Below are 41,323 nucleotides of genomic sequence, written 5' to 3' on the forward strand. Positions count from 1 at the left end.
CGTGCTCAGGGCACTGATGTCGGATGTCTGGATCGCGGCAGCCTGGGCCGTGTTCAGGGCGGCGGACTGAGCCGTGGTCAGGGCGCCGATCTGAGCCGAGGTCAGAGCGACAACCTGATCGGTGGTCAGGCCAGCCAGGGCGTCGGTAGTCAGGGCGCGAACGGCGTTGGTGCTCAGTGCACTGATGTCACCGGTTTCGATGGCACCCAACTGGGCGCTGTTGAAGACCGCCACTTGTGCCGAGCTGAAGGCGGCCAGGTCGGTGCTCTCCAGCGCGGCGATCTGAGCGGTATTCAGCGCGTCCGTCTGAGCGGTGGTCAGCACGCTGGTCTGAGCAGTGGTCAGGGCAGCGGTCTGGTCCGTCGTCAGGGCATTGACGGCGGCCGTGGTCAGGGCGCGGACGTTGGTCGAGTTCAGGGCGCTGATGTCGGTGGTCTCGATCGCGGCAGCCTGTGAGGTGTTGAACGCGGCGATCTGGGCCGAGTTCATCGCAGCCAGGTCGGTGCTTTCCAGGGCGGCCACCTGGGCCGAGGTCAGGGCTTGCGCCTGGTTGCTGCTCAGCGCAGCGACCTGGGCGGTGTTCATCGCGTTGATCTGATCGGTACCCAGGGCGGCCACCGCGGCCGTCGTCAGGGCGCGCACGGCCGTGGTGCTCATGGCACTGATGTCCGTGGTCTGGATGGCGCCAGGCTGGGCTGTGTTCAGCACGGCCGTCTGGGCGCTGGTGAGTGCGCCAATCTGGTTGGACGTCAGCGCGACCACCTGATCGGTGGTCAGGCCGGCCAGCGAGTTGGTCACGATGGCGCGCACGGCATTCGTGCTCAGCGCGCTGATGTCACCCGTTTCGATGGCGCCAATCTGGGCGCTGTTGAACACGGCGACCTGTGCGGAACTGAAGGCAGCCAGGTCGGTGCTTTCCAGCGCGGCGATCTGGGCCGTGTTGAGTGCACCTGTCTGGGCGGTGGTCAGGACGGAAGTCTGCGCTGTGGTCAGGGCGGCGATCTGGTCGGTCGTCAGCGCGTTGACAGCAGCGGTGCTCAGGGCGCGCACATTGGTCGAGTTCAGGGCGCTGATGTCCGTGGTCTCGATCGCAGCGGCTTGTGAGGTGTTGAAGGCAGCGATCTGGGCCGAGTTCATGGCAGCCAGGTCGGTGCTTTGCAGTGCGGCCACCTGTGCCGAGGTCAGGGCCTGAGCCTGGTTGCTGCTCAGGGCGGCCACTTGGGCTGTCGACATGGCCTCGATCTGATCCGTACCCAGGGCGGCCACCGCAGCGGTCGTCAGGGTGCGCACCGCAGCCGTGCTGATGGCGCTGATGTCCGTGGTTTGAATCGCAGCGGCCTGAGCCGTGTTGAGCGCGGCGGATTGGGCCGTGGTCAGGGCGCCCAGCTGGTTGGAGTTCAGGTTGACAACCTGGTCGGTGGTCAGGCCGGCCAGCGAACTGGTCATGATGGCGCGGACGGCATTGGTGCTCAGTGCGCCAATGTCAGAGGTCTCGATGGCGCCAACCTGGGCACTGTTGAAGACAGCGACCTGAGCCGAGCTGAAGGCAGCCAGGTCGGTGCTTTCCAGCGCGGCGATCTGGGCCGTGTTGAGGGCACCCGTCTGGGCAGTGGTCAGAACGGAAGTCTGTGCCGTGGTCAGGGCAGCGATCTGATCGGTACCCAGGGCGTTGACCGCAGCGGTGCTCAGAGCGCGCACATTGGTCGTGTTCAGGGCGCTGATGTCGGTGGTCTCGATCGCGGCAGCCTGAGACGTGTTCAGCGCGGCGATCTGGGCCGAGTTCATCGCAGCCAGGTCGGTGCTTTCCAGCGCAGCAATTTGCGCGGACGTCATCGCCTGAACCTGCGAGCTGGTCAGCGCCGAGGTCTGAGCCGTGGTCATGGCTGCGACCTGATCCGTGCCGAGCGCGGCGACAGCGGCCGTACTCAGGCCGCGGACGGCGGTGGTGCTCATGGCACTGATATCGGTGGTCTCGATCGCGGCAGCCTGTGCCGTGTTCAGGGCAGCAGTCTGCGAGCTGCTCAGCGCGCCAACCTGGTTGGAGGTCAGGTGGGCGATCTGGTCGCTGGTCAGGGCGGCAGTGGCCGCGGTGGTCAGCGAGCGCACGTCCAGCGTGGTCAGTGCGCCGATGTCACCCGTCTCGATGGCGGAGGCTTGCGAGGTGTTGAGCACGGCGACCTGGGCCGAGGTCAACACGGCCATGTCGGTGCTTTCCAGTGCGGCGACCTGGGCCGATGTCAGCGCAGCGGCCTGGCTGGTGGTCAGCACGGATGTCTGTGCGGTGGTCAGCGCGACGATCTGGTCGGTGGTCAGTGCGGCGACGGCAGCGGTGCTCAGGGCACGCACATTGGTCGAGTTCAGGGCGCTGATGTCGGTGGTTTCAATCGCGGCGGCCTGAGCCGTGTTCAGTGCGCCAACCTGGGCCGAGTTCATGGCGGCCAGATCGGTGCTTTGCAGCGCGGCGACCTGGGCGGTGGTCAGCGACTGAACCTGGCTGGAGGTCAGGGCGCTGGTCTGCGCGGTGTTCAGCGCCGAGACCTGGTCGGTGTCCAGGGCCGCCACAGCGGCGGTGGTCAGGGCACGCACGGCAGCGGTGCTCATGGCATCGATGTCGCTGGTCTGGATGGCGGCGGCCTGGCTGGTGTTCAAGGCGCCAGTCTGCGAGCTGGTGAGGGCACCCACCTGGGCAGAGGTCAGGGCCACAACCTGGTCACTGGTCAGGCCCTGGATGCCGGCGGTGCTCAGCGCACGGACGGCATTGGTGTTCAAGGCGCCGATGTCGGTGGTCTCGATGGCGCCAACCTGGGCGCTGTTGAAGACCGCCACCTGGGCGGAATTGAAGGCGGCCAGATCGGTGCTTTCCAGCGCGGCGATCTGGGCCGTGGTCAGTGCGGCAGTTTGCGCAGTGGTCAGTGCCGACGTCTGCGCAGTGTTCAGTGCAGCGATCTGGTCGGTGCCCAGGGCGGCGATGGCGGCCGTGTTCAGCGCACGGATGTTCGTGGTGTTGAGCGCACTGATGTCCGTGGTCTCGATCGCAGCAGCCTGCGAGGTGTTCAAGGCGGCGATCTGGGCCGAGTTCATGGCGGCCAGGTCGGTGCTTTCCAGCGCGGCGACCTGGGCAGATGTGAGGGCCTGAACTTGCGAGCTGCTCAGCGCAGACGTCTGCGCGGTGCTCATGGCGTTGACCTGGTCGGTACCCAGGGCGGCCACAGCGGCCGTCGTGAGGGTGCGGACAGCCGCTGTGCTCATCGCACTGATGTCGGATGTCTGGATCGCTGCGGCCTGGGCGGTGTTGAGCGCGGCCGATTGAGCCGTGGTCAGCGCGCCGATCTGGTTGGAGTTCAGGGCCACGACCTGATCGGTGGTCAGGCCAGCCAGGGCGTCGGTGGCCAGGGCACGAACGGCATTGGTGCTCAGGGCACTGATGTCGCTGGTCTCGATGGCACCCACCTGGGCGCTGTTGAACACGGCGACCTGGGCGGAGCTGAAGGCCGCCAGATCGGTGCTTTCCAGCGCGGCGATCTGAGCGGTGTTCAGGGCGTCCGTCTGGGCGGTCGTCATCACGCTGGTCTGAGCCGAGGTCAATGCGGCCACCTGGTCGGTGGTCAGGGCATTGACGGCAGCGGTGGTGAGCGCACGGACGTTGGTCGTGTTGAGTGCGCTGATGTCGGTGGTTTCAATCGCAGCGGCTTGCGAGGTATTCAGTGCAGCGATCTGGGCCGAGTTCATGGCAGCCAGATCGGTGCTTTCCAGCGCGCCAACCTGAGCGGAGGTCAGGGCCTGAACCTGCGAGCTGCTCAGCGCCGCGGTCTGTGCCGTGGTCATGGCATTGACCTGATCGGTGCCCAGGGCGGCCACGGCAGCGGTCGTCAGGGCGCGCACGGCAGCCGTGCTCATGGCGCTGATGTCCGAGGTCTGGATGGCCGCAGCCTGTGCCGTGTTCAGTGCGGCAGTCTGGGCGGTGGTCAAGGCGCCAACCTGGTTGGAGTTCAGGTTGAGGATCTGGTCGGTGCTCAGGGCGCCAATGGCAGCCGAGCTGAGTGCGCGGATGTTGGTGGTGTTCAGCGCGCTGATGTCACCGGTTTCGATGGCGGCAGCCTGGGCGGTGTTGAACGCGGCCACCTGAGCCGAGTTCAGGTTGGCCAGGTCGGTGCTTTCCAGCGCCGCCACCTGGGCGGTGTTGAGGGCGGCAGCCTGGGCAGTGGTCAGCACGCTGGTCTGCGCCGTGGTCAGCGCGGCGATCTGATCGGTCGTCAGGGCGTTGACGGCAGCGGTGCTCAGCGCGCGCACGTTCGTGGAGTTCAGCGCGCTGATGTCGGTGGTTTCAATCGCGGCGGCTTGCGAGGTGTTCAGGGCGCCGATCTGGGCCGAGTTCATGGCGGCCAGATCGGTGCTTTCCAGCGCGGCAACCTGGGACGAGGTCAGCGCCTGGGCTTGCGAGCTGCTGAGTGCCGAGGTCTGCGCCGTGTTCATGGCGGCGATCTGGTCGGTGCCCAGTGCGGCGATGGCCGCGGTGGTCAGGGCGCGAACAGCTGCGGTGCTCATCGCGCCGATGTCGCTGGTCTGGATGGCGGCGGCTTGCGCGGTGTTCAGGGCAGCCGTCTGGGCCGAGGTGAGGGCGCCAATCTGGTTGGAGCTCAGGTTCTCGATCTGATCGGTGCTCAGGGCGCCGATGGCAGCCGAGCTCAGGGCGCGGACAGCGTTGGTGCTCAGCGCGCCAATGTCACCGGTCTCGATGGCAGCGGCTTGCGAGGTGTTGAACACGGCCACCTGGGCCGAGCTCAGGTTGGCCAGATCGGTGCTTTCCAGCGCGGCGACCTGGGCCGAGTTCAAGGCAGCCGTCTGCGCGGTCGTGAGCACGGATGTCTGTGCCGTGGTCAGGGCGGCGATCTGATCGGTGCCCAGGGCATTGATGGCAGCCGTCGTCAGTGCGCGCACGTTGGCGGTGCTCAGGGCGCTGATGTCGGTGGTTTCGATGGCGGCGGCTTGCGAGGTGTTGAAGCCGGCCACCTGGGCCGAGTTCAGCGCAGCCAGGTCGGTGCTTTCCAGCGCGGCGACCTGTGCCGAAGTCATGGCCGATGTCTGCGAAGAGCTCAGGGAGGCCACTTGTGTGGACGTCAGGGCGTTCACCTGTGCGGTGTCCATCGCGTTGATGGCCGCGGTGGTGAAGGCACGCAGTGCCGTCGTCGAGATCTGGCTGATGTCCGTGGTCTCGATGGCGGCGGCCTGCGAGGTGTTCAGTGCGCCAATCTGGGCCGAGTTCACGGCGGCCAGATCCACGCTTTGCAGCGCGGCTACCTGGGCACTGGTGAGCGCGCCGAACTGCGAGGAGCCCAGCGCCGCGATCTGGCTCGAGTTCATCGCCTGAACCTGATCGGTGGTCAGGGCGCCAATGCCGGCAGTCGACATCGCACGGACGTTGACCGTGTTGATGGCGGCAACGTCATTGGTCTCGATGGCGGCAACCTGCGCGGTATTGAGCGCACCGAACTGGCTCGAGGTCATCGCGGCCAGCTGGTTGGAGTTCAGGTTGGCGATCTGGTCGGTTGTCAGCGCGGCCGCGGCATTGGAGCTCAAGGCACGGATGGCCGTCGTACTGACGGCTGCCAGGTCGCCGGTTTCCATGGCGCTGGCCTGGGCCGTGTTCAGTGCACCCACCTGGGCAGAACTCAGCACGGCAGTCTGGGCGCTGTTGAGGGCCACCACTTGCGCGGTGGTCAGTGCGGCCACTTGATCGGTGCCCAGCACCAATGCGTGGTTGGACGACAGCGAGGCGATCTGGTCCGTGCCCAGCGCGGCCACATTGGCTGTGTTGAGCGCCTTGATTTCGGCGGTGGTCAGCGCGGCAGTCTGGTTGGAGGTCAGCGCCGCGGCATGGGCGGTGTTGAACGCAGCGATCTGCGCCGTGGACATCGCGCGGATGTCATTGGTTTCCAGCGCGGCAACCTGGTTGGTACCCAGTGCCGCAACCTGCACGGTGGACAGCGACGAGACCTGGGTGGAGGTCAGCGCCTGGATCTGGTCGCTCGTCAGGGCGGCCGCAGCAGCGGTCGTCAAAATGCGAACAGCAGCCGTCGAGAGGCTGCTGATGTCTGTGGTCTCCAGGGCCGCCGCTTGCGCCGTGGTCATCACGGCCGCCTGCGTGGTGCTCAGTACGCTGACCTGGGTGGAGGTCAGCGCCCCGATCTGATTGGTGTCCAGCGCGGCGAACGCTGCCGTGGTGAGCGAGCGGAAGTCCGCGGTCTGGATGGCTGGGATCTGGACGGTCGTCAAGGCGGCAATCTGTGCCGTGTTGAATGACGCCCAGTCGTCCGTGGACAAGGTCGCAATGGATTGAGTGGACAGCCCAGCAATCTGGGTGGTCGTGAACTTAGGAATGAGTGAAGACATGTTCAATCCCTCTGAATCCAATGCGCTCTGGCATGTAATGACTGAAAAGTTGATGGCCTGACGAGCCCTGCAGTAGCAAATGGGCGTGCGAGAGGCGCATCAACTTCATCCTGTTGTGGCACTTATCGGCTACGCACGATCGTTACTGAAGTCGTGCGTAGCCAAACCTCAGATAAGAGGGTTGTTTTGCTTGTCATCTACCAGCTGAGTGGGGTCCAGCTTGACGAGGTGCACGTCAAGGTTCTCCACGGCCGGGCTTGCCTGTACTTCCGGTTTGGTCGTGACGGACGGCTGACCGGCAAGCAGGTCGTGTCCGCGATCAGCCAGCAGATCGCTCGCGCTGACAGAAAGATGTTTGCTGTCGTCACCGGTGACGACAGCCGTCGTGGCCGTCGCCGCGTTCGTCGCACTGCCGCTGTCCGAATGTCCGGATGTGGTGGTGTTGGCGTCCGTGGTCGTGTGCTCGGTGGACGTCGTCGACTTGGTGAACCAGACGTCGGCCATGGCGTGGGTGGCGCCGTCGCTCGTCTTGTAGTTGGACACCAGGCCCACCACGTTACCGTGGTTGACTTCCGTGCCGGTCTGAGACGTCAGGTTGATCTCGATGATGCCCAGGCTCTGCAGATCGACCATCTCGCCGGCTTCGCTGACGCCGTCGCTGTTGGCATCCACCCAGACCTTGAGGTCCTTGAAGTGGGTGTCGGCGATCGTCAGCTTGCCGTCGTGGTTGGAGTCTTCTGCCCTCATCGCCGTGAAGCCATCGCCGGCACGTTGGCCGTTCTCCAGCTTCGTGGCGGTACCGAACAGTTCTGTGCCGTCATTGATGCGACCGTCGTGGTTGCGGTCCATGACCAGCAAGCCGTCGGTGGCCGACACCCAGCCGTGGGTGTTGTGGCTGCCGGTGGCGTTCAGGTCAAAGCTGTTGCCATGAGCGGCCGAAACGGTTTGCACGCCATCGCCATTGAGGTCCAGCACGATCGGGGTCGAGCTGATCAGGGTGTCAAGCTGCGAGGCGCTCATGGCACCAACTTGTGTCGATGTCAGTGCGACCGCTTGCGTGACGCTCCAGGCTGCGATGTCCGTGGTCTCCATGATGGCGATCTGATCCGTGGTCATGGCCTGGATCTGTGCCGTGGAGAACTCGTGGAACTGCGCCGTTGTCATCGCCACGATGCTGTCGGTGGTGATGGCCGCGAACTGGGCCGTGTTCAAGGCTCGGATATCGGCGGTGGTCAGCGCCTGGATGTGCGAGGTGTCCAGTGCCGCGATCACATCCGTGTGCAGGGCCGCGATTTGCGCCGTGGTGAAGGCACGCAGGTCGGCGGTCTCGATTGCCACGATGTGCGCCGTGTTCAGCGCGGCGATATCGGCGGTGTTCATGGCCACGAACTGGGCGCTGCTCAGAGCCACGATGTGTTCCGTGCTCAACGCGGCGATATGGGCCGTGTTGAAGGTCTGGATTTCAGCCGTGGTCATGGCACGCAGGTCGGTGGTTTCGAACGCGGCGATCTGGTTGGTGTTCAGCGCTGCAATCTGCGTGGTGGTGAAGGCCGCGGCCTGGCTGGTGTTGAGCGCGACGATCTCTTCGGTCGTCAGCGCGGCCACACCGGCGGTGGTCAAGGCGCGGATCGCCGCCGTGTTGAAGCCGGCCAGATCGCTGGTCTCGATGGCCGCAACCTGGTTGGTTGTCAGCACGCCGATCTGCGTGGTGGTCAGCGCCGCGATCTGGGCGGAGTTCAGGGCCACGATCTGGTCGGTGGTCAAGGCCGCCGTGTCAGCCGTGTTGAATGCCCTGACAGCCGAGGTGCCCAGTGCACCCAGTTGGGCGGTGCTGATGGCCACGGTCTGTGCCGTCGTGAAGACGCTGAACTGAGCCGTGTTCATGGCGGCGATGTCGGTCGTCTCCATGGCGTTGATCTGGGCAGTGGTCAGCACGCTCACCTGGCTGGTGCCGAAGGCGTTGACCTGGGCGGTGTTCAGGTTGACGACCTGATCCGTGGTCAGCGCTGCGGCAGCGGCTGTGGTGAAGGCGCGGATCGATGCGGTGCTCAGGCCGACCAGGTCACTGGTTTCGATCGCGGCGGCCTGGGCCGTGTTGAGCACACCGATCTGAACCGTGCTGAGGGCGCTGATGTGCGCGGAGTTCAGCGCGGCAATCTGATCGGTGGTCAGCGCGGCGGTGTCGGCCGTGTTCAGTGCGCGGACATGGGCGGTGGTCAGCACGGCGACCTGGTTGGTGCTCAGTGCGACAGTCTGTGCCGTGTTGAACGTGGCGATCTGTGCCGTGTTCATGGCAGCCAGATCGGTGGTCTCGATGGCGCCGATCTGGTTGGTGTTGAGCGCCGCCACCTGGGTGGTGCCCAGGGCGTTTGCCTGGGCCGTGTTCAGGGCGGTGATCTGGTCGGTGGTCAGCGCATTGACGGCGGCCGTGGTGAAGGCGCGGATCGAGGCGGTGTTCAGTCCGACCAGATCGCTGGTTTCAATCGCAGCAGTCTGCGCCGTGTTGAGCACGCCGATCTGGGCAGTGCTCAGTGCGCCGATCTGGGCGGAGTTCAGGGCCACGACCTGATCGGTGGTCAAGGCGGCCGTGTCGGTCGTGCTGAGCGCCCGGATGGCGGCGGTGGTGAGTGCGCCGATCTGGTTGGTATTCAAGGCGACCGTCTGTGCCGTATTGAAGACGGCCACTTGTGCCGTGCTCAGTGCGGCCACGTCCGTCGTTTCGATGGCGCCGATCTGGTTGGTGTTGAGCGCGGCAACCTGCGTGGTGCTCAGGGCATTGACCTGGGCGGTGTTCAGGTTGGCGATCTGATCGGTGGTCAGTGCGTTGATGGCGGCGGTGGTGAAGGCACGCACCGCAGCGGTGTTCAGGCCAGCCAGGTCGGTGGTTTCAATCGCGGCGGCCTGGTTGGTGTTGAGCACGCCGATCTGGGCGGTGCTCAGGGCACCGATCTGGGCCGAGCTCATGTTGGCGATCTGGTCGCTGGTCAGCGCGGCGGTATCGGCCGTGTTGAGGGCGCGCACATGGGCGGTGCTGAGTACCGCCACCTGCGCGGTAGACAGTGCCTGAGTGGAGGCCGTGTTGAGCACAGCAACCTGGGCGGTGGTCAAACCAGCCAGATCGGAGGTCTCGATGGCATTGACCTGCGCCGTGTTGAAGGCGGAGAACTGAGCGGTGCTCAGCGCGCCGATCTGGGCGGAGTTCAGGGCCACGACCTGGTCGGTGGTCAGGGCAGCGACGGCGGCGGTGGTCAGTGCACGCACCGCTGCGGTGTTGAGCGCAGCCAGGTCACCCGTTTCGATCACGGCAACTTGCTTCGTGCTCAGTGCGCCGATCTGGGCGGTGGTCAGCACGCCAACCTGGTTGGAGTTCAGCGCGACCATCTGATCGGTGGTCAGCGCGGCCGTGTCGTTCGTGTTGAGCGCACGCAGGGCAGTCGTGGTGATGACACCGATCTGGTCGGTGGTCAGCGCGGCGGTCTGGGCGGTGTTGAATGCCGCCAGTTGGGTCGAACTGATGACGGCCGTATCGGTCGTCTCCATCGCGTTGATCTGGGCGGTAGTGAAGGCGGCGAACTGGGTGCTGCTCAGTGCGGCGACCTGGTTGGAGTTCAGGGCCACGACCTGATCGGTGGTCAACGCGGCGGTGTCAGCCGTGTTGAGCACGCGGACGTGAGCTGTGCTGAGCGCGCCGATCTGGGCAGTGCTCAAGGCCACAGTCTGAGCTGTGTTGAACGTTGTGACCTGAGCTGTGCTCATCGCCGCTACATCAGAGGTTTCGATGGCGCCGATCTGGTTGGTGTTGAGCGCGGCAACCTGCGTGGTGCTCAGGGCATTGACCTGGGCGGTGTTCAGGTTGGCGATCTGATCGGTGGTCAGGGCGTTGATGGCGGCGGTGGTGAAGGCACGCACCGCAGCGGTGTTCAGGCCAGCCAGGTCGGTGGTTTCGATGGCCGATGCCTGGTTGGTGTTGAGCACGCCGATCTGGACGGTGCTCAGGGCACCGATCTGGGCCGAGCTCATGTTGGCGATCTGGTCGCTGGTCAGCGCGGCGGTATCGGCCGTGTTGAGCGCGCGGACTTCTGCCGTGGTCAGGGCACCAATCTGGGCAGTGGTGATGGCCACAGTCTGGGCCGTGTTCAGCGCCGCGATCTGGGCGGTGTTCATCGCAGCCAGGTCGCTGGTCTCGATGGCGCCGATCTGGTTGGTGTTCAGCGCGGCGATCTGCGAGGTACCCAATGCGTTGACCTGGGCGGTGTTCAGCGCAGCAATCTGGTCGGTTGTCAGTGCATTGATCGCTGCTGTGGTGAAGGCGCGGATGGCGGCGCTGTTCAGACCAGCCAGATCACCCGTTTCGATGGAAGCAGCCTGACTGGTGTTCAGGACGGCCACTTGCGTGGAGCTCAGGGCTGCGACCTGTGCCGAGCTGAGCGAGGCAATCTGATCGCTGGTCAACACGGCGACATCGGCTGTGGTGAGGGCGCGCATGTCGGCGGTCGTCAGGGAGCCGACTTGCAGGGTGTTCAGCACGACGGCGTGGGCCGTGTTCAGCACGGCGACCTGGGCGGTCGTCATGGCGGCGATGTCCGTGGTCTCGATGGCAGCGACCTGGTTGGTCGTCATCGCGGCGATCTGCGTTGTGCTCAAGGCCGCGATCTGCGTGGAGGTCATTGCCACGATCTGATCGGTGGTCAGGGCGGCCACTGAAGCGGTGTTCAGCGCGCGGATGGCAGCCGTGTTCAGCGCAACGATATCCGTCGTCTCGATTGCCTCAACCTGTTTGGTATTGAGCGCGCCAATCTGTCCTGTGGTCAGCGACCCAATCTGGCTGGAGCTCAGTGCCACGATCTGGTCGGTGGTCAACGCGGCGGTGTCGTTCGTGTTGAGCGAACGCAGGGCAGTCGTGGTGATGACACCGATCTGGTCGGTGGTCAGCGCCGCGGCCTGCGCGGTGTTGAAGGCTGCCAGCTGAGTCGAGCTGATGACGGCCGTATCGGTCGTCTCCATCGCGTTGATCTGGGCGGTGGTAAAGGCGGCGAACTGGGTGCTGCTCAGGACCGAAACCTGGTTCGAGTTCAGGGCCACGACCTGATCGGTGGTCAACGCTGCCGTATTGGCCGTGTTGAGCGCACGCATGTCGGCGGTGTTGAGCGCACCGATCTGTGCGGTGCTCAGTGCAACGGTTTGAGCCGTGTTGAATGCCGCTACCTGAGCCGTGCTCATGGCCGCCAGATCAGACGTCTCGATGGCGCCGATCTGGTTGGTGTTGAGTGCGGCGACCTGTGTGGTGCTCAGCGAATTAACCTGGGCGGTGTTCAGGTTGGCGATCTGATCGGTGGTCAGCGCGTTGATGGCAGCCGTGGTGAAGGCGCGCACGGCCGAGGTGTTCAGGCCGGCCAGGTCGGTGGTTTCAATGGCCGATGCCTGGTTGGTGTTGAGTACGCCGATCTGGGCAGTGCTCAAGACGCCGATCTGGGCCGATGTCATGGCCGCGACCTGGTCGCTGGTCAATGCAGCGGTATCGCTTGTGTTGATGGCGCGCACATCGGCGGTGTTGAGTGCGCCGATCTGTGCAGTGGTCAGTGCAGCAGCCTGGGCCGTGTTGAGAACGGCCACCTGAGCCGTGGTCAGGACCGCCAGATCCGACGTCTCGATGGCGCCAATCTGGTTGGTGTTGAGGCCGGCAATCTGGCTGGTGGTCAGCGCGATCACTTGCGCGGAGGTCATGGCGGCGATCTGGTCCGTGCTCATGGCTGCGACCGCAGCCGTGGTCATGGCGCGGATCGCTGCCGTGCTCATCACCAGCAGGTCGGATGTCTCCAATGCGGCGACCTGCGCCGTGTTGAGGGCCGCAACCTGGGTGCTGTTGAGCGCAGCGGCATGCGCCGTGTTCAGTGCGACAACCTGGTCAGTGGTCAGCACGGCAGACTGTGTGCTGGTGAGCGCTCCCACTTGCGAGGAGTTCAGGGCTGCGATCTGGTCGGTTGTCAGATTGGCGACGCCAGCGGTGGTCAGGGCGCGCACCGAGGCGGTGTTCAGGCCAGCCAGGTCGCCGGTCTCAATGGCGGCAACCTGGGCCGTGTTCAGCGCTCCTACTTGCGTGGTGGCCAGAGCGGCGATCTGGCTGGAATCCAGCGCAGCGATCTGGTCTGTCGTCAGCGCGGAAATCGATGTGCTGGCGATGGCGCGGATCTCGGCGCTGTTGAAAGCGCCGATCTGGGCGGTCGTCAGGCTGGCCAGCTGGGCCGTATTGAGGGTGCCAATCTGCGCGGTGTTGAGTGCTCGGATGTCAGTTGTTTCCAGCGCCTGAACCTGGTTGGTGTTCAGTGCCTGGACCTGGTTGGTGCTGAGTGCGGTGACCTGGGCGGTGCTCATGGCCGCAATCTGGTCGGTGGTCAGGGCTGCAACGGCAGCGGTGCTCAGTGCGCGTACACCGGCTGTGTTGATGGCCGAGATGTCCGTGGTTTCGATGGCCGCGACCTGCGCCGTGTTCAGCGTGGCGATGCTGGCCGTGTTGAGCATGCCCAGTTGGGTCGACGTGAGTGCCACGACCTGATCGGTGGTCATGGCCGCGATCTGCGAGGTACCCAGCGCAGCGATCTGTGTGGTGCTCAGCGTGGCAATCTGCAGGGTGTTCATGGCACCCACTGCAGAGGATGTCAGCGCACGGATGTCTGCCGTGTTGATGGCGCTGATGTCGTTCGTTTCGATCGCGCCAATCTGCGTGGTGGTGAGCGCGCCAAACTGCGTGGTGCCCAGCGAGGCGATCTGGGCCGAGGTCAGGGCAACGATCTGGTCGGTGGTCAGCGCTGCGATGGCGGCGGTGCTCAGAGCACGGGTGCTGGCGGTGGAAAGGCCGGCCAGGTCAGTGGTTTCGATGGCGGCAACTTGCGCCGTGTTCAGGGCGGCGGCCTGGGCAGACCCCAGAGCGGCGACTTGAGCCGAGCTCAGGGCCACGATCTGGTTGGTGTCCAGCACGGCAACCTGGTTGGTGCCCAGCGCGCCAACTTGAACGGTGGTCAGCGCAGCGGCCTGATCGGTGGTCAGTGCGGCGATAGCGGCCGTGCTCAGCGACTTGATGTTGGCCGTGTTGAAGGCGATCAGGTCGCTGGTTTCGACAGAGGCGATCTGCGCGGTGTTGAGCGCGCCAACCTGTGTGGTGGACAGTGCGCCGAACTGCGCGGAGTTCAGCGCCACGATCTGGTCGGTCGTCAGTGCGGCAATGGCAGCGGTGGACAGCGACTTGATGGCGGTGGTGTTGAAGCCGGCCAGATCACTTGTCTCGATGGCCACAACCTGGCTGGTGTTGAACGAGCCAATCTGGGCCGTATTGAGCGCACCAATCTGGGCCGAGCTCAGCGCGACGATGTCGTTCGTGTTCAGCACGGACGACTGGTTGGTGCCCAGCGCGGCGATTTGCGTGGTGGTGAGGGTCGACACCTGGTCGGTGGTCATGGCAGCGATCGCGGCGGTGCTCATGGCGCGGATGTCCGCGGTGTTCAGTCCGGCGAGGTCGCTGGTCTCGATGGCGGCAACCTGAGCCGTGTTGAGCCCGCCGACCTGGCTGGTGCTCATGGCGCCGATCTGTGCCGAGTTCAATGCGACGACCTGGTCGGTCGTCAGGGCTGCGACAGAAGCGGTGTTCAGTGCACGCGCCTGTGAGGTGGTCAGCGCTTGAACATCGTCGGTGCCCAGCGCCGCAACTTGTGCTGTGTTGAAGGCGCCAATCTGCACGGTGGTCATGGCGCGCAGGTCAGCCGTTTCAATGGCATTGGCCTGGTCGGTGGTCAGGGCGCCTATCTGGTTGGTATTGAGCGCGGCCAGTTGGGCCGAGGTCATGGCGACGATCTGATCTGTGGTCAACGCACGCACAGCCGCGGTGTTGAACGCGGCGACAGCGGCGGTGCTCAGCGCAGCCAGATCGCCCGTTTCCATGTTGGCGAGCTGGTTGGTGTTGAGCGCACCGATCTGCGTGGTGCTCATGGCCACCAGTTGCGCACTGGTCAGTGCCACGATTTGATCGGTGGTCAGGCCGGCTACCGTGGTGCTGGTCAGCGCACGCACGTCAGCCGTGTTCATGGCTGCGATCTGGCTCGTGTTGAGTGCGGCAATCTGGTTGGTGTTGAGCGTGGCCACCTGGGCGGTGTTCATCACGGCCAGGTCGGCGGTCTCGATGGCGCCGATCTGATTGGTGTTGAGCGCGCCCACCTGCGTGGTGCTCAGGGCCACCACCTGGGCGCTGCTCAGCCCGGCGATCTGCTCGGTGGTCAGGGCGGCGACGGCGGCCGTGTTGAGCGCACGAACACTGGTCGTGCTCATGGCGCTGATGGCGCTGGTGTCGATGGCGGCAACCTGGGCCGTGTTCAGGGTGCTGACCTGGTTGGTGTCAAGCGCAGAGATCTGCAGCGTGCTCATCGCCACCACTTGATCGGTGGTCAGGGCGGCCACGTCGGCGGTGTTGAAGGCGCGGATGGATGTCGAGCTCAGCGCCGACATCTGTTGCGTGGTCAGGGCGCGGATCTGGTTGGTGTTGAACGCTGCGATCTGGGTGGACAACATGGCCGCCAGATCCGAGGTTTCAATGGCGCCAATCTGATTGGTGTTCAGTGCCGCAACCTGCGTGGTGGCCAGGGTGGACAGCTGGCTGGAGGTGAGGGCGGCGATCTGCTGGGTGTCCAGTGCCGCGACGGCCGCGGTGCTGAGCGCACGCATCTGAGCGCTGGTAAAGATCTGAAGATCGGTCGTCTCCAGGGCGGCCGTTTGCGCCGTGTTCATCACGCCAATCTGCGTGGTCGACAGCGCGCCGAATTGCGTCGAGGTGAAGGCCGCGATCTGGTCGGTCGTGAACACCGCCATGGATGCGGTGGACACGCCTTTGAGGTCGGCGGTTTCAATGGCCTGGATCTGAGCCGTGGTCAGGGCCACGATCTGAGCTGAATTAAACAAGGCCCAGTCTGCCGTGGTCAGGTTGGCGATCGTTTGGGTGGACAGAGCCGCAACCTGGGCCGTGGTCAGCAGAGGAATCAGAGAAGCCATTTATTAACCCCTTGTGGTCCTCCTGGCCCGAGCTTGCACTTCACGATGTGGCAACTACCCGATTCCCGGAGGGGAAAATTCGATCTGTTCAGAGGCTATGCGTGGGGCACTGCCTCTGATGTGCGAATAAGCCGGGGTTCTGTAAAGCGATTTCGAACCGCGGGATTTTCCGCACGACATCGGGTTATCGGGAGGGGGGCAGGGGGCTTGAGGCCCAGGTGGCAACCTGAGGCACCCCAGGGTCTATACCGGGGCACAAAGCGCGCGAAACATCACGACTTGCCGTCCGTTTTCAGGACCAATCAAGCGGTGCTGTTACAAATTTGAGCGCTCGGCGGGGTATCAGGGCAGCGGTGAAACCGTGCCCTGCAGTCCCAACCAATGTCGGGCGACATCGGCCAGATGTTGAGGGTCTCCGCTGGAGAATAAATGAATTTTTCCAGCGAATTTGTGATTGACGCCCCAGTTTGCAGTGGTGCCTTGACGATGGGCACAAAGCCGGGCTGTGTGTTGGGCCACCGCATCCGAGGTGTCCATGATGGTTACATCTGAGCCCAGCGCCTGCTGAAACAGTGGTGCTACGAAGGGGTAATGCGTGCAACCCAGCACCACCGTGTCCACCTGGGCTTCGCGCAAGGGTTGAGCGAAGCGTTCAACCAGATCCTTGAGTGCAGGCGTATCGAGCTGGCCTGCTTCGATCTCCTTGGCCAGGCCCGGGCAGGCTTGCGGCACGATCGTGGCACCTTGTCCGTGGCTTTCAATCAAACGTTTGTATTTCTCGCTGGCCAGTGTGCTGGGGGTGGCCAGCACGCCAATGCGTTTGTTGATGGATTGCGCCACAGCTGGCTTGACGCCTGGTTCCACCCCGATGATGGGGACACCGGGATGGGCCTTGCGCAAGAGGTGTATGGCCGCGGCGGTGGCGGTGTTGCAGGCCACCACGATGGCATCGACATGCCGTTCGACCAGGAAGTCGCAGATGGCCAGACTGCGTGATGCAATGAACTCGCCATCTCGCTCGCCATAGGGGGCATGGCCGGAGTCCGCGACATAGGTCAGGTCAGCCAGAGGCAGCCTGGCATGCAGGGCGCGCAGCACCGACAAACCACCCAGACCAGAGTCGAATACCCCGATATGAGTGCCTGCCCCCTGGAACTGCGGGGCATCGTGCTGGGTGGGGCCTGGGCCAGTGGTTGCAGCTTTTGTCACAAGACAAGAAAACGGGGCAAATGGGGTACGTGAACGGGGGGCGCGGGACAGAAGTCGCATATTGTCATGCGATTGAGCCTGCATTTGTGGTCCAATCTCCCAAGTTCGCGTTAGAATCGAACGATCGTGCTTTTTTAGGCGCGGCAAACTTTTTACTTAACTCTTCCTCATGACGCAGGAGAACATCGCATGAAGGTTCTGGTTCCGGTCAAGCGGGTTGTTGACTACAACGTGAAGGTTCGCGTGAAGTCCGACGGCTCTGGTGTCGACATCGCCAACGTCAAGATGTCCATGAACCCCTTCGACGAAATCGCCGTTGAAGAAGCCACCCGCCTGAAGGAAAAGGGCGTGGTTACCGAAATCATCGCCGTGTCCATCGGCGTGTCGCAATGCCAGGAAACCCTGCGCACGGCCATGGCCATTGGTGCCGACCGTGGCATCCTGGTTGAAACCGACGCTGACGTGCAGCCTCTGGCCGTGGCCAAGGTGCTCAAGGCGCTCGTCGACAAGGAAAAGCCTGATCTGATCATCCTGGGCAAGCAAGCCATCGATGACGACAGCAACCAGACCGGCCAGATGCTGGCTGCGCTGGCCAACCTGCCCCAAGGTACTTTCGCCTCCAAGGTGGAAGTCGCTGGTGGCAAGGTCGCCGTGACCCGTGAAGTGGACGGCGGTCTGGAAACCGTGTCGCTGAGCCTGCCAGCCGTGGTCACCACCGACCTGCGTCTGAACGAGCCTCGCTACGTCACGCTGCCCAACATCATGAAGGCCAAGAAGAAGCCCCTGGAAACCGTGAAGCCGGCTGACCTGGGTGTGGACGTGGCCCCCCGTATCAAGACCCTGAGCGTGGCAGAGCCTGCCAAGCGTTCCGCTGGTATCAAGGTGCCCGACGTGGCCACCCTGGTCGACAAGCTGAAGAACGTCGCCAAAGTGATCTGAGGAGATAACCCATGACCGCTCTCGTTATTGCTGAACACGACAACAACAGCATCAAGTCCGCCACCCTGAACGTGGTGACGGCTGCCAAGGCTCTGGGTGGCGACGTGCACGTGCTGGTCGCTGGCTCGAACGCTGGTGCCGCTGCTGCTGCCGCTGCTCAGATCGCTGGTGTCTCCAAGGTCCTGCACGCTGACGGCGCCCAGTTCGCTGATGGCCTGGCCGAGAACCTGGCTGCTCAAGTGCTGGCCGTGGCTTCTGCCTACAGCCACCTGCTGTTCCCCGCTACCGCCTCCGGCAAGAACGTGTCGCCTCGCGTGGCCGCCAAGCTGGACGTGGCTCAAGTGTCGGAAATCACCAAGGTGGTGTCGCCTGACACGTTCGAGCGTCCCATCTACGCCGGTAACGCCATTGCCACCGTGCAATCGGCTGACTCGGTGAAGGTGCTGACTGTTCGTGGTACCGCTTTCGACGCCGCAGCCACCACCGGTGGTTCCGCTGCCGTGGAAACCGTGGCTGCCGTCGCTGACTCCGGCTCCTCGACCTTCGTGGGTCGTGAAGTGACCAAGTCGGCTCGTCCTGAACTGACTGCTGCCAAGATCATCGTGTCTGGTGGCCGTGCGCTGGGCTCTGCTGACAAGTTCAACGAAGTCATGTCGCCTCTGGCCGACAAGCTCAACGCTGGCCTGGGTGCTTCCCGTGCTGCCGTGGACGCTGGCTACGCTCCCAACGACCTGCAAGTCGGTCAGACTGGCAAGATCGTGGCGCCCCAGCTGTACATCGCTTGCGGTATCTCTGGCGCCATCCAGCACTTGGCCGGTATGAAGGACTCCAAGGTGATCGTCGCGATCAACAAGGATCCAGAAGCACCGATCTTCCAGGTGGCCGACTTCGGTCTGGAAGCTGACCTGTTCACGGCTGTGCCGGAACTGGTGAAAGCCCTGTAATCACAGGCAAAATACGGGATAATTCATGACAGACGGTTTGTCTGTTTGACATACCCGCCGGGGGCGTCTTGCGAGACGCCCCCTTTGTCGTTTATCGGAGAAAAAGATGACCTTCCGCGCCCCAGTCAAGGACCAACTCTTCTGCATGAAAGAACTCGCTGGTCTGGACAAGATTGCCCAGATCCCCGGCTTTGAAGATGCCGGTTTTGAAACCGCCCAAGCCGTGCTGGAAGAGTCGGCCAAGTTCAACGAAGGCGTGGTGGCTCCCCTGAACTGGAGCGGTGACCAGGACCACGGCTCGTGGGACAACGGCGTGGTGCGCGCCTCGGCCGGCTTCAAGGAAGCCTACAACGCCCTGGCCGAAGCTGGCTGGCAAGGCCTGCAGCAGCCCGTGGAGTACGGCGGCCAAGGCCTGCCCAAGACCATCGGCGCGGCCTGTATCGAGCAGACCACTGCTGCCAACCTGAGCTTCTCGCTGTGCTCCATCCTGACAGGTGGCGCCATTGAAGCCCTGCTGACCGCCGGCAGCGACGAGCTCAAGACCCGCTACATCCCCAACATGATCTCCGGCAAGTGGACCGGCACCATGAACCTGACCGAACCTCAAGCTGGTTCGGACCTGGCACTGGTGCGCTCCAAGGCCGTCAAGCAGGACGATGGCACTTACCGCATCTGGGGCCAGAAGATCTTCATCACCTACGGTGAGCACGACATGGTCGAGAACATCGTCCACCTGGTGCTGGCCCGTACCCCTGACGCGCCTGAAGGCGTGAAGGGTATCTCTCTGTTTGTCGTGCCCAAGTTCATGGTCAACGCTGACGGCTCGCTGGGCAAGCGCAATGACGTGTTCTGCGCCTCCATTGAAGAAAAGCTGGGCATCAAGGCCTCGCCTACCGCAGTGCTGGTTTATGGCGACAACAAGGGTGACGTGGGCGAAGGCGCCATCGGTTACCTGGTGGGCGAAGAGAACCGCGGCCTCGAGTACATGTTCATCATGATGAACGCTGCCCGCTACGACGTGGGTGTGCAAGGTATCGGCGTGTCCGAGCGCGCTTACCAGCACGCTGTGGCGTACGCAAAGGACCGCGTGCAATCGCGCCCTGTGGACGGTTCGCAGCCTGGTTCGGCCGCCATCATCCATCACCCTGATGTCAAGCGCATGCTGATGACCATGCGTGCCCTCACCGAAGGCGCACGTGCGATGGCTCTGGTTGGTGCCTCGGCTTATGACACGGCTCACCATCACCCTGATGCGGCCACGGCCAAGCAGGCCCAGGCTTTCTATGAGTTCCTGGTGCCGCTGATCAAGGGCTTCAGCACTGAAAACTCGGTGGAAGTGACCTCGCTGGGCGTGCAAGTGCACGGTGGCATGGGCTTCATCGAAGAAACCGGCGCTGCTCAGTACTACCGTGATTCGCGCATCCTGCCGATCTATGAAGGCACGACCGCCATCCAGGCCAATGACCTGGTCGGCCGCAAGACCTCGCGCGATGGCGGTGCCATGGCCAAGGCCGTGGCTGCCATGATTGCCGACACCGAAGGCCAACTGGCTGCCCGCGACAGCGCAGCTGGCAAGAAGCTGGCAACCCAGCTGAAGGCTGCCCGTGAGGCTTTCCTGCAAGTGGTCGACTTCGTGGTGGCCAACGTGAAGACCAAGCCCAACGACGTGTTCGCCGGCTCGGTGCCCTACCTGATGCTGACCGCCAACCTGGTGGCCGGCTGGCAGATGGGCCGTTCGCTGATCGCCGCTGAAGACAACCTGGCCGCGGGTAACGACGCGCCCTTCATGGAAGCCAAGATCGCGACCGCCCGTTTCTACGGCGATCACATCCTTGCGCGTGTGGCTTCGCTGCGCGACAGCATCCTCACCGGTGGCGAGAGCGTGACGGCCATGCCGCTGGACGCTTTCTGATCGACCCGCATTGAGCTGTCATCAAGCCTGGTAGTCAGGATTGATCGGCCCAACACAAGGACGCCTCAATCGGTTCACGCCGATGAGGGCGTCCTTTTTTCATTGATAACGAGGAGACAAAGACATGGCACTGCCTGACGTACTCAAGCGCGTTCCCTTTCCCGTCATCGCATCGCCGATGTTCATCATCAGCACGCCCAAGCTGGTGATCGCCCAGTGCAAGGCTGGTGTGGTGGGCTCGATGCCTGCCTTGAATGCACGTCCCGCCGCTCAGCTGGATGAATGGCTGGCCGAGATCACGGAAACGCTGGCGGCCTACAACGCTGCGAACCCGGACAAGCCGGCCGCGCCTTTCGCGATCAACCAGATCGTGCACAAGAGCAATGACCGCCTGGACCACGACATGGAGATGTGCGCCAAGTACAAGGTGCCTGTCGTGATCACCTCGCTGGGCGCGCGTGAAGACGTCAACCAGGCCGTGCACGGTTGGGGGGGCGTGGTGCTGCACGACGTCATCAACAACAAGTTCGCCAACAAGGCGATCGAGAAGGGCGCTGATGGCCTGATCGCCGTGGCGGCCGGTGCAGGTGGCCATGCGGGCACGACCAGCCCCTTTGCGCTGATCCAGGAGATCCGCGAGTGGTTCACTGGTCCGGTGGCGCTGTCCGGCTCGATCGCGCATGGCCGTTCGATCCTGGCGGCACGCGCCATGGGTGCCGACTTCGCCTACATCGGTTCGGCCTTCATCGCCACCGAAGAGGCCCGCGCCGTGGACGCCTACAAGCAGATGATCGTGGACAGCAACAGCGCCGACATCATCTATTCCAGCAAGTTCACCGGCGTGCACGGCAACTACCTGCGCCCCTCCATCGTGAACGCAGGGCTGGATCCTGACACCCTAGGCAATGGCGACCCCAGCCAGATGAGCTTTGGCAGCAAAGACGGTGGCGATGCCAAGGTCTGGAAGGACATCTGGGGTTGCGGCCAGGGCATTGGCGCGATCAAGAAGGTCGTGCCGGCGGCGGAACTCGTGTCGCGCCTGAAGGCCGAGTACGAGGCTGCACGCGCCGAGCTCTGCAAGGGCTGAGCCCCTCGCGAGTGCGCCCACGCTGAGCCCACATGCGAGGGCTCAGTGGGTGCTGAGCTTGAAGGCGATCATGGCGCGCAGCTTGTTGGCCACAACCGGTTTGATCAGCAGGTGGAAGTTGTACTTGCGCGCTTCTTCCTCGTGGCCAGTCATGGTGCTGCCTGTGACCATGATGGCCGGCAGGTTGGGGCCAAACCTGGCGCGCATGGCCTTGATGGCGTCGATGCCGGTTTTCTGCTCGGGCAGGCGGTAGTCCACGATCAGCAGATCGGGTGGTGTGTCCACCTTGCTGGCCCATTCGGTCATGGCTTCGACGGTGTCGAATGCGCTGACGGTGGCGCCCCAGCCTTTGAGCAAGACCTCCAGGCCTTCCATCACCGCGATTTCGTCTTCCACCACGACGATGTGGCGGCGATCCAGCGTCACGCCGAGCGTGGCCTTGCTGGGCGCAGCTGCTGGTTGGAGTCGGGGTGCGCGGCCCACGGGCAGCATCAGTGTGAACACCGTGCCTCGACCCACGCGTGAGCGCAGGGTCAGTGGCGCATCCATCAGGTCGGCCAGGCGCTTGACGATGGCCAGGCCCAGTCCCAGGCCCTTGCGGTGATGAGGCTCCAGGGGGCGGTTGCTCTGCGTCTGGTAGAACTCCTCGAAGATGCGGCCTTGCTCCTTCTCGGTGATGCCGATGCCGGTGTCCCAGATCTGCAGGCAGAGTTGTTCGCCACGTCGGCGGCAGGTCACCAGCACGCCACCATCTTCGGTATAGCGGATGGCGTTGGAGACCAGGTTGCGCAGGATGCGCTCGACGATGAGCGGGTCGGCATAGACATGGTGCTGATCGCCTCGGAAGCTCAGCATCAGGCCTTTTTCGAAGGCATTGGGCTCGAAGGTCAGGCGGATGCGGTTGAACATGTCGCCCATGCAGAAATGCTCGGGCTGGTTGTCCACGCCACCGGTGTCGATCTTGGTGATGTCCAGCAGCTCGCTGAACAGGCCTTCCAGCGCATCCACCGAGCTGTTGATGCTGTTGACCAGATGGGCGACTTCGGTGTCCTTGCTGCGCTGGCGAAGGGCTTCGGCAAACAGGCCCATGGCGTGCAGCGGCTGGCGCAGGTCGTGGCTGGCAGCAGCAAAGAACTGGGTCTTGGCGCGATTGGCCAGTTCGGCCTGGCGCTGTGCGGCTTCAGCGGCAGCCATTTCGCCCTTGAGTTGATGCGCCAGGTTCTGCGTGTGCACCCGCAGGCTCACCATCTCCCCAAACACGTTGCGAAAGCCGCGGCCCAGCGCCAGTGCGCACAGCAGCACCAGACAGAGAATGCCCGCGATCTGGACCTCACCCTGGTTGTTCTGCAGGGCAGTGCGAACGATCATGGGCAGGAAGTACACCCCCATGCAGAGCATGAAGAGCCGCGGCTGCGAGGCCATGTTCGGGACGGCACCCAGGGCCAGTGAATAGATCGTCAGGATCATCGCCGTGCGTTCCAGCGGACCCCCGTAGGGATAGAACAGCATCGAGGCCGCACTCCAGAGCACGACGCCCAGGAACATGCCGATGTTCCAGCGCTTGAGCCAGAGTTCGTTGTCGGCCTGGCCTTGCAGCACGGCGCGGTCGTAGCTGAGCAGACCCACGAAGCGGCCAGTCCAGATCAGGGCAAAGGCGAGCGCCCAGGTGCCGAGCAGGGTGTGCGGTGCGTGGTTCCAGTAGACGGCCACGAACACAACCATGCCCAGGAAGTGGGCCATCAGGGCGGCACTCGTCTGGCGGTAGACAAGCCGCGTGGTGTCTTGCGTCAGCGCGGCATCCGTCGGTTGCGGCAGAAGGGGGTAGGCCTCGGCGTCGTCCGCAGCTGGCGGGGGCGAGGCCGGGCTGGCATGTCTGCCCGATGGGAGCACGCTCATGATGTATCCGTCTGGAGGATGGATGGGTCAGCGGGTGCGCCAGGCGCCTGCCGAACCGGGGGCAGCCGTGGCCGTGCCACTTTGCTTTTGCAGGATCTGGCTGACCGCGATCACCGCCTGTGTGCGTGAGCTGACACCCAGGGCGCGCAGCACGGCTGCCACGTGGTCTTTCACGGTCTCGACCGACAGGCCGAGTTCACGCGCGATCAGTTTGTTGGGCTGGCCCTTGAGCAGCAGGTTGAGCACGTCGGACTGGCGAGGTGTCAGGCCCAGCTGCACCAGGGATGGCACGGTCTGGAAGGAGCTCTCGGTGGCTTCGCGTTGCACCTGCTGGATGTGGGGCGAACTGCTGAGCTGCGTCATGTTGTCGGCGCCCATGCTCATCGGGGGCACATAAACGCCGCCGGACATCACCTGCTGCAAGGCGTCGAACAGTGTTTCGTTGGTGGCGCGCTTGGGAACGAAGCCCATGGCACCCATGTCGATGGCGCGGATGACGTCGCTGGTGCGGTCGGAGGCCGAAATCACCACGACGGGCAGGGCGGGGTACTTGCTGCGCAGTTCGCCCAGCAGGTCAAAGCCGTCTGCATCGCCCAGATGCAGGTCCAGGAGCACCAGGTCGTAGCTGGGGTCATTGCGCAGCGTTTCGCGTGCGGCGCGACCGCTGTCTGCCGCAGACACCGTGACGTTGTCACCCAGGCCCTGGATGACGGACTGCAGGGCAGCCAGGATCAGCGGGTGATCGTCGATCAGCAATACCTTCATGAAATAGCTCCTGAATCGTGTTGGCAGCCAGCATGAACCCGCCCAAATCCCCGTCTAGGCGTGAACTTTCTCCGTTTTTTGAGGCTTCGGCTGCTTGAGATTTTCGGATCATAGGGGCAAGCCGGGTAAAAAAGCCCCGACACCCCCATGTGTGTGAACCAGGAAAGCCGCGTTGAGCACCGTTGTCACGTCCCGCCCGAAAGAGGCTGAGGCTCGATCTGCCTCGCCGGTGGCGCCGCCCGTCATGTCGCCTGGCCAGGTGAAACCGCCTGTGGCCGACGCACCGTCGGAGTCGCAGGCGGTCGCCTGCCTGCAGGCATTTCTGGCAGAAAAGGACTGGACGGCCGGCACCGCTGCCTTCGTGACCCTGCTCAACCAGCAACTCAAGTGCCACCGCGTGGCGCTAGGCTGGGTCAGTGGTCAATCCCTGCGCTTGCGGGTGTTGTCGGATGGCGTGCTGCTGGACGAGGGTGTCGCCTTGCCTGAGCTGCACCAGGCCATGCTGGAGGCGGCACACCAGCAGCAGACGCTGAGCTGGCCCCTGGCTGCCGATTCGAAACACGATCAGTCCAAAGCCATCACCATGGCGCACCAGACCTTGTGCCGTGTACAAGGTTTGTCTGGCGTGGTCACCGTGCCGCTGGCTCAGGATGGCGTCGTGCTGGGCGCCATGACGCTGGAGCGGACCACCCAGGTTGATCCGCTGCGCCCCCTGTCATACGAGCAACAACAGGCCAGCAAGGGTTTCAGCGACGAGGATCTGCGCTGGATCGGCCATCTGGCCGAACTGATGTCGCCCGCATTGAGCTTGCGCTACAGGCTGGAGCAACCCTGGTACGAGCGTGGCAGAGGCTGGATGGAGTCCCTGCGGCTGCGTCTGGCTGATCCGCGCGAGCGTGCCTTGCGCTGGTCCGTGCTGGCCTTCTTCGGCATCATGTCTTTCGGCATCGGTTTGCCCTTGCCCTATCAGGTGACAGCCTCGGCGCGCCTGGAGGGTGCCGTACAACGCGTGATGAGTGCCCCTCAGGACGGCTTCCTGCGCGAGGTGCATGTGCATGCCGGCGACGTGGTCAAGGCAGGCCAGGTGCTGGCCGAGATCGCCGATGACGATCTGCAGAATGCCTTGCGGGCCCGCGTGGCGGAGGCCAATCAGCACGAGAATGCCTTTGCCGAAGCCTTTGCGCGCGGCGACCGTGCGCAGGCCGTGATCGCGCAGTCGAAATTGAGCGAGACGCGGGCTCAGATGGCCTTGCTCGAACAACAGATTGCACGCCTGAAGATCACTTCGCCCTTTGACGGCGTGGTCATCGCGGGCGACCTGCGCCAGCAACTGGGGGCACCGCTCAAGCGGGGCGACAACATGCTGACCCTGGCGCCAGGCCTGGACTGGCGCGTGGTGCTGGAGATCGATGAAACCGACATCGCGAGCCTGAACAAGGGCCAGATGGCGCGCCTGAGGCTGGCTGCGATGCCGGATCAGACGATCGGCCTGATGCTCAACCGGGTGACGCCGGTGGCCAAGACCACGCCCAACGGTGTGCGCTACGAAATCGAGGCCATCCCGACCGGGGCCGGTGCCGGCGCGCGGGGGTTGCGCCCCGGTCTGCAAGGCGTGGCGCGCATCGACATGCCGCCCAGACCCTTGTTGTGGCGCATGGCCGACCGGGCCTGGCAATGGCTCCGCATGCAGGCCTGGACCCTGCTCTGAGCGAGGCGGGCCATGCAGGACGTCCTGATCTCTCCTTACTGGTACCGCATCGCGCCTTTGCACCCGCGCCTGCGCCATCACGTCAGTGTGCGCATGCAGCAGACGCGTGGTCAGGCCTGGTATGTATTGCACAACCAGGCGACGGGGCGCTATCACCGTGTGAATGCGCAGGCTTTCGAACTGGTGGGGCGACTGGACGGGCGCCTGTCCGTGGACGAGATCTGGCAATCCCTGCTGGAGCAGCAAGGGGATCTGGCGCCGACGCAGCATGATGTGATCCGCATCCTGGGGCAATTGACCGACGCCGGTCTGGTGCAGGCCGAGGTGACGCCGGATGTACGCCAGATGATGGACATGGGCGAGGAGCGCCTGCAGCGAGAAAAGCGCTCGCGGCTCAACCCTCTGTCTTTCCGCCTGGGCTTGTTCAATCCGTCCACCTTGCTGGAGCGGCTCTACCCCCATGTCCGGATCCTGTTCTCGACGCGCGTGCTGATGATCTGGACGGCGCTGGTCCTGCTGGGCCTCTTTGGCGCCTGGTTCAACTGGCCGCAACTGCGCGACTATGGACATGCCCACTTCATGACGCCGAGATTCCTGGCCATGGTCTGGGTGATGTACCCGCTCATGAAGGCCGTGCACGAGTTGGGCCATGCCTTGATGCTGCGCCGATTCGGCTGTGAAGTGCCGGAGGTGGGCGTCAACTTCTTCATGTTCGTGCCCATGCCTTATGTGGATGCTTCTGCGTCCAACAAGCTGACGAGTCGGGCGCAGCGAGCCCTGGTGGCGGGCGCGGGCATCATGGTCGAGTCCTTTCTGGCGCTCATGGGCATGGCCTTGTGGCTGTTGGTCGAAGACGGTGTGGCGCGCGAGATGGCCTTCACGTTGATGACGCTGGGTGGCCTGTCGACCTTGCTGTTCAACGGCAACCCTTTGATGAAGTTCGACGGCTATTTCGTGGCCTGCGATGCCTTGGACCTGCCCAATCTGGCCCAACGCAGTGCCAAGACCAACGAGCGCATGTGGCAAAGGCTGGTGGCCAGGCTGCTGCGGATGCCGGACGAACCCCCGGTTGTGGCGGAAGTCGACAGGGTCGAGCGCTGGCTGTTGCGGCTGTATGCGCCGGCTTCATGGTTTTACCGCCTGACCATCAGCGCGGTGATGGTGAACTGGGCGTCGGACAAGTCGTCGTGGATAGGGCTGGCGATCCTGGCCTGGATGATCTGGAGCCTGGTGCTCCAGCCTTGCCGAAACTGGGCTGACAGCGTGTTGTCGTCGCCGGGCTTCGAGTCCGTGCGCAGTCGGGCCTTGTGGAGTGGTATGGCGGCCCTGGCGGGTGTGATGGCCTTGCTGGGCCTGGTGCCCGTGCCGGCGGCCATCGTGGCTGATGGGGTCGTTTGGTTGCCGCCTGATGCGCAGATCCGTGCCACCAGCGATGCGGAAGTGGAGGCCGTGCTGGCGCGCAGCGGTCAGCGCGTTCAGGCTGGTCAGCCCCTGATTCGATTGCGCGATCCAGCCTTGTTGACCGAGCGCACGGTGGTGCTGGCACAGATCGACGGTGCACGGGCTGAAATGAACGCCGCTTTCGGTGTGGAGTCGCTCAAGGTCAGCAACGCGCAGCAGGCGCTCATTCGTGATTACGCACGCCTGGCCCAGATAGACGAGGACCTGTCCAGGCAGGTGCTGCGTGCCGTGCGCCCTGGTGAATTTGTCCTGTCTCGTGAAGAAGATCTGGAGGCGCGTCAGGTCAGTCGCGGGCAGTTGCTGGCTTACGTGATGTCGGACGTGCCGACCGTGGTGCGCATGCTTGTCTCCCAGAGGGACATCGACGACGTGCGTGGCCGCCTCAAGCACGCTTCGGTGGTGCTGGCCGAGCGACCAGGCACGCCTTTGCCGGCGAAACCCTCTGGTGACACCCCGGCTGCCGTGGAGCGTTTGCCCTCCGCCGCCTTGGGCAACAAGCAAGGTGGTCCGGTGGCGACCGACACCTCGGACCCTGATGGCATGAAGCCCGCCGAGCCGATGTTTGCGCTGGATGTCGTGTTGCAGGAGCGGGTGCCTCGTGCAGGAGGGCTGGCCAAGGTCAAGCTCGAACTGGAGCCGAGACCCTTGTTGCAGATCTGGGCCCAGCGCCTGAGGCAGCTGTTCCTCAAGCATTTCTCGGATGTGAGGGGCATGGCATGACCGCCTTGCCCCGTCATCCGGATGCGGGCATGTGGTCCGAACGGATGACCCTCCAAGACGGGCAGGTCCCACGACCCGGTCCGGTGCATGGTGCCTACCCGCTCAAGGATGTGCCCCTGCGCGCGCGAGGGCCCTGGATGGCCTGGCTGCAGGCCTGGTGGCGGGCGCCGGCCCATCCAACCGCCCGGCGCAACAGGCAGTTTCTGCGCGACGTGCGTGCGGCGCAAGCGAACTGGCGCGGCTTGAGTGAGCCTGAGCGCGCGCAACAACTTCAGACCCTGCGGCGCCGACTGGGGAGTGAGGGCTTCACGCCCGCTTTGAGCGCGTCCAGCTTCGGCCTGATCACCGAGGTGGTCAAGGCGCACCTGGGCTTTCAGTTGCACGACGTGCAGTTGCTGGCAGCGTGGTGGATGCTGGGCCAGCGTCTGGCGGAGATGGCGACAGGGGAGGGCAAGACACTCACCGTGCTGCTGACTGCCGCGACGGGCGCGCTGGCAGGTGTGCCTGTGCACGTGCTGACGGCCAACGACTATCTGGCGCGCCGGGATGCCCAGCAGCTTGCCCCACTCTATGCCTCACTGGGCTTGAGCGTGGCTTTCGTGACATCGGCCAGCCAGCTGCACGAACGCCAGCAAGCTTATCAAGCCGACGTCGTGCATGTCACGGCCAAGGAAGTCGCCTTCGATCACCTGCGGGACCGGGCTGCCCGCACCGTGGGTGACGACCAGGCCATTGTTTTGCGCGGTCTGTGCATGGCGGTGGTGGACGAAGCAGACAGCATCCTGATCGATGAGGCTTGCACGCCCTTGATCCTGGCCCGCGCCGCCGACCTGAAGGCTGCCGACCAGCGCTATCGCCTGGCGCTTTTCCTGGCGCGTCAATTGAAGGCCGATGCGGATTTCCTGACGAGCGATGGCTTGCAGGTGCGCCTGACGGAGGGTGGGCAGGCGCGGCTGACGCAGTTGAGCCAGACCTTGCAAGGGGCCTGGCGCTGGCGTCGCTATCGGCACGAACAGGTGATTTGCGCCTTGCAGGCCTTGCACACCTTTCGCAAGGACGTGCACTACCTGGTGCGCGATGAGGCCATCCACATCATTGACGACACCACCGGACGCCTGGCCGTTGGCCGAGCATGGTCTCGTGGCCTGCACCAGATGATCGCCATCAAGGAAGGTGTTCCGCCCCAGCCCGAGAACGAGACCCTGACGCAGACCAGCTATCAGGCCCTCTTCCCTCGCTACTTGCGGCTGGCAGGTTTGAGCGGCACCGTGCACGAAGACCGGGCCGAGTTGTTGCGTGTGTACGGCTTGCCAACGTGCAAGGTCCCGCTGCGCGCGCCTTCTCGCCGGGAGGACCGTGGTTCGATGGTGCTGCCCTCTGCGGCTGAGAAGTGGCGGGTGGTGGTGTCACATGCGCAGGCCGAGGCGGCCCAAGGGCGGCCCGTCCTGATCGGGACCGACACCGTGGCGGACTCGGATGCCGTGTCTCGCGCCTTGACCGAGGCGGGCCTCGCGCACCAGGTGCTCAATGCACGCCAGGACGAGGCGCAGGGCGAGCAGGAGCAGGCCGTGATTGCCGAAGCCGGGCTGCCAGGCCGCATCACGGTGGCCACGCACATGGCCGGTCGCGGCACGGACGTGCACCTCAGCGAGGAGGCGCTCAGCCAGGGCGGGCTGCATGTCATCAACACCAACCTCAACCGTTCGCGGCGGACAGACCGTCAATTGATGGGGCGCTGCGCCCGACAGGGCATGCCCGGCAGCTGCGAGACCATCCTGAGCTGGGAAGACGGCTGCTGGCGGGAGCTGGGCGCCGCAGGCTGGCTGCGGCTGGCCGTATTCGGGGCCCGACATGGCCTGGGCGGACAAGTTCTGACGCGCTGGCTGTGCCGGCAGACCCAGGTGCTGGCCGAAGCCCGTGCGTGCCGCCGGCGCTGGTCCATGTTGCAGGCAGACATCCAGATGGCGCGCCAGCTGGCCATGGCCGGACGCGAAGACTGGGACTGACTGGGGTGCTTTTTTCACGGATTACGCGAGGCGCTACACGCCCATCATCCTGATGACATGCACGAAGGGCGTCCCGTGTCGCCCTCCGTTCGCAGCAGGAGTATCCAAGTGAACAAGAAAGCCTTGAGCGTGATAACCGCCACCAGCATGGTCTGGGGCGGTTGCAGCCATGCTGAATTGCTTGGCTGCCTGATCGAACCAGACCGCGTGGCAGATGTGGGCAGCCAGTCCACGGGTGTCATCGAGCAGTTGACGGTGGAGCGTGGCGACATGGTGACGGCCGGACAAGTGCTGGCCAGATTGTCCGCGCAGGTCGAACGGGCGTCGTTGTCGATTGCCGAAGTCAAGGCCAAGGCGGAAGCCGAAGCTCTGCAGGCGCAAGCCGCACATGAACTGGCACAACGCAAGCTGGAGCGCACGCGTGATCTGGTGCGCCGCGATTTCGTGTCGGATCAGGCACTGGACCAGGCAGAAGCCGAGGCTCGTGTGGCCGAGCAGCGCGTGGCGCAGGCGCGAGAAACACAGCGCGTGGCGCAACGCGAATTTCATTTGTCCAATGCCCAGTTGAGCCAACGCGAGGTGCGCAGCCCCTTTGCGGGCCTGGTCGTGGAGCGATTCCGTACCGAGGGTGAACGCATCGAGCGCGAGCCCGTCGTTCGCGTGGCCCGGATCGACCCTTTGCGCATTGAAGCCATCGTGCCTGCCGTGCAGTTCGGGCGCATTTCGGCCGGCCAGCCCGCCACAGTCAAGACCGATTTGCCGGACTATCCGGTGCTCACCGCGAAAGTGACCCTGGTTGATCGCGTGATCGACCCTGCGTCCAACAGCTTTCGGGTACGCCTGATTCTGCCCAACCCGGGCAATCGGGTGCCTTCAGGTGTGCGCTGTCGGATTGCGTTCGGTGCCGCCGATGGCGCGGGGGCCGGCGCTTCGGGTGTGACGCCCGGGAGCGTAGCGCCACCCCCTTCCGCCGCGGGGCAGGTGTCGCCCGCCAGGTGGTCCGATGTGCCGCAACGGACCATCCCCGTGGAGCCGTCGCGAGCCGGTGTGATCACCGTGTCCGTGCCGCCGCGCGCTGCCGTTCAGTCAACCGCGCTCGCCGTGGCCGCGTCAGTGCCTGTCCAGCCGGCACGCTTCATTTCTTCGACGCTGAAGTTCGCGATGGCTGAACTCGGGCGTACCACGCCGGGCCGCAAATGGCTTGAAGTGCCTGTGGACACGCCACGTGTGGTGGCCATGGGCAAGTCGCGCGCGCCGGCGCTGACCACGATGGCGATGACCATGCAGATGCCCTCCCTGACCCCTGTCGGCTCGGCTGGAGCCCCCGCCACCGTGGTGGCCGACGCGGGCAAGGCCACCGCAGGCAAGGCGCCTGGGGCCTCCCTGACACCAGTGACTGGCTTGCGTCTGGCCAGCGCCCGCTGAGCGCGGCAAATCGCTGCCCCGCCGAGGACGCATGACCGAAGCGCCCCCCACACCGCAGACCAAACGCAGCCGGTGGGCCATCAGCCCCACGGTGCGCATCAGCATGGGGCTGGTGTCCCTGCTGATCGGCTTGCTGATGATCCTGGACCTGCTGCTCAAGATCATGCCGGACCAGCGGGCCATGACCATGGACCTGCGCGAGCAGATTGCGGTGCATCTGGCGGTGCAAGTCCGCAGACTGCTCAATGAAGATCAGAGCCCTGTCAAGTTGCAGAGCGTGCTGGTCGAGACTGTCGAGCAATCAACCGATATCCTGTCTCTGGCGGTCAGGCGCGAGTCTGGCGCCTTGTATGCGGCCACCACGCTGCACGAAAAGACCTGGGACGCGCCACCGTTGGGCGCGTCTACGATCAACGCCGTGGTTGTGCCACTCAATGCGGGTGACAAACGCTGGGGCCAACTCGAAGTGGGCTTTCATTCGCCGTGGCCAGTGTCGATCGTCGGGTGGTTGAAGAACCCGACCGTGCAACTCGTCGGTACGCTGAGCACGGCGTGCTTCATCGCCTTCTATCTTTACCTGCGGCGTGTGTTGCAACACCTGGATCCCTCCAAGGCCATTCCGGAGCGTGTGAGAGTGGCCTTCGATACGCTGACAGAGGGCTTGCTGGTGCTGGACATCGATGGCCAGATCCTGATGGCCAATTCGGCCTTCCGGGGCTTCCATCCCCAGGCCGGTGGCGTGTTGCTGGGGCGCTCGATCGATCAACTGGAATGGCTGGTCAAAGGCTTGACGGATCAGGATGCCCTGCCGCCATGGGAGCGGGCACTGACCACATCCGAGCCCATCCTGGGCGTGCCGGTGGACCTGACCGAAAAGGATGGCGAGCACCGGCGTGCACTGCTCAATTGCGCCGCTGTGCGTGATGCGGCGGGCAATGCGCGCGGTTGCCTGGTCACGCTGGACGACATCACCGAAATCGACCTGGTGAACCGCCGCCTGCAGGACGCCATGACCGAGCTGGAAGCCTCACGCGACAAGATCCAGAAACAGAACGAAGAACTGCAGCTGTTGGCCAACTGCGATCCGATGACGGGCTGTTTCAACCGCCGTGCCTTCTTCAGCCGGGCAGAGCCGATGCTGGCCCATGCCTTGAAGACCGGCGAGCCGCTGACCTGTTTCATGACGGACATCGACAAGTTCAAGTCCTTCAACGACACCTATGGGCACTCGGTGGGTGACCTGGTCATCCAGCAGGTGGCCAGGATCCTCAAGGCGGCGATGCGGCCACAGGACGTGTTGTGTCGGTATGGTGGCGAGGAGTTCTGCGCCTTCATGCCCGGGCTGGACGAGGCCGGCGCGGCCGCCTTGGCCGATCGCATCCGCGAGACCCTGGAAAAGGAAGCCGGCCCGGCTGTGGATGCCGTGCCCAATCTGCGCATCACGTCCAGCTTTGGCGTGGCGCAGCTGGGCAAGGGCAACGCCAACAATGCGCTGCTGTTGATTGAACGCGCCGACCAGGGCTTGTACGCAGCCAAGGAAGCCGGGCGCAATCAGGTGCAGTGCATCGACTGGCACCCTGACAAGGCGCCTGCAGCGCACTGATCAGGTTCGCCAGACGCGCGGCGGGCAGGGCGCCAGATCCCAGGCCGTTTGCCGCCATTGGGACCACACTTGTGCCAACAGGTTCATGGCGGGTTCCACGCGGTCGGCCAGCACACGCAGGATCACGACCTGCTCATGCGGGCTGGTGCTGCCTGCGGTTGCGGCCAGCGGGCTGTTGCCCTGAATGGCCCGCGCGCTGTCCAGCAAGGCCTCGCGCCGTTCGCGCGACATCGGCGTGCCACTGGCCAGCCACATGGTGGCCATGACACGGTGGCCCGCCCAACCCAGCGGGCTGTCGAGCAGGCGTGCATCGTCGGCGCGCACCGTGCCCTTTTCCAGCCAGACGCCAGGCAGCTCGATCTCCTGCGTGAAGCGGCCTTGTCCATGGGCCGCATCGTCAAAGGCTTCGGAAGCGGCCGGCAAGCCCAAGGCGAGCACGTCCCAGCCCATCATCTCGGCGCCGGGTGCCAGCTCGAAGCGCATGCGGTTGGTGGCGATGCAGGAGCGATAGGCCAGCGTCTCCAGCGGGAGCCATTCCAGCCGTGCGCCAGGCTCCACCCGGGCGGTCAGGGTCTGCACCGCTTCGGCACCGGCGCTTTTGTAGAAACGTGTGGCGCCTGGCGTCGTGATCAGGGCATGGCTGCCGGCCTGCAGGTTCATGGCGATGTCCAGCACGTCGCCGCCTACCAGCCCGCCCGGTGGGTGGACCAGCACGTGGTGGCACACGCGATCGCCTTCCGGGTACAGCCGTTGCAGGACGCGCAAGGGGCCGTCGTGGCGGTCCAGGGCGATGGTGCGTTCGCCATCAAGGCGATAGTCCAGATTCAAATGGCCGTGCCAGCTCATATCAGGTACTGCGTGGGGACGTTCAAACTCAGGCTGGCCAGTGTAAGCGGCCCGCCATGTGGCTCAGAGCGCCAGTGGCAGGCTGCAGGAGATGGCGTCACCCACCTGGATGTGGCCACCTGCCAGCACGCGGGCATTGACGCCGCCGTGCCCGCGCATGGCGTTGTAGCCGCCGGGGCCGAGGAGCTCCTCCATGCGCGAGCAGGGCTCGCAAGGGCCGGTGATCTCCAGCATGACGTGCGCGCCGATTCGGACGATCATCGGCTCGTCCTTGAACATGGCGCGGGTGGCCAGCAGGTTCAGGCCTGACACCACCAGGTTGCGCCGCAGCCAGGCCGGGTCGACATGGCCCTGCTGCGTGAAGGCGGCCACCACGGGCATGTGCTCGGCCTGGATCAGCGTGACCTGGCGCTTGTTGCCCCCCACGCGCCAGGGCGTTCTGGCGGCAGCCCTGTCGCCGGCCAGCCCGCGATCGACCAGGGCCTCAACCTGCTGAACCTGAACCACAGGCTCACGCCGGGCGGGGCGCAGGTAGATGGCCTCGAGCCGGCCGGGATGCGCAAACTGCCGGACGAGGTGGTGCAGGCTGACGGGCTGGCTCATGGGGCGTTCCGCGGGCTGATTTCTTGTACGGTTGGGGGTATGCTTGCGGCGAGCAGCGTGTGTGCGCTACTGCCCTGGATGCAGTATTGAACCACGCCATCTTTCAGCCAGACGCCTTGACAGGGGACAATACCGCCATGAGCCTCGATCACGACACCATCATCGCTGACACTCGGACCTGGTTGACCCGTGCGGTCATCGGGCTGAATCTGTGCCCCTTCGCCAAGGCGGTGCACGTGAAGAACCAGATTCGCTACCGCGTGTCGGAGGCCGGCACGCCTGAGGCCTTGTTGGAAGACCTGATCGCCGAGTTGAGCATCCTGCGCGATGCCGACCCGGAAGAGATCGACACCACCTTGCTGGTCCATCCCGCCGTGCTGACGGACTTCATGGATTTCAATGACTTTCTGGATGTCGTGGATGCGGCGGTCGAGGAGCTGGACCTGGAAGGCATCATCCAGGTGGCCAGCTTCCACCCGGATTACCAGTTCGATGGCACCGATCCGGACGACATCGACAACTACAGCAACCGCTCGCCTTATCCGACCCTGCACCTGATCCGCGAAAGCAGCCTGGAGCAGGCCGTGGCCGCCATTCCCGATCCCGAAGACATCTACGAAGCCAACATCGCCACGCTGCGCAAGCTGGGGCACGAGGGCTGGAAGAAGCTGTGGGAAGTGGGCAGCGACGACCAGGCTTGAGGCGCGCACATGGCTGACAAGCAGCCCTGGTGGGGCCCGGCACGTGTGCCGTTTCTGTTGTTGACGCCGGCCTGCATGGCCCTGGGCGTGGCCATGTGCTGGTGGTTGACGCGATCAAGTGGTGGCACGCTGGCGTGGCTGGATGCCTTGCTGGCGGTGCTGGGTGGCCTGGCGGCGCATGTCAGCGTCAACGCGCTCAACGAGTACATGGACTTCAAGTCCGGCCTGGACATGCAGACCCAGCGCACGCCGTTCAGCGGTGGCAGTGGCGTGCTGCCGGCCCGGCCTGAACTGGCCTCGGGCGCTTTGGCCATGGGCCTGGGGGCATTGGGGTGGGCCGCGCTCACCGGCCTGTACTTTCTGTGGCGCGATCTGGCCGTGTTGCCGGCGCTGATGCCCGTTGGCCTGGCGGGCCTGCTGCTGGTGGTGGCTTACACCCCCTGGGTGACCCGTCGCCCCTGGTTGTGCCTCTTGGCGCCAGGGCTGGGCTTCGGGCCTTTGATGATGCTGGGCACCGCCGCCGTACTGCTGGGGCGATGGGGTGCCGAGGTGGTGGTGATGGCACTGCTGCCATTTGGTCTGGTCAACAACCTGCTGTTGCTCAACCAGTTCCCTGACGTGGATGCCGACAGGCGGGTAGGCCGTGTCACCTTGCCGATGTGGCTGGGCAAGTCGCGTTGCTGGCCTGTGCTGCTCGCTCAATATGGTCTGGCGTACGTGGCCTTGGTGTGCGCCGTGATCTGGATGGGGGTGCCGCAAGGTGCCTTGTTGGGCTTGCTCACCTTGCCGGTGGCGCTGAACGTGGTGCGAGGCGCGGCGCGCCATGCCGACGATACACCTGCGCTGTTGCCCTACATGGGCATGAACGTGGCGGTCAATCTGCTGACACCTGTTCTGACGGCGCTCGGCCTGGTGTGGAGCGCCTGAGCGCCAAGTCAACGCACAGCCTCAGCCCTTTGGGTCCACGCCCAGTTCAGTCGCCATGCGCAGCACCAGAGCGCGCAGTTCACTCAACTCGGCGGCCATGCGGGCTTGCTCATCCTTGATGGCGGCCAGTTCGTCGCCATGGCCGGTGGCGCGGGTTGAAGTTGGTGCAAAGGCCGCGGTCTCCGGGATCTGCACCTCGCCGCACAGCAGGTGCGCCCAACGGTTTTCACGCTCGCCAGGGCCGCGGGGGAGCTTCACCACCCGCTTGGGTTCGCGCTCGGCCAGTTCGTCCAGAAAACCCTCTACCGATGAAATGTCGGCAAAGCGGTGCAGGCGCTCGGTATGCAGGCGCAACTCCGCCGAGGTCTGGGGCCCGCGCAACAACAGCATCGTCAACAAGGCAACCGATTGGCTGGGCACGCCCAGGCCTCGCGCGGCATTGTGATCAAAGCGCACCACGCGGCTGCCACTTACCTCGTTGACCAGGCTTAGCTCCTTGAGGCCATTGATGGCCTGCAACACGTCAGCCTCGCTCAACTGCATCACCGGATCGCGCGCGGTTTTCTGGTTGCAGCCCAGCGTCAGGGCATTGAGCGACAGCGGGTAGCTGTCCGGCACGGTGTGCTGCTTTTCAACCAGCACGGCCAGAACACGGGCTTCTTCAGCGGTGAGAGGGCGTTGGCTCAATCTTGACTCCTGGGGCGGACGGTGTGGTGGTGATGCTGACGCAGGCCAAGCTTATACCTGTCTGCAGCGACGTGATCAGTCGGTGCGCTGGCTGGACAGCGCATAGGCGCTGAGTTCCTGCGTCAGGTATCGGTACAAGGCCATGACCCGCTTGTTGCCGCGCAGGTCACCGTGGGTCAGCAGCCACATGTCCAGGCTGAAGGTCAACTGGTCTGGCAGCACGGGCAGCAGGGCCGGATCACGTCGGGCAATGCCGATCTGGCTGCCGCCTATGCCGGCGCCGGCACGCAAGGCCGCCAGCAGGGCCAGGTCGTTGTCGCAACGAAAGCTGAACATTTCGCGAGAGATGGGGATGCCGTGTTGGGCAGCCAGCCGGGTGGTGAAGGTGTCCTGATCCGGGCCGATCATGGCGTGCTGCGCCAGTTCAGCCAGCGTGCGCGGCAGCCCTCTGGCCTGCACATAGCGTTGATGGGCGTACAGCCCGATGTCCACGCGGCCCATCCGTTTGGCGATCAGGGCTTGCTGCGTCGGGCGCTCCATGCGCACGGCGATGTCGGCCTCGCGTTTGAGCAGGTCGTCCATCTTGTTGTTGAGCACCAGCTCTATGGTGAGCAGCGGGTGTTGGGCCTGGTAGCGCGCGAGGATCTCTGGCAGCACTTCGCCACCCATCATCTGGCTGGCGGTGATGCGCACCGTGCCGCGTTCGTCGTGCTCGCTGCCGGAGGCCACGCGCATGGCATGTTGCGCCGCCGACGCCATGGCCTGGGCTGAGGCCTGCATTTCCAGGGCTGTGGCGGTGGGTTTGAGGCCGTCGGGCCCCCGGGTGAACAGGGGCACGCTCAAGGCCGATTCCAGCGCCGCGATGTGCCGGCCCACGCTGGGTTGCGTCATGCCCAAGGCCCGCGCTGCGGCAGACAGGCTGCCTTCCTGCATCACGGCCAGGAAGGAGCGATAGAGGTTCCAGTCCACATGTGCTGATGTCATGCATAAATATATGGCATGTATGCATGGATAGGCAATTGTTGTATGGGTCTGGTTTGCCTAGCATGAGGCAGGTGTTCAACAAGGGATCAAAGCCATGTCATTCCCCAATGCATCTTCAACAGCCTCCGGCGCGACCGTGCTGGTGGTGGGGGCCACCGGTGGTTTCGGGCGTGCGGTGACGCTCCGCTTGCTGCAACAGGGGTGGCGTGTTCGCGCTCTGACGCGGCATGAGGACATGGCTCAACGCGTGCGCGCCGACAAGGCGGCCTGGGGTGGCCTGGAAACGGTGCAATGGCACCGGGGCGATGCCATGAACCAGTCGGATGTGGTGGCCGCTGCGCAAGGTGTGCAGTTCATCGTTCACGGGGCGAACCCGCCGGGCTATGTGCGTTGGCGTGAACTGGCCTTGCCCATGCTGGCCAACAGCATGGAGGCAGCTCGTCGGGTGGATGCCAGGCTGCTGCTGCCAGGTAATGTCTACAACTTCGGGCCGGATGCGGGCGAGCTTGTCAACGAGCAATCCCCGCAGCGACCGCTCACGCGCAAGGGGGCTGTGCGTGTGGAAATGGAAGTGATGCTGCAGCAAGCGGCGAGCGATCCGCATCGGCCCCTGCGCTCATTGGTCTTGCGCGCGGGTGACTTCTTTGATGCGCATTCGCCTTCTTCATGGTTCGGTACCTTGCTGATCAAGCCCGGAAAGCCCGTGCGCAAGGTGGTGTACCCGGGCGCGAAAGACGTGGGGCACGCCTGGGCGTATCTGCCGGATCTGGCCGAGGCCGCCGTGAAACTGATGGCGCTGGATTTGCGAGACCCTGATCGCCTGGCACGCTTCGAGGTGCTGCACTTTGGCGGGCACTGGTTGCCTCAGGGTGGCGAGATGGCGCGTGCCATCGCGCGCGCGGCCGGGGATGCCAGCTTGCCGATCAAGGCCTTGCCCTGGCCTGTGTTGAGGCTGCTGTCGCCCTTCGTGCCGATCTTGCGAGAGATCGTCGAGATGCGCTATTTGTGGCGTGTGCCCTTGAGACTGGACAACGCGAAACTGGAGGCTCTGATCGGGCCTGAGCCGCACACACCACTGGATGTGGCGGTGCAAGCTTGCCTGCAAGGCATGGGCTGCTTGAACGCAGGCCTCATGCCCGCCAAGGCCTGATCAGGTCATCAGATCAGAACAGCTTGCTCAGCGTGGGCGCGAACATGGCGATGTTGGCGGCCAGGGCGCCGGCCCATACCAGGCTGCGCAGCGGTGCGATGTTGGCCAGGTACAAGGCGGTGTACACCACGCGCAGGCCGATGAAGGCCAGAGCCAGCTGGTCGGTGCGGGCTTGATCCAGGCCCGCTGCTTGTGCGGCCAGCACACCGAACACGAACAGGGGCAGGGCTTCAAAGCCGTTGTTCTGCGCAGCAGCAGCACGGGCCTTCCAGCCTTCCTGCTTGGCGGCCCAGGCGCGTGGATCGTTGTTGTCGTAGCCGCCCTGGCTGCGCTTCTTGCCTGCGGTAGCGGCTTTGGCCATGCCCATGGTGATCACGGGCATCACGGCTGCGATCAGCACGGCGGTATTGGCGATGGTCATGTCTGGTGTCTCCTAAGGGATCGTTTTGAAAGCATTGCCCATCAAAAAGGCTCGGCCATTCTGGTGTTGACAATGATTCATGTCAATTCCAAAAAAGGACCGAGCCGGGTTTAGCGCAGGCCGTTCAGTCTGCCATGCGCCGAGCGAACCACCGGTTGAGCTTCAACCGGTGGCGCTTTCAGCATGTTTTTCAGTCAGCCAGGGCAGGGTAGTCCGTGTAGCCGTGGGCGCCGGAACCACCATACAGGCCCGTGTCGGAGAACAGTTCGTTGAGCGGCGCGTTCTCTTGCAGGCGGCGGGGCAGGTCAGGGTTGCTGATGGTCAGGCGGCCGAAAGAGACAAGGTCGCCCTTGCCGCTGGTGATGGCTTCCTGCGCCATGTCCTTCGTGTAGCCGTTGTTGACCATCCACACGCCGCTGTAGAGCTTGTGCAGGGCTTCGTAGTCGAAGGGGGCGTTGTCACGGGGGCCGCCAGTGTGGCCTTCCACCACGTGGATGTACACGGGGTGCAGCTTTTCCAGTTCACGCACGACGTACTCGAACAGCGGTTGCGGGTTGCTCTCGCTCGAATCGTTGACGGGCGAGACGGGCGACAGGCGGATACCGACCTTGCCCGCGCCGATTTCAGCCGTCACGGCGGCCATCACCTCGAGCAGGAAGCGGGCGCGGTTTTCGATGGTGCCACCGTATTGGTCCGTGCGCTTGTTGGCGCCATCGCGCAGGAACGCGTCGATCAGGTAGCCGTGCGCACCGTGGATTTCCACGCCGTCGAAACCGGCGTCAATGGCGTTGCGGGCTGCGGTGCGGAAGTCGTTGACCACGCCGGCGATTTCAGCGGTTTCCAGGGCGCGGGGCACCGAGGTGTCGACCATGCCCTGGCCAGGCACGAAGGTCTTGGCCTTGGCGGCGATGGCCGATGGGGCCACGGGCGCCTGTTCGCCTGGTTGATAGGCTGTGTGCGACATGCGGCCGGTGTGCCACAGTTGCACGAAGATCTTGCCGCCCTTGGCGTGCACGGCGTCCGTCACCTTGCGCCAGCCAGCCACTTGTTCAGCGGTGTGCAGGCCAGGTGTGGAAGGGTAGCCTTGGGCCGTGGCCGACACCTGCGTGGCTTCGGCAATGATCAGGCCGATGGAGGCGCGCTGTGCGTAGTACTCGACCGTCAGCGGGCCAGGCACATTGCCTTTTTCGGCGCGGCTGCGCGTCAGCGGGGCCATGACCAGTCGGTTGGCCAGGGTGATGTCACCGAGTTGGAAAGGCAGGAAGAGTGCGTCTTGGGTTCCCATTGAAGTGGCTCCGGTTTGGGTCAGGTTGCGGCCGTTCATGCGGCCAGATGGGTACGACGAAAGGGGTCGGCAAAGATGGTGTGATTCAGGGCTGGAAGAACTTGTCGAGCATCAGGTCGACGACTTCTTTGAGCGCCTGTGTGCTGTGTTCGACCTTCATGCGCAGCACCGCGCCTTCCCAGGCGTCCCAGAAGAAGCCGGAGAGGGTGAGTGCGTCAAGGTCCGAGCGGATCTGGTGGTGGGCCTGGGCCCGGGCGATGAGTTCGGCGAGGCGCTCTCGCCAGCCCACCATCACGCCGCACAGCACGGCGCGGCAGCTTGCGCTGGATTCGGCCATTTCAGCGGCGAAGTTGCCCACCAGGCAGCCTTGCAGGCCGGTGTTCTCGTGGTGCTGGATGAAGCTGGTGAACAGGTGGCGCATGGCCCCAGCAGCGTCGGCGGGCGCACTTTGCATGGCGGAGTCCCAGGCCTTGTCCACCCAGGCGCCGTAGTTGCGGATGATCTGTGCCGCGAAAGCTTCCTTGCTTTCGAAGTGGTTGTAGAAGGAGCCCTTTGGCACACCGGCCTTGTCCGTGATCTGCTGGATCCCGGTGGCGTTGTAGCCCAGCTGATTGAAGAGGG

The 41,323-nt window shown here is 64.3% G+C and carries 24 protein-coding genes; 12 read left to right on the forward strand and 12 right to left on the reverse strand.

Annotation, left to right across the window (positions count from 1 at the left end; genetic code table 11):
• From VFW84_RS05575 to murI, 3 genes are all read right to left on the reverse strand, one after another.
• Positions 1–6,390: heme utilization protein (locus tag VFW84_RS05575; RefSeq protein ID WP_329679449.1), on the reverse strand; the 6,390-nt coding region annotated here is incomplete at its 3' end.
• 168 nt (positions 6,391–6,558) lie between these two features.
• Entirely contained in the window at positions 6,559–15,423 is an 8,865-nt protein-coding gene (locus VFW84_RS05580) for a heme utilization protein (protein WP_329679450.1), read from the reverse strand.
• Positions 15,424–15,765: 342 nt separating this feature from the next.
• The gene (gene murI / locus VFW84_RS05585; RefSeq protein ID WP_329679451.1) at positions 15,766–16,716 is read right to left on the reverse strand and encodes a glutamate racemase; all 951 of its coding nucleotides are present in this window, start codon (positions 16,714–16,716) and stop codon (positions 15,766–15,768) included.
• A 105-nt stretch (positions 16,717–16,821) separates the two neighbouring features.
• Between murI and VFW84_RS05590 the strand changes: the two genes are divergently transcribed.
• The 4 genes from VFW84_RS05590 to VFW84_RS05605 all read left to right on the forward strand — a co-directional run bounded on the left by VFW84_RS05590 (position 16,822) and on the right by VFW84_RS05605 (position 21,514).
• Positions 16,822–17,571, forward strand: coding sequence for an electron transfer flavoprotein subunit beta/FixA family protein (locus tag VFW84_RS05590; RefSeq protein WP_329679452.1), 750 nt, complete (start codon positions 16,822–16,824; stop codon positions 17,569–17,571).
• Positions 17,572–17,582: 11 nt separating this feature from the next.
• Positions 17,583–18,515 (forward strand): electron transfer flavoprotein subunit alpha/FixB family protein, encoded by a 933-nt coding sequence (locus VFW84_RS05595; RefSeq protein WP_329679453.1) that lies wholly within the window; start codon positions 17,583–17,585, stop codon positions 18,513–18,515.
• Between the two features lie 106 nt (positions 18,516–18,621).
• Complete coding sequence (locus VFW84_RS05600; RefSeq protein ID WP_329679454.1) at positions 18,622–20,427, forward strand: acyl-CoA dehydrogenase; 1,806 nt, start codon at positions 18,622–18,624, stop codon at positions 20,425–20,427.
• A gap of 124 nt (positions 20,428–20,551) precedes the next feature.
• A complete protein-coding gene (locus VFW84_RS05605) occupies positions 20,552–21,514 on the forward strand; it encodes a nitronate monooxygenase family protein (protein WP_329679455.1) in 963 nt (320 codons plus the stop codon).
• 42 nt (positions 21,515–21,556) lie between these two features.
• On the opposite strand, the gene VFW84_RS05610 is transcribed toward VFW84_RS05605, so the two are convergent.
• Together VFW84_RS05610 and VFW84_RS05615 are read right to left on the reverse strand one after the other, a co-directional pair.
• On the reverse strand, positions 21,557–23,410 hold the full coding sequence (locus VFW84_RS05610) for a hybrid sensor histidine kinase/response regulator (protein WP_329679456.1): 1,854 nt from the start codon (positions 23,408–23,410) through the stop codon (positions 21,557–21,559).
• A gap of 27 nt (positions 23,411–23,437) precedes the next feature.
• Entirely contained in the window at positions 23,438–24,175 is a 738-nt protein-coding gene (locus tag VFW84_RS05615; protein WP_329679457.1) for a response regulator transcription factor, read from the reverse strand.
• Positions 24,176–24,347: 172 nt separating this feature from the next.
• Between VFW84_RS05615 and VFW84_RS05620 the strand changes: the two genes are divergently transcribed.
• The 5 genes from VFW84_RS05620 to VFW84_RS05640 all read left to right on the forward strand — a co-directional run bounded on the left by VFW84_RS05620 (position 24,348) and on the right by VFW84_RS05640 (position 33,098).
• Entirely contained in the window at positions 24,348–25,883 is a 1,536-nt protein-coding gene (locus VFW84_RS05620) for an efflux RND transporter periplasmic adaptor subunit (RefSeq protein ID WP_329679458.1), read from the forward strand.
• 12 nt (positions 25,884–25,895) lie between these two features.
• Entirely contained in the window at positions 25,896–28,064 is a 2,169-nt protein-coding gene (locus VFW84_RS05625) for a PqqD family peptide modification chaperone (protein WP_329679459.1), read from the forward strand.
• Entirely contained in the window at positions 28,061–30,070 is a 2,010-nt protein-coding gene (locus VFW84_RS05630) for a DEAD/DEAH box helicase (RefSeq protein ID WP_329679460.1), read from the forward strand. Before VFW84_RS05625 ends, VFW84_RS05630 begins: the two co-directional genes overlap by 4 nt.
• A gap of 108 nt (positions 30,071–30,178) precedes the next feature.
• Complete coding sequence (locus VFW84_RS05635; protein WP_329679461.1) at positions 30,179–31,495, forward strand: efflux RND transporter periplasmic adaptor subunit; 1,317 nt, start codon at positions 30,179–30,181, stop codon at positions 31,493–31,495.
• Between the two features lie 31 nt (positions 31,496–31,526).
• Positions 31,527–33,098: a diguanylate cyclase gene (locus tag VFW84_RS05640; protein ID WP_329679462.1), complete on the forward strand. Its 1,572-nt coding sequence runs from the start codon at positions 31,527–31,529 to the stop codon at positions 33,096–33,098.
• Here VFW84_RS05640 and VFW84_RS05645 read toward each other — a convergent pair whose 3' ends face one another.
• The gene (locus VFW84_RS05645; RefSeq protein ID WP_329679463.1) at positions 33,099–33,944 is read right to left on the reverse strand and encodes an urease accessory protein UreD; all 846 of its coding nucleotides are present in this window, start codon (positions 33,942–33,944) and stop codon (positions 33,099–33,101) included.
• A 63-nt stretch (positions 33,945–34,007) separates the two neighbouring features.
• Complete coding sequence (locus tag VFW84_RS05650; protein WP_329679464.1) at positions 34,008–34,547, reverse strand: MOSC domain-containing protein; 540 nt, start codon at positions 34,545–34,547, stop codon at positions 34,008–34,010.
• A gap of 137 nt (positions 34,548–34,684) precedes the next feature.
• Here VFW84_RS05650 and VFW84_RS05655 point away from each other — a divergent pair, with 137 nt between their 5' ends.
• Together VFW84_RS05655 and VFW84_RS05660 are read left to right on the forward strand one after the other, a co-directional pair.
• Positions 34,685–35,248: a DUF1415 domain-containing protein gene (locus VFW84_RS05655; RefSeq protein WP_329679465.1), complete on the forward strand. Its 564-nt coding sequence runs from the start codon at positions 34,685–34,687 to the stop codon at positions 35,246–35,248.
• A gap of 9 nt (positions 35,249–35,257) precedes the next feature.
• Complete coding sequence (locus tag VFW84_RS05660) at positions 35,258–36,175, forward strand: prenyltransferase (protein ID WP_329679466.1); 918 nt, start codon at positions 35,258–35,260, stop codon at positions 36,173–36,175.
• A gap of 21 nt (positions 36,176–36,196) precedes the next feature.
• On the opposite strand, the gene VFW84_RS05665 is transcribed toward VFW84_RS05660, so the two are convergent.
• Together VFW84_RS05665 and VFW84_RS05670 are read right to left on the reverse strand one after the other, a co-directional pair.
• Positions 36,197–36,862, reverse strand: coding sequence for a YceH family protein (locus VFW84_RS05665; protein ID WP_329679467.1), 666 nt, complete (start codon positions 36,860–36,862; stop codon positions 36,197–36,199).
• A gap of 75 nt (positions 36,863–36,937) precedes the next feature.
• A complete protein-coding gene (locus VFW84_RS05670) occupies positions 36,938–37,846 on the reverse strand; it encodes a LysR family transcriptional regulator (protein WP_329679468.1) in 909 nt (302 codons plus the stop codon).
• Positions 37,847–37,940: 94 nt separating this feature from the next.
• On the opposite strand from VFW84_RS05670, the gene VFW84_RS05675 reads away from it, so the two are divergent.
• A complete protein-coding gene (locus VFW84_RS05675; RefSeq protein WP_329679469.1) occupies positions 37,941–38,996 on the forward strand; it encodes an NAD-dependent epimerase/dehydratase family protein in 1,056 nt (351 codons plus the stop codon).
• A gap of 13 nt (positions 38,997–39,009) precedes the next feature.
• Here VFW84_RS05675 and VFW84_RS05680 read toward each other — a convergent pair whose 3' ends face one another.
• The 3 genes from VFW84_RS05680 to VFW84_RS05690 form a co-directional block, all read right to left on the reverse strand.
• The gene (locus VFW84_RS05680; RefSeq protein ID WP_329679470.1) at positions 39,010–39,417 is read right to left on the reverse strand and encodes an MAPEG family protein; all 408 of its coding nucleotides are present in this window, start codon (positions 39,415–39,417) and stop codon (positions 39,010–39,012) included.
• Between the two features lie 190 nt (positions 39,418–39,607).
• The gene (locus tag VFW84_RS05685; protein ID WP_329679471.1) at positions 39,608–40,702 is read right to left on the reverse strand and encodes an alkene reductase; all 1,095 of its coding nucleotides are present in this window, start codon (positions 40,700–40,702) and stop codon (positions 39,608–39,610) included.
• Positions 40,703–40,787: 85 nt separating this feature from the next.
• Positions 40,788–41,323 (reverse strand): TetR/AcrR family transcriptional regulator (locus VFW84_RS05690; protein WP_329679472.1); only part of this gene is annotated, 536 nt, incomplete at its 5' end.

It is taken from the genome of Aquabacterium sp. (assembly GCF_036279655.1).
In the GTDB taxonomy this organism is placed as follows: domain Bacteria; phylum Pseudomonadota; class Gammaproteobacteria; order Burkholderiales; family Burkholderiaceae_C; genus Aquabacterium.

Bases quoted from the DNA above. Each gene is read 5' to 3' on its own strand.
- VFW84_RS05580 (WP_329679450.1), bottom strand. From the start codon at position 15,423: ATGGCTTCTCTGATTCCTCTGCTGACCACGGCCCAGGTTGCGGCTCTG.
- murI (WP_329679451.1), bottom strand. From the start codon at position 16,716: ATGCAGGCTCAATCGCATGACAATATGCGACTTCTGTCCCGCGCCCCC.
- VFW84_RS05590 (WP_329679452.1), top strand. From the start codon at position 16,822: ATGAAGGTTCTGGTTCCGGTCAAGCGGGTTGTTGACTACAACGTGAAG.
- VFW84_RS05595 (WP_329679453.1), top strand. From the start codon at position 17,583: ATGACCGCTCTCGTTATTGCTGAACACGACAACAACAGCATCAAGTCC.
- VFW84_RS05600 (WP_329679454.1), top strand. From the start codon at position 18,622: ATGACCTTCCGCGCCCCAGTCAAGGACCAACTCTTCTGCATGAAAGAA.
- VFW84_RS05605 (WP_329679455.1), top strand. From the start codon at position 20,552: ATGGCACTGCCTGACGTACTCAAGCGCGTTCCCTTTCCCGTCATCGCA.
- VFW84_RS05610 (WP_329679456.1), bottom strand. From the start codon at position 23,410: ATGAGCGTGCTCCCATCGGGCAGACATGCCAGCCCGGCCTCGCCCCCG.
- VFW84_RS05615 (WP_329679457.1), bottom strand. From the start codon at position 24,175: ATGAAGGTATTGCTGATCGACGATCACCCGCTGATCCTGGCTGCCCTG.
- VFW84_RS05625 (WP_329679459.1), top strand. From the start codon at position 25,896: ATGCAGGACGTCCTGATCTCTCCTTACTGGTACCGCATCGCGCCTTTG.
- VFW84_RS05630 (WP_329679460.1), top strand. From the start codon at position 28,061: ATGACCGCCTTGCCCCGTCATCCGGATGCGGGCATGTGGTCCGAACGG.
- VFW84_RS05640 (WP_329679462.1), top strand. From the start codon at position 31,527: ATGACCGAAGCGCCCCCCACACCGCAGACCAAACGCAGCCGGTGGGCC.
- VFW84_RS05645 (WP_329679463.1), bottom strand. From the start codon at position 33,944: ATGAGCTGGCACGGCCATTTGAATCTGGACTATCGCCTTGATGGCGAA.
- VFW84_RS05650 (WP_329679464.1), bottom strand. From the start codon at position 34,547: ATGAGCCAGCCCGTCAGCCTGCACCACCTCGTCCGGCAGTTTGCGCAT.
- VFW84_RS05655 (WP_329679465.1), top strand. From the start codon at position 34,685: ATGAGCCTCGATCACGACACCATCATCGCTGACACTCGGACCTGGTTG.
- VFW84_RS05660 (WP_329679466.1), top strand. From the start codon at position 35,258: ATGGCTGACAAGCAGCCCTGGTGGGGCCCGGCACGTGTGCCGTTTCTG.
- VFW84_RS05670 (WP_329679468.1), bottom strand. From the start codon at position 37,846: ATGACATCAGCACATGTGGACTGGAACCTCTATCGCTCCTTCCTGGCC.
- VFW84_RS05675 (WP_329679469.1), top strand. From the start codon at position 37,941: ATGTCATTCCCCAATGCATCTTCAACAGCCTCCGGCGCGACCGTGCTG.
- VFW84_RS05680 (WP_329679470.1), bottom strand. From the start codon at position 39,417: ATGACCATCGCCAATACCGCCGTGCTGATCGCAGCCGTGATGCCCGTG.
- VFW84_RS05685 (WP_329679471.1), bottom strand. From the start codon at position 40,702: ATGGGAACCCAAGACGCACTCTTCCTGCCTTTCCAACTCGGTGACATC.